50 protein-coding genes are annotated in these 57,604 nt (G+C 52.7%); 21 read left to right on the top strand and 29 right to left on the bottom strand.

What is annotated here, in order from left to right; genetic code table 11:
* Positions 1-225: 225 nt before the first annotated feature.
* Positions 226-465 carry a hypothetical protein gene (locus tag NR201_RS17230; protein ID WP_010256895.1) on the top strand — a complete coding sequence of 80 codons (240 nt, stop codon included), beginning with the start codon at positions 226-228 and terminating at the stop codon, positions 463-465.
* Between the two features lie 405 nt (positions 466-870).
* A complete protein-coding gene (locus NR201_RS17235; RefSeq protein ID WP_010671971.1) occupies positions 871-3,006 on the top strand; it encodes a bifunctional diguanylate cyclase/phosphodiesterase in 2,136 nt (711 codons plus the stop codon).
* Positions 3,007-3,061: 55 nt separating this feature from the next.
* On the opposite strand, the gene NR201_RS17240 is transcribed toward NR201_RS17235, so the two are convergent.
* Positions 3,062-3,646, bottom strand: coding sequence for a GNAT family N-acetyltransferase (locus tag NR201_RS17240; RefSeq protein WP_256850020.1), 585 nt, complete (start codon positions 3,644-3,646; stop codon positions 3,062-3,064).
* 260 nt (positions 3,647-3,906) lie between these two features.
* On the opposite strand from NR201_RS17240, the gene NR201_RS17245 reads away from it, so the two are divergent.
* Both NR201_RS17245 and NR201_RS17250 read left to right on the top strand, forming a co-directional pair.
* A complete protein-coding gene (locus NR201_RS17245) occupies positions 3,907-4,476 on the top strand; it encodes a pyridoxamine 5'-phosphate oxidase family protein (protein WP_010671973.1) in 570 nt (189 codons plus the stop codon).
* A 284-nt stretch (positions 4,477-4,760) separates the two neighbouring features.
* Positions 4,761-6,239: a YsnF/AvaK domain-containing protein gene (locus NR201_RS17250; protein ID WP_256850021.1), complete on the top strand. Its 1,479-nt coding sequence runs from the start codon at positions 4,761-4,763 to the stop codon at positions 6,237-6,239.
* A gap of 213 nt (positions 6,240-6,452) precedes the next feature.
* Here NR201_RS17250 and NR201_RS17255 read toward each other — a convergent pair.
* The 3 genes from NR201_RS17255 to NR201_RS17265 all read right to left on the bottom strand — a co-directional run bounded on the left by NR201_RS17255 (position 6,453) and on the right by NR201_RS17265 (position 8,391).
* Positions 6,453-7,546, bottom strand: a protein-coding gene (locus tag NR201_RS17255; RefSeq protein WP_163800218.1) for an IS3 family transposase whose coding sequence is annotated in 2 segments (ribosomal slippage) — positions 6,453-7,315 and positions 7,315-7,546 — 1,095 coding nt in all. Because the reading frame shifts where the segments join, the coding sequence is not laid out codon by codon here.
* A gap of 99 nt (positions 7,547-7,645) precedes the next feature.
* Positions 7,646-7,939, bottom strand: coding sequence for a DUF1493 family protein (locus NR201_RS17260; protein WP_022624214.1), 294 nt, complete (start codon positions 7,937-7,939; stop codon positions 7,646-7,648).
* A complete protein-coding gene (locus NR201_RS17265) occupies positions 7,933-8,391 on the bottom strand; it encodes an STM2901 family protein (RefSeq protein WP_031292265.1) in 459 nt (152 codons plus the stop codon). The genes NR201_RS17260 and NR201_RS17265 overlap by 7 nt, the downstream gene beginning before the upstream one ends.
* A 663-nt stretch (positions 8,392-9,054) precedes the next feature.
* Here NR201_RS17265 and NR201_RS17270 point away from each other — a divergent pair.
* Both NR201_RS17270 and NR201_RS17275 read left to right on the top strand, forming a co-directional pair.
* Positions 9,055-11,592: an excinuclease ABC subunit UvrA gene (locus tag NR201_RS17270; protein WP_256850022.1), complete on the top strand. Its 2,538-nt coding sequence runs from the start codon at positions 9,055-9,057 to the stop codon at positions 11,590-11,592.
* Positions 11,593-11,691: 99 nt separating this feature from the next.
* Entirely contained in the window at positions 11,692-12,006 is a 315-nt protein-coding gene (locus NR201_RS17275; RefSeq protein WP_022624211.1) for a HigA family addiction module antitoxin, read from the top strand.
* 51 nt (positions 12,007-12,057) lie between these two features.
* Here NR201_RS17275 and NR201_RS17280 read toward each other — a convergent pair whose 3' ends face one another.
* The 6 genes from NR201_RS17280 to budA form a co-directional block, all read right to left on the bottom strand.
* Positions 12,058-12,897, bottom strand: coding sequence for an MBL fold metallo-hydrolase (locus NR201_RS17280; protein ID WP_256850023.1), 840 nt, complete (start codon positions 12,895-12,897; stop codon positions 12,058-12,060).
* Positions 12,898-13,064: 167 nt separating this feature from the next.
* A complete protein-coding gene (locus tag NR201_RS17285; RefSeq protein WP_010256858.1) occupies positions 13,065-14,378 on the bottom strand; it encodes a CitMHS family transporter in 1,314 nt (437 codons plus the stop codon).
* Between the two features lie 340 nt (positions 14,379-14,718).
* A complete protein-coding gene (locus NR201_RS17290) occupies positions 14,719-16,170 on the bottom strand; it encodes a flagellin (protein ID WP_073970698.1) in 1,452 nt (483 codons plus the stop codon).
* A gap of 205 nt (positions 16,171-16,375) precedes the next feature.
* Positions 16,376-17,149: a (S)-acetoin forming diacetyl reductase gene (locus NR201_RS17295; RefSeq protein WP_022624207.1), complete on the bottom strand. Its 774-nt coding sequence runs from the start codon at positions 17,147-17,149 to the stop codon at positions 16,376-16,378.
* A 21-nt stretch (positions 17,150-17,170) separates the two neighbouring features.
* Positions 17,171-18,850: an acetolactate synthase AlsS gene (gene alsS, locus NR201_RS17300; RefSeq protein ID WP_256850024.1), complete on the bottom strand. Its 1,680-nt coding sequence runs from the start codon at positions 18,848-18,850 to the stop codon at positions 17,171-17,173.
* A 14-nt stretch (positions 18,851-18,864) separates the two neighbouring features.
* On the bottom strand, positions 18,865-19,647 hold the full coding sequence (gene budA, locus NR201_RS17305; protein ID WP_033781025.1) for an acetolactate decarboxylase: 783 nt from the start codon (positions 19,645-19,647) through the stop codon (positions 18,865-18,867).
* 104 nt (positions 19,648-19,751) lie between these two features.
* Here budA and NR201_RS17310 point away from each other — a divergent pair, with 104 nt between their 5' ends.
* Together NR201_RS17310 and NR201_RS17315 are read left to right on the top strand one after the other, a co-directional pair.
* Positions 19,752-20,657 (top strand): LysR family transcriptional regulator, encoded by a 906-nt coding sequence (locus tag NR201_RS17310; RefSeq protein WP_159227281.1) that lies wholly within the window; start codon positions 19,752-19,754, stop codon positions 20,655-20,657.
* A gap of 71 nt (positions 20,658-20,728) precedes the next feature.
* Positions 20,729-20,974: a hypothetical protein gene (locus NR201_RS17315; RefSeq protein WP_010256845.1), complete on the top strand. Its 246-nt coding sequence runs from the start codon at positions 20,729-20,731 to the stop codon at positions 20,972-20,974.
* 50 nt (positions 20,975-21,024) lie between these two features.
* Here the strand turns inward: NR201_RS17315 and NR201_RS17320 are convergent, their stop codons facing one another.
* The 4 genes from NR201_RS17320 to NR201_RS17335 all read right to left on the bottom strand — a co-directional run bounded on the left by NR201_RS17320 (position 21,025) and on the right by NR201_RS17335 (position 27,157).
* Positions 21,025-24,069, bottom strand: a complete 3,045-nt coding sequence (locus NR201_RS17320) for an efflux RND transporter permease subunit (protein WP_256850025.1) — start codon at positions 24,067-24,069, stop codon at positions 21,025-21,027.
* Entirely contained in the window at positions 24,066-25,199 is a 1,134-nt protein-coding gene (locus NR201_RS17325) for an efflux RND transporter periplasmic adaptor subunit (RefSeq protein WP_010256842.1), read from the bottom strand. Before NR201_RS17325 ends, NR201_RS17320 begins: the two co-directional genes overlap by 4 nt.
* 93 nt (positions 25,200-25,292) lie before the next feature.
* Positions 25,293-26,462, bottom strand: coding sequence for a cell wall metabolism sensor histidine kinase WalK (locus NR201_RS17330; protein ID WP_033770228.1), 1,170 nt, complete (start codon positions 26,460-26,462; stop codon positions 25,293-25,295).
* A complete protein-coding gene (locus NR201_RS17335; RefSeq protein ID WP_256850026.1) occupies positions 26,459-27,157 on the bottom strand; it encodes a response regulator in 699 nt (232 codons plus the stop codon). The genes NR201_RS17330 and NR201_RS17335 overlap by 4 nt, the downstream gene beginning before the upstream one ends.
* A 129-nt stretch (positions 27,158-27,286) precedes the next feature.
* Here NR201_RS17335 and NR201_RS17340 point away from each other — a divergent pair, with 129 nt between their 5' ends.
* The 3 genes from NR201_RS17340 (at position 27,287) to NR201_RS17350 (ending at position 29,484) form a co-directional block, all read left to right on the top strand.
* The gene (locus tag NR201_RS17340; protein ID WP_022624202.1) at positions 27,287-28,072 is read left to right on the top strand and encodes a MipA/OmpV family protein; all 786 of its coding nucleotides are present in this window, start codon (positions 27,287-27,289) and stop codon (positions 28,070-28,072) included.
* Between the two features lie 8 nt (positions 28,073-28,080).
* Positions 28,081-28,203, top strand: a complete 123-nt coding sequence (locus tag NR201_RS17345; RefSeq protein WP_254920079.1) for a hypothetical protein — start codon at positions 28,081-28,083, stop codon at positions 28,201-28,203.
* 330 nt (positions 28,204-28,533) lie between these two features.
* Complete coding sequence (locus NR201_RS17350; protein WP_029519683.1) at positions 28,534-29,484, top strand: Rpn family recombination-promoting nuclease/putative transposase; 951 nt, start codon at positions 28,534-28,536, stop codon at positions 29,482-29,484.
* 114 nt (positions 29,485-29,598) lie between these two features.
* Here NR201_RS17350 and NR201_RS17355 read toward each other — a convergent pair whose 3' ends face one another.
* The 4 genes from NR201_RS17355 to NR201_RS17370 form a co-directional block, all read right to left on the bottom strand.
* Positions 29,599-30,477 (bottom strand): ROK family protein, encoded by an 879-nt coding sequence (locus NR201_RS17355; protein ID WP_010256830.1) that lies wholly within the window; start codon positions 30,475-30,477, stop codon positions 29,599-29,601.
* 241 nt (positions 30,478-30,718) lie between these two features.
* Positions 30,719-32,002: a beta-ketoacyl-ACP synthase II gene (gene fabF, locus NR201_RS17360; RefSeq protein WP_256850027.1), complete on the bottom strand. Its 1,284-nt coding sequence runs from the start codon at positions 32,000-32,002 to the stop codon at positions 30,719-30,721.
* 237 nt (positions 32,003-32,239) lie between these two features.
* Complete coding sequence (locus NR201_RS17365; protein ID WP_010671991.1) at positions 32,240-32,854, bottom strand: TetR/AcrR family transcriptional regulator; 615 nt, start codon at positions 32,852-32,854, stop codon at positions 32,240-32,242.
* A gap of 144 nt (positions 32,855-32,998) precedes the next feature.
* Complete coding sequence (locus NR201_RS17370) at positions 32,999-34,957, bottom strand: sigma-54-dependent Fis family transcriptional regulator (RefSeq protein WP_064689854.1); 1,959 nt, start codon at positions 34,955-34,957, stop codon at positions 32,999-33,001.
* Positions 34,958-35,146: 189 nt separating this feature from the next.
* Between NR201_RS17370 and NR201_RS17375 the strand changes: the two genes are divergently transcribed.
* The 6 genes from NR201_RS17375 (at position 35,147) to NR201_RS17400 (ending at position 40,916) form a co-directional block, all read left to right on the top strand.
* The gene (locus tag NR201_RS17375; RefSeq protein ID WP_163763529.1) at positions 35,147-36,610 is read left to right on the top strand and encodes a sugar porter family MFS transporter; all 1,464 of its coding nucleotides are present in this window, start codon (positions 35,147-35,149) and stop codon (positions 36,608-36,610) included.
* Positions 36,607-37,620, top strand: a complete 1,014-nt coding sequence (locus NR201_RS17380) for a Gfo/Idh/MocA family oxidoreductase (protein WP_060678789.1) — start codon at positions 36,607-36,609, stop codon at positions 37,618-37,620. Before NR201_RS17375 ends, NR201_RS17380 begins: the two co-directional genes overlap by 4 nt.
* On the top strand, positions 37,620-38,399 hold the full coding sequence (locus tag NR201_RS17385; protein ID WP_187508441.1) for a TIM barrel protein: 780 nt from the start codon (positions 37,620-37,622) through the stop codon (positions 38,397-38,399). The genes NR201_RS17380 and NR201_RS17385 overlap by 1 nt, the downstream gene beginning before the upstream one ends.
* 68 nt (positions 38,400-38,467) lie before the next feature.
* Positions 38,468-39,388, top strand: coding sequence for a substrate-binding domain-containing protein (locus tag NR201_RS17390; protein ID WP_010256805.1), 921 nt, complete (start codon positions 38,468-38,470; stop codon positions 39,386-39,388).
* Between the two features lie 200 nt (positions 39,389-39,588).
* On the top strand, positions 39,589-40,422 hold the full coding sequence (locus tag NR201_RS17395; RefSeq protein WP_022624197.1) for a winged helix-turn-helix domain-containing protein: 834 nt from the start codon (positions 39,589-39,591) through the stop codon (positions 40,420-40,422).
* Positions 40,419-40,916 carry a FidL-like protein gene (locus NR201_RS17400; RefSeq protein ID WP_022624196.1) on the top strand — a complete coding sequence of 166 codons (498 nt, stop codon included), beginning with the start codon at positions 40,419-40,421 and terminating at the stop codon, positions 40,914-40,916. The genes NR201_RS17395 and NR201_RS17400 overlap by 4 nt, the downstream gene beginning before the upstream one ends.
* A gap of 112 nt (positions 40,917-41,028) precedes the next feature.
* Here NR201_RS17400 and NR201_RS17405 read toward each other — a convergent pair whose 3' ends face one another.
* The 11 genes from NR201_RS17405 to NR201_RS17455 all read right to left on the bottom strand — a co-directional run bounded on the left by NR201_RS17405 (position 41,029) and on the right by NR201_RS17455 (position 52,675).
* A complete protein-coding gene (locus NR201_RS17405; RefSeq protein ID WP_010256796.1) occupies positions 41,029-41,463 on the bottom strand; it encodes a DcrB-related protein in 435 nt (144 codons plus the stop codon).
* Positions 41,456-43,639, bottom strand: coding sequence for a peptidase domain-containing ABC transporter (locus tag NR201_RS17410; protein WP_256850028.1), 2,184 nt, complete (start codon positions 43,637-43,639; stop codon positions 41,456-41,458). The genes NR201_RS17405 and NR201_RS17410 overlap by 8 nt, the downstream gene beginning before the upstream one ends.
* A gap of 16 nt (positions 43,640-43,655) precedes the next feature.
* Entirely contained in the window at positions 43,656-44,852 is a 1,197-nt protein-coding gene (locus tag NR201_RS17415; protein ID WP_223564741.1) for an HlyD family secretion protein, read from the bottom strand.
* A gap of 88 nt (positions 44,853-44,940) precedes the next feature.
* Positions 44,941-46,263 (bottom strand): TolC family outer membrane protein, encoded by a 1,323-nt coding sequence (locus tag NR201_RS17420; RefSeq protein WP_010256785.1) that lies wholly within the window; start codon positions 46,261-46,263, stop codon positions 44,941-44,943.
* A 34-nt stretch (positions 46,264-46,297) separates the two neighbouring features.
* Complete coding sequence (locus NR201_RS22760; protein WP_010256781.1) at positions 46,298-46,960, bottom strand: response regulator transcription factor; 663 nt, start codon at positions 46,958-46,960, stop codon at positions 46,298-46,300.
* A gap of 59 nt (positions 46,961-47,019) precedes the next feature.
* Positions 47,020-48,075, bottom strand: coding sequence for a fimbrial protein (locus NR201_RS17430; RefSeq protein ID WP_010256778.1), 1,056 nt, complete (start codon positions 48,073-48,075; stop codon positions 47,020-47,022).
* A 12-nt stretch (positions 48,076-48,087) separates the two neighbouring features.
* A complete protein-coding gene (locus tag NR201_RS17435) occupies positions 48,088-50,679 on the bottom strand; it encodes a fimbria/pilus outer membrane usher protein (RefSeq protein WP_256850029.1) in 2,592 nt (863 codons plus the stop codon).
* 25 nt (positions 50,680-50,704) lie between these two features.
* Positions 50,705-51,442 (bottom strand): molecular chaperone, encoded by a 738-nt coding sequence (locus NR201_RS17440; RefSeq protein WP_033759838.1) that lies wholly within the window; start codon positions 51,440-51,442, stop codon positions 50,705-50,707.
* 62 nt (positions 51,443-51,504) lie between these two features.
* The gene (locus tag NR201_RS17445; RefSeq protein ID WP_187492322.1) at positions 51,505-52,032 is read right to left on the bottom strand and encodes a fimbrial protein; all 528 of its coding nucleotides are present in this window, start codon (positions 52,030-52,032) and stop codon (positions 51,505-51,507) included.
* 94 nt (positions 52,033-52,126) lie between these two features.
* Positions 52,127-52,348, bottom strand: coding sequence for a hypothetical protein (locus NR201_RS17450; protein WP_010256766.1), 222 nt, complete (start codon positions 52,346-52,348; stop codon positions 52,127-52,129).
* A 9-nt stretch (positions 52,349-52,357) separates the two neighbouring features.
* A complete protein-coding gene (locus NR201_RS17455; RefSeq protein WP_010256762.1) occupies positions 52,358-52,675 on the bottom strand; it encodes a hypothetical protein in 318 nt (105 codons plus the stop codon).
* A 1,010-nt stretch (positions 52,676-53,685) separates the two neighbouring features.
* Here NR201_RS17455 and NR201_RS17460 point away from each other — a divergent pair.
* From NR201_RS17460 to NR201_RS17475, 4 genes are all read left to right on the top strand, one after another.
* A complete protein-coding gene (locus NR201_RS17460; protein ID WP_033770258.1) occupies positions 53,686-54,276 on the top strand; it encodes a helix-turn-helix domain-containing protein in 591 nt (196 codons plus the stop codon).
* Positions 54,277-54,321: 45 nt separating this feature from the next.
* The gene (locus NR201_RS17465; RefSeq protein WP_010256756.1) at positions 54,322-54,957 is read left to right on the top strand and encodes a LuxR family transcriptional regulator; all 636 of its coding nucleotides are present in this window, start codon (positions 54,322-54,324) and stop codon (positions 54,955-54,957) included.
* Between the two features lie 140 nt (positions 54,958-55,097).
* Positions 55,098-55,817 (top strand): hypothetical protein, encoded by a 720-nt coding sequence (locus NR201_RS17470; protein ID WP_256850030.1) that lies wholly within the window; start codon positions 55,098-55,100, stop codon positions 55,815-55,817.
* A 363-nt stretch (positions 55,818-56,180) separates the two neighbouring features.
* On the top strand, positions 56,181-57,604 hold a 1,424-nt coding region (locus NR201_RS17475; RefSeq protein WP_256850031.1), incomplete at its 3' end, for an Ig-like domain-containing protein.

The following is a 57,604-nucleotide window of genomic DNA, read 5'->3' on the forward strand; positions in this document are numbered from 1 at the left end:
GCCACCATTCAGAATGGCAATTACTATTCTCAGCGGTGCAAAAATTATCCGGGCAGCGATTTAAATATAATTCAGGTTATTTTCTCTGTTTTTACTGGTGCGTTACGCTTTCCTGATAAGTGTAAAACGCCGGGCTGTTAAAACTTAACTCAAATTTATGTTTTGGCCGCAGGCGTGTACTTCCGCCCGGCCATCTCGCCGGGGCACCGTATGCGGAGCGTTTATATGGGAAATCAGATTTTACAGCGGCCTGTCGCCGTCCAGCACAACGTGCGTGAGCTGCGCCTTGCGGCCGGTCTCTCTCAGGAGATTGCAGCCGAGCGTTTCGATCTTAGCCAGCGTGTCTGGCAGACGAAAGAAGCATCGAAAAATCCTGCGCTGCTCAGTCAGGGAGAATATGAACTGCTGATGCTGCTCGCCGGAGAGCATCCGCACTATCAACTGGTACCAAAGCTGAAAAAGTAAGGCGTTCATCCTCTGTTTTCTCTTAAGTAAAGTCATGTCGGGCCGATATAGAGAGCTAAGCGAGGCGCATTACCGCCTGTCTGATATGCTCTGGCCAGATAATCCTGGGCGGTCCGCCGCACTCTCTCTGGCAGGCATAACGTATTAACTGATGCCTCGCTGTCTGCGGTGTCAGCTTTATCGGACTCAGCGCGGCAACCTGTTGCTGCCGGGTTTACTGACGGGCCTTTCTTCCGGCAACGGATCGGCAGCGAACTCTGCGCGTTCTGTCTGATTGAACGTGTCCTCTTTATGCTGTGTCAGGCCAGCCACAGCAGATAACATCAGAGGAGAGTTACGCTGAAACGTCCAGTTTATCATGATGCCGAGGCGGCTCGCCTCGACGCACTTAAGCAGTATCATCTGATGGATTCACCGCCGACCGATGCGCTGGATCGCCTCACTACGCTTGCCGCGCGGCTGTTTCGGGTGCCGGTCGCTTTTGTCTCGCTTATCGACGAAAAGCGGCAGTTCTTCGCCTCCCGGTACGGTTTAAATATTTCAGGTACGGCACGCAACGTCGCCTTCTGCCACCATACGCTGGCGCAGGGCGATATCCTCTGCGTGCCCGATACGCTGAAAGATCCGCGCTTCCGCGACAGTCCGCTGGTTCACGGCTACCCCTTTATCCGCTTTTACGCGGGGATCCCGCTTTCGACCCCGGATGGGCATCATATTGGCACGGTCTGCCTGACCGACAGCCATCCTCGTGAGCCGTTAACTGCAGAGGATCGAAAGCATCTGAACGATATTGCTGCCCTGGTGATGGATCGCATGGAGATGCATCGTCTGGAGTTATTGCGCTACACCAGCCAGCAGCGACTCGAGGCGATCTCATCCACTTCGCCTGACGCCATTGTCTGCACCGACCTTCGGCGTGGCATAACCTTCTGGAACCCGGCCGCCACCGCGCTGTTCGGCTACAGCGCAGAGGAGATGCGCGGCCAGTATATCAGCGAGCTGATCCCTGCTCGCTGTCAGACTGACTACCGTAATGAACTGGTCCGGATTACCTCTGACGAAGCGGCTATCTCGCACCCACGCTCTTTGCAGATATGGGGTGTTACGCGTGAAGGTCGTGAATTTCCGGCAGAGGTCTCTTTTTCAGGCTGGCGTGAAGAGGGCGAACGGCTGGTGGGCATGATCATCCGCGATGTCACGGCCCGCTATGAGAGTGAGGCGCGGCTCTGTGAGCTGGCCTCACTGGATATGCTGACACGTCTCGCCAGCCGCAGCGCGTTTATGGATCAGGTCGGCCAGCTGACCAGGGCAGGCGTCCCCTATACGTTACTGATGACCGATCTCGATGGTTTTAAAGAGGTTAACGATACGCTGGGGCATGCTGCAGGCGATGCGTTGTTGTGCCACGTTGCCGAACAGATTCGTGCGGTCTGCGCCAGTGCCGTGACGGCTGCGCGCCTGGGTGGTGATGAATTTGTGATCCTGTTAGCAGGCGGCAGCGCAGAGGCGGCGATCACGGCGGAGAAACTGATTGCGGCCGTTCAGACGCCGTTCCGCTATCACGACTCACCGGTGGTGGTCGGTGCCAGCACCGGCATCGCCTCCTATCCGGAGCACGGCAGGGATCCCTCTTCGGTGATGTCCGCCGCTGATCTGGCGCTCTATCGCGCCAAAGCGTCGGGTAAAGGCTGCAGCATGCTGTTTATGCCCGCGTTTCGTGAAGCGGAGCAGCAGCGGCGCCGTTTTGAGCGCGAACTGGAAACGGCGGTGCGGCAGCAGCAGTTCACTCTTTACTATCAGCCCCGCTACGACGTTGAAAGCGGAAAGCTTATTGGCTGCGAGACGCTGGTGCGCTGGCAGCATCCGACGCGCGGGCTGCTGTTGCCGGCTGAATTTATCGGCATGCTGGTTAAAAGTCCGCTTTCAGTCACGCTGGGTGAATGGATCATCCGCAGTGCTCTGGCACAGGTCCGGCAGTGGCAGGTTCGCTCTCCTCAGCTTCGCGTCAGCATTAACCTGTTTCCGCGCCAGCTGGCAGGGAACAGCCTGGAGACGGTGATACGTGAGAGTGCCGGAGGCGATGCCGGTTTTGTTGAGCTGGAAGTGGATGAGCCACTGCTGGCCGTGCTGATGCAGGATATGCCGGTTCAGGTTGACGCCGTACGCCGAACGGGAGCCTCGTTCGTTATCGATCATTACGGGCGTACGCTAGGGGCGATTAACCTGCTGCGCTATAGCGTTGTGACGGGTTTTAAAATCGATAAGTCGATGACGCACGAGCTGGGTTCCAGCATGCGGGTGCGTATGATGTTCCGGGCCATTACCGCGCTCGGCAAAAGCCTGGGTATCCGGGTGGCCGCCGAAGGGGTGGAAGACAAAGAGCAGATCGCTTTTGTTACGGCCGCCGGATGCGACATTATGCAGGGCAATGGCCTGTGCCAGCCACTGACGCCGGCGGACTTTGAGGCGATGCTGTGCGGAGAGGAGCACTGTGCGCCCGCTATCGCTATCGCCAGCGGTTATGACGTTACGCCACGCTAATCGGTCTGATTGTGGCGAGCGTAGCGGAGGATGCCCGACGCTGATAGTCTGCGCCTCAGGGTGAGTGTGCGGGCTGGTATTCCTGTTTCAGCAAGCCGAAGATCCAGTCATCCTGCCACTGGCCGTTGAGGAAGAAGTTCTGCCGCAACGTCCCCTCCTGCACAAAGCCCGCTGAAATCAGGGTCCGGCGTGAGGCCGCATTGCCTGCTGTCACCGTCGCGATCAGTTTGCGGTATTCCTGTTGCTCAAAGCAGAACGTGATAATGGCATGCAGAGACTCGCTGCCGTAGCCTTTGCCCTGCGCATCTGCGGCCAGAATAAAGCCAAACTCCGCAATACCCTCTCCACGATCGATAAACCCGCAAAAGCCAGCCGGAGCACCGGATGTTTTTTCTCCGATAACCAGACAGAGCCAGTGCCTGCAGCCCTTGTACCAGGCGGGCAGGCGGACATCAAATGAGTGGGTTCTGATCTCTTCAGCGCTGCGCGAATCGCTGATGTACTGCATCACCGATCTATCCTGACTGACTGCCAGATAGAAGGGCCAGTCTTCCTGCCGAAGTGGCCGATAAGTCAGGCGCGGCGAGGTGACTTTCAGCGGTATTTCAGCCGGTACTTTAGCAGACTCTTCAGTTGTCATCGTGCAACTCCCTGCGGATCGGATCTCTGTGGCGATGGCGCAAAAATAACACAGAGTGGCTGACTGGCGGGACGCGCTTTTGCCGCTCTGCGAGGTATCCCGCAATCCCGACGCTATCTCAACAGCTCCTGCTCTCGTGCATTGTCCAGCTCCCGCTTGCCACATTTGCTCTTATCGCTGCGCTGTCAGGCCTTCTGCCCACTTCATTGCTACGCTTTTAGCCAGATGGCTGAAAATTGATCCTGATGAGAGTAATCCCCATGGAATTGAAAACGTTTGAAACTGGAGCCTGGGCTGCGCTGCAGGAATCTGCAACCGATCCACAGGGTGGATTTCGTTATCTGATGCTCTGTACGGTCGATGCTCTGCTACAACCTCAGGCGCGCACCGTGGTTCTGCGCAAGTGTGCCGACGACCGCAGGATGCTGACATTTCATACGGATGTTCGCAGCCCGAAGTGGCAGGAGATGGCGGCGAATCCGCAGGTCACCGTGCTGGGATATTGCCATCAGCGTCGCCTGCAGTTACGGCTGGCAGGGCGGGTTGCGTGTTATGCGGCGGGAAGTGATGTTGCCCGGGCAGCCTGGCGTGCGTTACCGCAGCACACGCGGCAGACTTACACCGGCGGACCTCCGGGGGAAGCACGGGCAACGGCTGATGAGACGCCTGACGCGGCAGCAACGGAAACCGGGGAATCCCGCTTTGGCGTGGTGATTTTGCAGGCCAGTGTGCTGGACGCCTATCAGCTTCAGCGAAACGAAAATCAGCGCGCCCTGTTTCGCTATTCGGCTAATGGCGAACTGCAGGAAAGCGAATGGCTTAACCCCTGACCCGATATGCCTGATTCACTTCGGGTCGGGTTAACGCCTGATTGATCCTCTTTCCGCACGCGATAAAAGAGATTTCACTGTCTGCCGCTTCGTTAGCTGTTTTTTATCTGCCGCACCGCTTAATCGATTTTAGCACCACGTTATCTTCATATAATGGCGTTTTTCTGCTTTTTCCTATCTTTTGTCATTGTTTGTGCCAGGCTTTAACTAACCGAAAAGCAGTGACTTATGCTCAAGGTAAAGAAAAGTACAAATGATCGCTCTGTATTACAGGCAGGTTAAACATGAACAATCAACCTCCTGAAAAACCAGGGTCAGAGGGTAGCGACCAGGTGCTAAGCCTGGCGGAGGAAACCGTTGAGGTCTCGAAACAGCGGGTCATCGACGGTCATGTCAGGGTTACCCGACAGGTCACTGAGCATCAGCAGAAGATTGCGCTGATGCTCCGGCACCAGACGGCGGAAATAGAACGCATTCCTAAATCGGAACGGCTGGCTGAGATGCCGGAGATCCGTGAAGAAAATGGCGTTCTGATCATTCCTGTCGTTGAAGAGGAAATCGAGATCGTTCGTCATCTGGTGCTGAAAGAGGAGTGGCATATCCGCAAAGTTGTCAGTGAGGAAGCGACAGAACAGGTCGTCTCCCTGCGCAAACAGCACGCTCACCTGACCCGAACACCCTATTCAGAGCCGTCCGAATCCATCACCGAGGAACACAACATGGCGCGTGAAACAATCGTAACAATGTTCAGCAATATCTCACTGGCAGAGGGTGCAAAGCGTAACCTGATCAAGGCCGGGTTCCTGGATGATGACATTGATATCATCTCCGGTGATCGTTTGCGTACCGAAGGTCAGGAGGCCCGTCACCCTGGCTTCTGGCAACGCCTGTTCGGCAATACGCTGGAGGAGGATCAGGCCGAAGTGTATGAAGACGCGATGCGAACCGGCGGAGTAGTGCTGTCGCTGCGGGCCGATGAAGATGAGTTACCTCGCGCCCTGGGCATCCTTGATGCACATGAAGAACTTACCGAGCGCAGTGCGGCGCTGCCCGATGATTACGCGCCCGGTTACGCGACCAGTGATGGTCTGACTGCACCTGCCAGTGGAACGCTTCAGGATAATGCCGCCGTCGATCCGCTCTCTAACGATCCTGCCCATCGTGGTGCTGCCCGTACCGCCCTGACCGGTGACGAAAGTGACGAGGATGTACTGCGTCTGGCCGAGGAGCGACTGGAAGTGGGTAAACGTCTGGTAAGTGAAGGTTCAACCCGCGTTCGTCGCTACACTGTCACCGATCAGGTCTCAGAAAATGTCTCGCTGCATGAGCAGCACGCCGCAATCTTCCGTCGTCCGGTGAATGAATCAGGTTCACCCACTCATGTTGACTGGTCTGAAAAAACTGTCGAAGTGGAAGAGACGCATGAGCAGCCCGTGATTAATAAGACCGCGGAGATCATTGAAGAGGTGGTGTTACGCAAAGAGACAAGCGATCGGGTTGAAACTATCAACGATTCGGTACGCCGTCAGGAAGTGGATATTAACCATGCCAGTACAGATCCTCTCGGCGCAGACCGGCTGACCGGGAATCGTACTGTGGCCGATCCGTTGCTTGAAAGCACGCGTCAGGCCCACGCTGAACACGACACCCGTCCGGTAACGCCAGGCAGCGAGCCAGCGCATAAAGAGGGTTTTGCTGAGAAAGCCGGTGATAAAATCGCGGAAGCGAAAGAGAAGGTCGAAGAAAAGTTTAAAAAGCCGTAATGCCGGAGCGGTGATTGTCGCCTTCTATACCTGAAAACCCGTCGCAGACGGGTTTTTTTCATAAATCACACTGAAATTCTGTAGGCAATTTAATGGCATCACTTAGACCTGACACCCGTTGATGGAGAATGGCCACATTGAAAGTTGTATAGAGCTCTCGTCTTAAGTGTGTGTACGTTATTCGTGAGCTGCCCCTAGTATTAGATACAACGATCAGTTAGTAATGTCGGTTTGTTCACCTTCTGATTTTCCATTTCTCCAGCCTGCTGCAAATTCAGACGGCGTCTGGTAATTCAGCGATGAATGAGGTCTGGACTCGTTATAGTCCTGCCGCCAGTCATTAATGATTTTCCGGGCATGAACAATATCGCTGAACCAGTGTTCATTCAGGCATTCATCGCGAAAGCGTCCGTTAAAACTCTCAATAAATCCGTTCTGTGTCGGTTTACCGGGCTGAATAAGCCGCAGCTCCACGCAATGCTCAAAGGCCCATTGGTCAAGTGCTCTACAGGTAAACTCCGGCCCCTTGTCAGTTCTTATCGTAGCCGGATATCCGCGAAACAGCGCAATACTGTCCAGAATATGCGTGACCTGCACGCCTGAAATCCCCAAGGCAACAGTGACAGTCAGGCATTCCTTTGTGAAGTCATCGACGCAGTTAAGGCACTTGATCCTGCGACCGGTGGCCAGTTCATCCATGACGAAATCCATTGACCAGGTCAGATTGGGCGCATCCGGGCGAAGCAGCGGAAGCCGCTCAGTCGCCAGATCCTTACGACGTCGTCTGCGCTTCACACTCAGGCCGTTAAGGTGATAAATGCGGTATACCCGCTTGTGGTTGACGTGAAGGCCCTCACGACGCAATAACTGCCAGATCCGCCGGTAACCAAAGCGACGGCGTTCAGGTGCCAGCTCTGTGATGCGTAGAGATAGCTGCGCGTCAGCAGCCGGACGCTGAGCTGAATAACGGCAGGTTGAAAGAGACAGACCTGCCAGCCTGCAGGCACGACGTTGCGACAGACCCGTTGCATCACATATGACTTCCACGGCTTCCCGCTTCTGGTCTGTCGTCAGAACTTTCGACCCAAAGCCACCTGAAGCGCCTCCTTATCCAGCATGGCTTCGGCGAGCAGCTTCTTAAGGCGGACGTTCTCCTCTTCAAGTAACTTAAGCCGCTTTACCTCAGGGACTTCCATGCCGCCAAACTTCTTGCGCCAGGTGTAGAAAGTAGCGTCTGAAATAGCATACTTACGGCAGAGTTCCCGTGCAGAAACCCCGGCTTCGGCCTCGCGGAGGATACTGATGATCTGTTCGTCGGAAAACGCTTCTTCATGGGGATGCCCTCATGTGGCTTATGAAGACATTACTAACATCGGGGTGTACTAATCAACGGGGAGCAGGTCATATCAGTCATAGCACCATCGCCTGGCACGGGCTGACTCGATTACCATCCCGATAGTAAGAGGGATGGCCTCGCGCGGGTTTTTTGGATAGTAGAGGCTGAAAGTCACCAGATCAGAATCCATTCCAAACGCATCGAAGACGTTCTGAAGGCATTCCGCAGCGTCCTCCGGGTCAAGCTTCATGTCCTGATTAAGCGACATCTCTGGCGTGAGTGTTTTTTTCCGGAACGTAAGCAGCGATCGGCCGTTCCACGGCTCAATGAGTGCCATTACGCGTGCCTGTGTGTCATCTACCATAACTTATCCTCCCCGCGAGCGATGGCATTGTACAGTCTGACCGAATTGAAACTGATATCGGCAACGTCTCTTGCCAGAATCACCCAGCCCACGACGGGTATCGCCCGACCAACAAAGGTGCTGAGCTTATGCGTAAAAAGGATACGCGCGGTCCGGGGCGGGTATCCCCCTACGATGGTGGGGAGCTGTATGCCGAAAGGAAACTTGGCGTTAGGGAATACTCTGCGTGCTGCCCGTGAGGCATAGGAGGTACCCTTGAGAGCATCGCGCGGTTTGGTGCGGGTAGTCAGGACATTACGTCCAGACAGGATGGCCACGATCGCTCCGAAGTCATCAATGCCCAGCTGTTCAGCGACTTCTTCACAGAAAATCATGAAAAAGAGCTCACCAGCGGTGAGGTTCGGTCTACCTGCGTAGAAATAGGTGTTATTGAGTTCTTCAGTCGTATCCACTGCCAGCTCCCACAAGTTCACTTCATTCATCATCCTGATGCTTTTTAAACAATACCTCGCGCGTTCATGCTTGACAACCTGACGGTCTGAGACAGGATAATAAAAAACGGTAATTTCACCTCATATCCATGCAGGCACTCGCGGCATCATTTCAGAAATGGGCATGGTTTCGCTATCCTTATGTCTTAAATGATTTTTTATGCCGTCAGCGCGCTGAATAACGGGAGCGGGGCGTCATCAGGCACTCTGGGGTGCATACCTGGCCATAGAGAGATAAAGGTTATAGAAAGGTTCCTGGGGTATTAAACATTTCCCATTGTCTATATCCATACCTTACATAGACCTGCATTTATCGATACCACAGGAATCTACATCAGAGTCACATAAGCGATTTGCTAGTGATGGCTTTGCCTTATTTAAGTTTGCTCCAGGGTTTTCTTAAGAGATAAGAAGGCTTCCTGTACATGCTGGTTACCAGTCTGTGCTGCCACGAAGCGATGAACCCCCCTCGCGTTGTGCAGACCGCGATCCCTGACTACCCTTGCTGTTGTTTCTATTCCCAAAGCGGGCCGGATAGCCTGAACGCCGGATTAGCATCTGCAATTTTTAGTCATTAACGGCAGGCGATCGTGAATCTGCCGTGCATTATCAATCAGGGAAATCATGACAGAACAACGCAACGCCGATCATTACCGCGCTGATGAGCACATTGATCCTTATATCTCGGTACAGGGTGCAAGAACACATAATCTCAAAGATGTTTCGCTGCGATTTCCCCGCAACGCCATGGTGGTGTTCACCGGGGTTTCAGGCTCCGGTAAATCGTCCCTCGCCTTTGATACTCTCTATGCGGAAGCCCAGCGCCGGTTTATCGAGTCGGTGTCGCCACATGCCCGTCGTCTGATCGATCAGGCTGCTGCGCCGGATGTGGATAATATTGACGGACTTCCACCCGCGGTGGCGCTTCAGCAGAGCCGGGCTGGCGCGCAGGAGCGTTCAACGGTGGGCAGCCTCACCCGGATTTCTGTCACGCTGCGTCTGCTGTTTTCCCGTGCGGGCGTAAGGCCTGAAGGCGTTCCCTTTATGACCGCCGATTTTTTCTCGCCTAACAATCCTGAAGGTGCCTGTCCGCATTGCCAGGGACTGGGAAGAGTGCACACCGTTAAAACCGAGTCGATGGTGCCGGATAGCTCACTGAGTATCCGCCAGGGAGCTATCGCTTCCTGGCCCAGAGGCTGGCATAACAAAAATCTGCGCAGCATCCTTGAAACGCTCGGCTACGATGTCGATGCGCCCTGGAATACACTTTCAGCCCGTGATCAGCAGTGGATACTGCTGACTGACGAACAGCCATCGGTGCCGATTTTTGTCGGTCTGAATGCTGAGCAGCGTGAAAAAGCGCTGGCGACAGGCGAAGAGCCGGCTTATACCGGCACGTACACCAGTGCAGCAAAAATCGTGCTGCAGAGTTATTCGGGTGGCAGCGAGACGACGAAGAAACGGCTGGCGCGCTTTGTGACGGTCACTCCCTGTTCTGAATGCCACGGTAAAAGGCTAAACCGGGATGCGCTATCCGTGACCTTTGCCGGGCATGACATTGCCAGCCTGAGTGAGCTGTCGGTCTCTGAGCTCGCTGAACTGCTCAAGCCTTATGCGCGTGGCGCATCACCGGACCTGCCGGCAGAGGCGGCACTGCGTGAGGCGGTCATCCGGATGGCGTCGGATATCTGTATGCGGCTTGAGCAGCTGGAAACGCTGGGTCTGGGTCATCTGGCGCCGGGACGCCGTACCACCGTACTCTCATCCGGCGAGCTGCAGCGCGTACGTCTGGCCACCCAGCTGATATCGCGGCTGTTTGGCGTGCTTTATGTGCTGGATGAGCCGTCAGCCGGGCTGCATCCCGATGATGTCAAATCGCTGCTCGCATCGCTGAAGAACCTGGTGCGTGCCGGTAATTCGCTGGTGGTCGTCGAACATAATATTGACCTCATCGCCGAAGCAGACTGGCTTATCGAGGTCGGCCCCGGTCCGGGAACGCATGGCGGCGAGATCGTCTATAACGGCGAACCAGCAGGACTTGAAGAAGTCAGTGCGTCACCCACCTCGGCCTATCTTTTCTCACGAAGCTATACCGGGCTGCGCCAGCGCCGGCCCGCAGAGAGCTGGCTCTGCTTTGAACAGGTCTATTGCAACAATATTGCCGGAGTGGATATCGCCATCCCACTGGGGAGAATGACGGCCGTCACCGGCGTGTCCGGCTCCGGAAAATCGACGTTGCTGAATCGCGTGCTTCCGGAAATGCTCGGACGTTTTGACAAAACGCCTGACATCGAGGAGGGCGAGGAAGAGGATCTGGTGCCGGACGTTAAGGGTCAGGTTGTCAGCGGAAGTGACGCCATCGGCCGATTGGTCAGAATCGATCAGCGTCCTATCGGCCGGACACCACGCTCAAATCTGGCCACTTACACCGGATTTTTCGATATCGTCCGCAGGCTGTTTGCAGACACCGACGCGGCGAAAGCCAAAGGCTTCAGCGCCAGCCGGTTTTCCTTTAATCTGCCAGCCGGACGCTGTCCTGCCTGTGAAGGGCAGGGACAGATTTCGATTGAGCTGCTCTTCATGCCGAGCGCTACCGCAACCTGTTACGTCTGCGCGGGAAGCCGTTATAACCCCGAAACGCTGGAGGTAAAGTGGAACAACCTGACGATAGCGGATGTGCTTGATCTGACCGTGGACGACGCCACTGAGGTGTTTCATGGACATGACGGGATCCAGCGTTCGCTTAAGGCACTAACGTCGCTGGGGCTGGGATATCTGACGCTGGGTCAGCCCGCCACTGAACTCTCTGGCGGCGAGTGCCAGCGTATCAAGCTTGCCTGGGAGCTGCAGCGGGTCCAGCGTACGCCCACGCTTTATCTGCTTGATGAACCGTCGACAGGATTGCACCCGTCTGACATGGATAAGCTGCTGGTAGTGCTGGATGAACTGGTGAAGCGTGGTCATACCGTAATTATGGCGGAACACAACATGCGCATAGTGGCAGAGGCGGACTGGGTGATTGATCTGGGTCCCGGCTCGGGTCTTAAAGGAGGAAGGGTTGTCTCCTCCGGCTCACCGGAAGAGGTCAGCGCATCTGCAGAGAGTCTGACTGCACCCTGGCTTTCCGCACAGCTGAAAAAGAGGGCGGGCGATCCGGAGTAAGCGGGCGGTAGAGATATCTTCCGCTGAAGGTGATGTAGTCTGAGGGCTCAGGGGCTGGCTTCAAAGCCCGTCAAATCTCAACCTTGAGGATTATCACTGATGGCAATGTTTAATCCGCCACACCCTGGTGGCCTGATAGCGGAATATCTCGAAGATAACGACATCAGCCTGCGCAGTCTGGCTAAACAGCTGGGCGTTTCCGCAGCTTCGCTTAGCAAAGTGGCTAGCGGTAAAGCCTCCGTCAGCCCGGAAATGGCTGTACGGCTGGAGGCGGGCCTGGGTATTGCGGCACGGCTCTGGTTATCCATGCAGGCCGCATGTGATCTGCATAAGGCGCGAGAAACTACAGATGTTTCCGGCGTTCCTCTGCATCCAGGGATCGTAGCATCATTATTGCGGGACGATACGGTATAGTTCTCGCCCCGAAGCGGCTTTCCTCATCGCCAAAACAAACCTTTTATCTCATCAGCGCAGCGGCGCATTAACCTGTAACGCATCCAGCTCACGGGCGTCGTGACTGCAAAAAAAGGTGATTTCGCCGCCGCGCTGGCAGGAGAGCTCACGCAGTCGCTGCTGATTGTGTCGTCTGGCCACGTTATCCATGCCCATCATCCACTGGTAAAAGCGCAGTCCCGGCGTGCAGTGTCGCGTCTGCTGCCGCATTTCGCCGCGGTAAAACCAGGCATCGCCGCCGTGCAGCAGCCAGCCATCGGGTTGCTGAATCGCGATACCCGCGTGACCCGGCTTATGGCCCGCCAGCGGCACCAGCAAAATCTCCGGCGGTAAGTCACGCAGGCGATTAACCGCCTCAAAACCAAACCACTTTTCTCCCTGCGGCTGATAGGTCTCCCAGTTGCTGATCCCACCCCATTGTCCGGGCCGGTAACGTTCCCGTGACAGCCAGCTATGGCGCTGATGCGCAGTATCAACCTCCTGCTGCAACAGATGGATTCGCGCCTGCGGAAAATCGGTTAGTCCGCCAGCATGATCGAAGTCGAGATGGGTCAGAATAATATGCCGCACATCCTCAGCCCGGAAACCCAGTGACGTAAACTGTGACAGTGCGGTCAGTTCATCGCGGCGCTGAATATTGTTTAATGCGCGGAAAAAGCCGGACAGGCGGCTGCCGGGCGCATGGATATCCTGACGACCAAAGCCGGTATCCACCAGCACCAGCCCGTCGCGATCCGTCTCAATCAACAGACAGTGACAGACCAGATGTGCTTTCAGGCCTTTACTGAATCCATCATAGAACGCGCCGCCCAGCGGACACATACAGCCACAGTTAAGGTGGTGAATTTTCATCGGGCCTCCATAGGGGCAATGGGGATATCTCTGAGAGGCTACGGCCTGTCCGGCGCGTAGCACATCAGCCTGGCTATAGAGTGTAGAGAGGGATGACGCAGTAGGCGGAGCGGTGAAGCGGATAACCGGGAAAAATTGCCGGTTATCCGCCATAAAGCAAAGGATTATCAGGTGTGGAACAGCGGGAAAGCACCGGTCAGCAGACCGCCCGCCATCAGCACCAGACTGACCAGAATCCCCCACTTAATTGCAAAGCGCTGGTGGTCGCCGATGTCGACTTTCGCCAGACCCACCAGCAGGTAGACTGACGGCACCAGCGGACTCAGCAGGTGGAATGGCTGGCCGACAATAGAAGCGCGGGCAATCTCTTCTGCGGTAATGCCGTAGCTGGCCGCCGTCTGGGCGATAACCGGCAGAATGCCGAAGTAAAAGGCATCATTCGACATAAAGAAGGTAAACGGCAGACTGACCAGCGCGGTGAACACCGCCAGGTAAGGTCCGAAGCTGGGCGGGATCACAGCCAGCAGGCTCTTCGCCATGGCGTCAACCATGCCGGTGCCGGAGAGGATGCCGGTGAAAATACCGGCGGCAAAAATTAATGCGGTCACCGCCAGCACGTTACCGGCATGAGAGCTGATGCGGGCTTTCTGCTCCTCCAGCGTGGGATAGTTGAGCATCACCGCAATCGCAAACGCCAGCATAAACAGGATCTGAATCGGCATTAAACCAATCACCAGCAGCACCAGCAGCACGGTGGTCAGGATGAAGTTAGGCCAGAACATTTTCGGACGGCGATTGGCTGCGCACTCTTCGGCATCGCCCAGCCCCAGCTCAATGTTGTCGAGATGATGATCTTTCATGGTCATCACGCCAAGGCGCTTACGCTCACGCAGGCCAAACAGCACCGCCATCGCCACCAGGCTGGCACAGGCCAGCAGCATGGCTGGCAGCATCGGAATAAAGATATCAAGGGCGTCAATGCGCAGTGCCGCCGCGGCACGGGCTGTCGGACCTCCCCAGGGTGAGAGGTTCATGATGCCGCTGGCGAGGTTCACCAGACAGGTCATCATCAGCACGTTCATGCCCAGCCGGTGATAGAGCGGCAGGAATGCGGCAATGGCAATCATGTAAGTGGTTGAGCTGTCACCATCCAGAGAAACCAGTAGTGTTAGTACCGCCGTTCCGACCAGCACTTTCAGGGGGTCACCGCGCACCATCCGAAGAATAAAGCGCACCAGTGGGTCAAACAATCCGGCATCGATCATCAGACCGAAATAGAGAATGGAGAAGGTCAGCATCACGCCGGTAGGGGCCAGCTTTTTGACGCCGTCCAGCATCATGGCACCCAGGCCTGCGTAAAAACCGCCAATCAGCGCAAATATGGTTGGTATCAGGATCAGCGCAATCAAGGCTGACATGCGTTTGGTCATGATCAGATACATGAAGCAAACAACCATGGAAAAACCCAGTATCGTCAGCAAATTAACAGCCCTCGCAATGGCGGAAAAGTAATGAAAAAGTTACATACCGGCAAGAAAATTCAGGTAATTACTTAGCGTGGTAATGATTAACCTGTTGTTTTAATTAACCCTGCATTCAAAGATGATAATAAATAGTTGTCAGTATTTAGCATTTCTTTAACAAAGAAGGGTGATCATGATCATCTTTAAACGGTTCTTAAACGAGATTGTGTGACTGAGATCAAAGGGTGTCGAAGTGTAATCGGGGTTTCGGCCCAGCTGAGGCTGAATCAGGCGGGTAGTAGAGTGGTGGAGAAACAGGGTAACCAGCTGAGCCATGATGCTCAGCCAGTTAACGTTATTAGCTGCCTAACAGCTGAATAATCATCTCAGGGGTTTTATTCGCCATTTTGCTGACGGCCGTCTGACCCTGCTGAATAATCTGGCTGCGTGCCAGCTGGCTTGCTTCTTCAGCATAGTCCGCATCCTGTATGCGGCTGCGAGCCGCTGAGGTATCCACGCCCTGCTGCGATAACACATTACGGTTGGACTCGTAACGGTTGATCTTTGCGCCATAGGTCGACTGATAACCGCTGATCTTCTCGAGCGCGCTATCCAGTGCTTTCATGGTGGTTGAGATATCGCCCTCTGTAAGCAGCGTTGTGTTGTTCAGCCCCAGCGTTTTGGTATCCGATGGCGTTGCCGGAATAGTATCCGACTGAATCGGCTGACCGTAATCGGCGCTGGTGACCACCTCCATAGGTTCGCTCTTCTTCGGCGGCGTTGCAGGCAGGCTTTTGGGTTCCGGCAGATTTCCCCAGGTCAGATTACCGGTGAAGGAACCATTGCCCACCACCACCACAATCAAATCCTCGCTGACGGTATCCAGCGTGATGCGCTCAAGCCGGTTACTGGTGATGGTGCCGTTGTTGAAATCGCCGCTGGCGACATCCTCATAGCGATCGCCGTCACCGCTGTAAGTGATGTTCATGCCGTTGTAGGTGCTGCTGTTACTGCCTGCCAGCGTCCAGCTCGGGCCGCCCTCCAGTAACTGCGAGCTGTCATAAGCCGCACCGCTGGCAAATCCGTTACTGCTGGTCAGCAGGCGACTATCCGCGGTAGCCGCATTAGTGATGCTTTTGCTGGCCCAGGTGTAATCAGGCGCACTGCCGTCCAGTGGTGTACCGACCAGGTGCTTACCGTCGCGGGTAAAGAGCTGGAGATCGTCATCCATACCCAGCGAATCAATCGTGATGCTTATCGCCGTCGAGCCTGCCGGGATATAGGCCAGCGGAATCACGCCCGAGGTGAAGGAGTAATTCTTGCCGGGCACCGGAAACTTCGTGTTGATAGGGTCAACGTTACCCAGTTTCGCAGGGGGAAGATCGGGATTATTCGTCGCCAGTGGATAGCGGCCAAAAATCTCGGTGTGGTTTGCCACTTCATTGATGCCTGCCATAATCTGCTGATACTGGCCGTTGATGCTCTGTCGATCGGCGTCCGACAGCGTGCCGTTGGCTGCCTGGACCGACAGGGTGCGCGCCTGGATCAGCAGATCGACGATACTGCCAAGGCCGCCACTGGCGGTCTGGGAATAGCTGATGGCGTCATTGAGGCCACGCGCTACCACCGCATCGGCGTTGATATTGGCCGTCATGCGGTTGGCAATCGCCTGACCTGCCGCGTCATCTTTGGCACTGTTAATTCTCATCCCTGATGATAACCGTTCAACCGTTCGTCCCAGAACAGAGTCAGTGCTGTACCGCGTTTTGTTCGTAATCGCGGCGGTTTCGTTATGGTTGATCGTTAACATGGTCGCTTCGAACAGGGAGAGGAGTCTCTGTTTTATCGGCAGGGTGATAAGCAGCTTTAATCTCTGTGGCGACAAAAAGGCAGGAAATACGGGGGCAGACGGTCAAGAGGCTGATGGTTAACCGCTTTTCAGATAAAAAAAATTAACGGTTCAACCCGGTCAGGAAAAACGCCTGCCACGCGATGACGCAGCAGGCGAACGAAGATCAGTTAAACACCATGCCGCCATCAATCAACAGCGACTGACCGGTCATGTAATCGGAATCGGGACTGGCCAGGTAGGCGACGCAGGCAGCCACATCTTCCGGTTCAGAAAGACGTCCCAGCGTAATGCGTTTCGCAAATTCCTCGGTGCCGTAACCGACGGGCTTGCCGGCTGCTTCAGAGATCTGGCGGTCGATCTCTTCCCACATCGGTGTTCTGACAATGCCAGGGCAGAAGGCGTTAACCGTGATGCCGGCAGGTGCCAGATCGCGCGCAGCGGTCTGCGTCAGGCCGCGCACGGCAAACTTACTGGAGCTGTAAACCGCCAGCTCCGGATTACCGACATGACCCGCCTGAGAACAGGCGTTGATAATTTTGCCGCCGTGACCTTCTGCAGCAAACGCTTTAATCGCGGCCTGCATGCCCCAGATCACTCCTTTGACATTGACGTTGTAGACCTTGTCGACCACCGCTTCGGTGATCTCAGCAATCGGCGTGGAGGGCGCAATACCGGCATTATTGACGATGACGTCAAAGCCGCCCAGCGTGCGGCGCGCCTCTTCTACCGCTTCCATCACCTGATCACGCTGCGAGACATCGACTTTCAGCGCAATCGCTTTGCCACCCTGCTGGTTGATCTTCTCCGCGACCTGGCGTGCGGTCTCCTGATTAAAATCGGCTACTGCAACCGCCAGTCCATCTTTCGCCAGACGCAGGGCGATCGCTTCACCAATGCCCTGGCCTGCGCCGGTCACAAATGCCACTCTGTTTTTCATCATGATTTCCTTTTTGAGAAATTAAAGAAGCTGGCTCAGATGCAGCTGACCCATCAGCAGCGGGTTGTCGGTGTAATCGACCGGCACCGCGACCACGGCGGGCCCCTGAACAACCATCGCTTTACGCAGCGTCGGCTCCAGCTCTGCCGCACTGGTCACCGCAAAGCCCGCTGCCCCAAACGCTTCGGCATAGGCTTTGAAATCGACCGGCCCAAAATTGACGCCCGAAACGCGGTGATATTTTTTCTCTTCCTGCATCGCCACCATGTTGTAGGCGTTATCGACCCAGACGATGTGCAGAATGTTGGCTTTTAAGCGGACAGCAGTTTCCAGCTCCATGCTGGATTGCAGGAAACCACCATCGCCGGAAACTGAAACCACTTTGCGCTGCGGCTCGACCAGCCAGGCACCAATCGCCCACGGCAGGGCCACACCCATCGTCTGCTGACCGTTGGAGATCATGATCTGACGGGCGCGGAAGCTGTAGAGGTAGCGGGCGATCCAGATGTGGAAGCTGCCCATATCGACGGTAAGGCTGACGTCACTGTTAATGATGTCCTGCATGGCGCGCACAATGCGCAGCGGATGCAGAGCAAACTGATTGAGGCTGGCACCCTGCATCGCCAGCAATTTGCGCTGCTGCTGACGATCCTCAAGGATGGTGGCGGCTTCCGGGGTCAGCTGGAGTGGGGCAGTGATGCGCGCGGCGAGTTTACGCACCGTGGCGGCGATATCACCCACCAGTTCTGCATCCGGCAGATAGCGGTTGTCGGTCTCAGCGGGTATTACGTCGATATGAATCAGGGTGGCGTTACCGCTGTTCCACATCGCCGGTTCATATTCCACCGGGCTGTAGCCGATGGTGACGATCAGGTCAGCCTGTTGCAGCAGCCTGTCGCCCGCCTGGTTGTTAAACAGCCCGACGCGCCCGGCGAAGCGTGAGAAGTGATCCTGTCTGACTGCTCCTGCTGCCTGATAGGTGCTGGTGACCGGAATGTGACTGCGTGTCAGCAGCTCATGAATCGCTTCGCTGTTCTCTGTCTGGCTCGCCATTAATCCCAGCAGGATGACCGGATTTTTAGCCCCGGCGATGGCCTCGCTGACGGCGTCGATCATTGAGTCAGGTGCGGCGCCCAGTACAGGGCGGCCTTTGCTGCTCAACGCTTTGCCGGTAACCGGCTGATCGACAATATCCTGTGGCAGGCTGATAAAGGCACCGCCGCCCCGGCCATGTTCGGCGTGGCGAAACGCATTCGACAGGCATTCAGAAAGTGCAGCGGGGTCGGTGACCTCAACCGCATATTTAGTGATTGGGCGAAACATTGAAACCGTGTCCATGCTCTGATGAACCTGCTTGGCGCTGTCGGAGCGCTTCACCTGACCGCCGATAGCCACCACCGGATCGCCTTCGCTGGTGGCGGTGGCCATGCCGGTGATCAGGTTGGAGCAGCCCGGCCCGGAGGTGACCAGCGCCACGCCCGCATTGCCGGTAAGGCGGCCCACTGCGGCGGCCATAAATGCGGCGTTAGCTTCGTGGCGAACCGGGATGGTCTGGATGGAGGAATCCAGCAGTGAGTCGAAGACTTTATCAATTTTTGCGCCAGGAATGCCAAAGACGTGGCGGACGCCCTGTGCCTCAAGTTGCGCCACCACCAGGTCAGCGCCACAAGTCCAGAGTGTGGTATCGGTTGGAGTTTTCATCGTCATTCCTCTGATTAGCTTTCTACCGCACGAATCGCGGCGTCAAGATTGGCGGGGTTCAGGTCGGCATTGAGAAAATCGCTGTCCTGCGGCAAATCTACGACCAGCTTGCTGATGGCACCAAAGGTCAGGGTGCCCTGTTCCAGCGCATAATCGAGAATGTGGCCGCCGCCTTCGCGGTCGTCGGTAATAAAATGTTCGTGATAGCCTGCAACGTTAATGCCCTGCATATATTGCGGCGTACGGAATCCGATCAGTTCGCCCGCGCGCTGGCTGAAGGCAAAGGTCGGCTGATCGCCCAGCACTTCCGGCATTGAGCGATAGGGACGACACTGGCATGGCACGGTGCGGGTCTCGACGCGACTGAAACGACCGCTGATGCGCAGCGCGCAGAACTGGTTATCGGAGGTGATTTCGTTGTCGATCACCTGATGGATCGCCTCACGCGACATCGGCCGGTCAAATTCATACAGATGCTGCGGTTTAAAAAAGGTCATCACGGCGAACGGAGTTTTCTGCGCCGGATCGGCCGGGTGCGCGCTGCCGTCGGCGTGCAGCTGATAGACCTTGCTGTCAAACGCGATCATCTCGCCATCCAGCCGGTTAAAGGTACCCAGGCCGAAATCCCCTTTACGCAGCAGGTCGGCAATACGGACATTGCCGTCGTAAACGCCGCTCAGCAGCGCACTCATTAAAGAGGTCTGATAGATAACGCTTTCTGGTGCATCCTGTGAAAGCGTCAGGACAGTATGTTTTAGTTGATCCTCACAGGAACAATCAGTTACACAATTGCTCATTTGATGCCTCATCGATTAACCGTTAAGCCGTGTTAACCTAATGGTGAACCGATTCAGTCGGTGGGTCCAATAGCGAAACCTGTTAACTTTGAGACGTTTTTGATATGGAACTTCGCCACCTGCGTTATTTTGTTGCCGTAGCCGAGACGCTTCACTTCACTCGTGCCGCCGAGATACTGGGCATATCGCAGCCGCCGCTGAGTCAGCAGATACTGCGGCTGGAGCAGGAAATTGGCACACCGTTGCTGAAGCGCCTGACGCGCGGAGTGGAACTCACCGAAGCGGGCGAAGCGTTTCTGGCGGATGCCCGGCAGATTGTGCAACTGGCCGATCAGGCGCTGGAGAACGCACGCGGTATTGCGCGCGGGATCAGTGGTCAGCTGTCGCTGGGCTTTGCCAGCTCGGTGGCGTTTAATCCACGCATCTTCACCCTGATCCGCCAGTTTAAAGAACGTTATCCGGCGATGGAGCTGCTGACCCGCGAAGAGAATATGTCTTTGCTGATGCAGGATTTACAGGAAGGATTACTGGATGCCGCTTTTATCCGGCTGCCGTGTGAAAGCAGCAAGGCGTTTAATCTGCGTGTCATCTCCACCGAAAAGATGCTGATTGCGCTGCCGCGCTGCCATCCCCTCAGCGGCACACCCACCGTGGCACTATCCGCGCTGGCGGAAGAAACCCTGGTGATCTTCCCGCGCGACGTCTCGCCCAGCCTGTATGAGTTGATTGTCACTGCCTGTCTGCGGGCGGGCTTTTCGCGCCACACTTTTCAGCAGGCTCCGCAGATCACTACGTCGCTGGGCATGGTGGCGGCGGGCTGCGGGATTGCGCTGGTGCCGGAGTCGATGCGCTGCGTCGATAACCCCGGGGTCAGCTTCTGCGATATCGAGAACAACACGCTATTTACCGATGTTGCCTTTGCCTGGCGTCGGCTTCACCCGTCAAAAGCAGTACTGCACCTGCTGGCGCTGCTGGCAGAACAGCCTGCCGCACCAGGCGAAGCGGGTTGATAAGCGCCAGCTATTGAACTGAAAACAATAACCAACTGGCGGCCAGGGACCGGGATGCCAATAATCGGTGCATGACTACATACCGCGTAAGAGTCGGGTTTCACAACCCGTCAGCCCTGACATTCAGGCAACTGGATGAAATTCTGGAGCCGCAGCGATTCTGGAGAACAGATTCGGCGGGCGGCCAGTTCCGCTATTTCATGGAGTATGAGTACCAGTCTGACGTGCGCGATCTCTGCTCGGTCTGCTCGCTGGCCTACAGTCAGGCCTGCAAAGTCAGAAAGTGCCCGCTGATTCTGGTCGAGGTGATGAACTGATCCTTTCCGGCGATCCCGCCGTTCTCAGCACGGGATCGCCGGGTGTTGTTTTAATGTGAGCCGCGCTGCATCAACAGACTTAACGCGGCGGGCAGCACCGTGAGCGTTACCAGCGTACCGCTGATCAGACCGCCAATAATCGCCAGTGCCATGGGCCCCCAGAAAACCTGATGGGCGATGGGGATCATGCCGAGTATTGCCGCACAGGCGGTCAGCAGAATGGGACGTGCACGGTGATGGGCAGCCTGCCGGATTGCCTCACCCGCGGTCAGGCCGGCCCGGCTATTCGCATCGACTTCACTGATCATGATTACCGCGTTGCGGATGATGATTCCCGCCAGGGCAATAATCCCCAGCAGCGCCACGAACCCCAGCGGTGTGCCAGCCGGCAGCATTGCGGATACGATGCCGGGCAGGCCAAACGGTGCCATGCTCAGCGCCAGCAGCATGCCGGAGAAGCGTTGCAGCTGAATCATCAGCAAGACCAGCATGACGCAGATTGTTACCGGCAGCAGAGCAAACACTGAACCGTTGCCTTTGTCCGATTCGGCCGCCACGCCACCTTCTTCAATACCGTATCCGGCCGGCAGCGAGGCGCGCAGGGCGGCGACGGCTGGTGCGAGCTGCTGCGAGACCTGTTCAGCCCGCTGACCGGGCGCAATATCGGTCTGTACGGTGATGTAAGCCAGCCGCTGACGTCGCCATATCACCGGGTCATCCACTCCCCAGTTCAGGGTTGCCACCTGTCGCAGCGGGATTTTCTGTCCGCTGGCATTGGTGATCATCAATCCTGCCAGTGTGTCAGTGTCCTGCCGCTCCGGGTCATTGCTGCGCAGCACGACGTCGATCAGGCGGTTACGATCGCGCAGGGTGGTCACCACGCTGCCGGACATCAGAGTATTCAGCGAGGTGGCTATCGTTTCGGAAGAGAGTCCGGCTGCGCGGGCTGCGGTCTGGTTCACCGCCAGCGTCATGACCCGTTCTGGCTCTCCGGCGGTAAGATTGACCTCGCGTGTCAGCGATGAGCGGGCGATCAGCGCCGCCAGCCGATCGGCCGCCTGACGCACCCTGGCATTATCCGGGCCGGTGATGCGATATTTCAGCGGCCAGCCGACCGGTGGCCCCAGCTCCAGCGGCGATACCCGGGTAGTGATATCACTGAAATCCACCGCCAGCTTCTGCTCCAGCCTGCTGCGCAGCCGATCGCGTGCCGCCAGATCTTTCGCCACCACCACCAGCTGCGCGATGTTCTCATTATCCAGCAGCACATCCATCGGCAGATAAAAGCGTATTGCGCCCGAGCCAACGTAGCTGGTGTAGTTCGCCACATCCCGATCGTTGCGCAGCATTTGTTCCAGCTGTGCGGTACGGCGGGTGGTTTCAGCCTGGGCTGCACTGGCGGGAAGCGTCAGGCTGACCAGCAGCTCGGGGCGATCCGATGCAGGGAAAAACTCACCCTGCATAAAAGTGGTGGCGTAAAGGCTGACCAGCAGCACCGCCATCGCTGTGCCAATCGTCACCAGCCGGTGACGCAGAATCACCTCCAGCAGCCGGTGATAGCTGCGCGTCAGCACGCCCGGCGGCTTATCGGCCTTGATGTGCCTGGCCGACAGCAGCCAGCAGCCGGTGAGCGGAGAGAAGATGACCGCGACGACCCACGAGCAGAGCAGCGCCAGGGTAATCACCACAAACAATGAGTAGCAATACTCTCCGGCACTGGAGGCGGCGAACCCGACCGGAATGAACCCGGCGATCATTACCAGCGTACCGGTCAGCATCGGAAAGGCGGTGGTTTTAAACGCATAGGTGGCGGCCTGCCACTTGCTGTCGCCCGCTTCCAGTCGCGCCACCATTGCCTCGACGGTGATCATGGCATCATCCACCAGCAGCCCCAGCGCGATGATTAGTGCGCCAAGCGAGATGCGCTGGAGTCCGATGCCTGCCATTAACATGCCGGTAAAGGTCATTGCCAGTACCAGCGGGATCGCCGCCGCAACGACCAGACCGGCACGCAGTCCCAGTGAGACAAAGGAGACGGCTAACACGATGACGACCGCTTCGCCCAGTATCCGGACAAAGCCGCTGACCGCGTTTTTCACCACGGAAGACTGGTCGGCCACGCGGGTCATAGTAATACCGTGCGGTAACTGACTGGCCAGCATCTGCATGCGCTGACTGAGTTGCTGACCGAAATCGAGCATGTTGCCGCTGCCGGCCATGGAGATCGCCAGCCCGATAGCCGGAACGCCGTTAACTCTAAACGTCGGCGCCGGAGGTTCGGCAGGTTGCAGGCTGATGGTGGCCAGATCGGTCAGCGGAATAAAACGCTCACCGATATGCAGGGTAATCGCCCGCAGATTTTCAACCGAAGTCAGGGTGCCGCTGACCCGCAGCGCAATATTCTCGCGGTCGGTACGCAGGCTGCCCGCCGGGACGACATCGTTCTGGGCTTTAATGGCGTTGCTGACCTGCTGTAAATCGAGACCCATGCCGTTCAGCTTGCGCGGCGAAAAGGCGATAACCACCTGCTGCTCCTGTACACCTAACAGGCTGGTTTTACCGATGTCGGGCAGACTGGCCAGATTGCGACGCAGGTTATCGACCCGGTCGCGTAGCTCTCTGGCGGTAAAACCCTCTGCCGTGAAGCCATAAATGGTGCCGAAGGTGTCATCAAATTCGTCGTTAACGGCCGGACCCTGCACGCCCTGCGGCAGTGAAGGGGCAACATCCTGCATCTTTTTACGCAGCTGGTACCAGATGCCGGCCACCTGAGAGGGCGGCGTGTCATCGCGCAGGTTGACATAGATGACGGTTTGTCCGGCGCGGGTTTCGCTCTCAACCGCATCCAGCGACGGGATCTCCTGCACTTTCTGTTCCAGTACGTCAGTGAGCAGTTGCACCGTGGTGTTCACATCAGCGCCTGGCCATTGGGCTGATATTACGGCGGTTTTGATAGTAAATGCCGGGTCTTCATTGCGTGACAGATGTTCATAGCTCAGCACACCCGCCGCCATGACCAGCAGCATGAAAAAGATCACCAGTTGCTGATGCGCCAGCGCCCAGCCGGAGAGGTTAAAGCCAGACGTTTTTTTCATGGAGCCTCCTGCGAAAGCGCCACTTTTTCGCCAGGTTGCAGGGTGCTGACTCCGGCGGTGACGACGCGCTCTCCCGGCTTGATCCCGGCAGTGACGAAGATTTGCTGCGCGTTAAAGCGGGCCAGCACTACCGGACGAAGCTGCAGGCGTGACGCCGCATCAACGACCAGCAGCGCGGGTTTGTCTGCGGAGCGGGTCAGGGCGCTGGCGGGCAGGGCGATGACCGGCGGCTGCGCATCGGGAAGGGTGACAATGACTGTGGCACCGGGTGCCATCGCCTCAGGCGGCTGATTCAGTGAGATGCGCAGCCGCCATGTGCGGGTCTGTGGATCGGCCTGCGGGCTGATGTCACGCACTGTGCCACTGGCCTGCACGCCGGGATCGGCGAGCAGCGTCACTTTCAGCGGTGTCCGATCATCAGGATGCAGCAGCGCAGGCGTTGTCAGGTCAAACACCGCATCGCGTGCATCCCCTGCTGCCAGCGTCATCACATTTTGTCCGGCGCTGACCACCTGACCTGGCTGAACCGTGATGGCGGTGATCCGGCCTGCTGCAGGCGCAGTCAGCTGAGTCCAGCTGAGGTTATCCTGGGCATTTTTCAGAGCCGCTTCGCTGCTGAGACGGCGGGACTGTGCGCTCTGCCAGTCCGCCTGGGCGCTGTCCAGCTGGCTGCGGGCGATGGCCCCTCCGGGCATCAGCAGCCGCATCCGATGCAGGTTAAGCGCGGCGACCCGTTCGGCGGCGCGTGCGCTGTCGAGATCGGCCCGTGCGCTGCTTAGCTGATTGCGTGACTGATCATTTTCCAGCGCTGCCAGCGATTGCCCGGCGCTGACGCGATCGCCCAGCTCAACCGCACGGCTCACCACCCGGCCATCCAGTCTGAAGGCTAGCGCGACCTCTTCATGAGCGCGGATTTCGCCAGTCAGCACCAGCGATGCATCACTGCTGAGCGGTGGAGCAATCACCGATTTAACCGGGCGGAGCGGGGCGGCAGGCGGAGCAGAACTATTGTCCCGGCAACCGGTCATGATGAATACCCCGAGCAGCACGAAGATGATCGGCGCAAAGATGTGAATACCGAAGAGATGACGCCACACCTGGCGGGCAGCATCCGATAAGAAGTCTGTCATAACCGGGTTCCTTTAATGAGTTGTGCTCATTGAACCCGGCATGTGTCCAGAAACGTTCCATGAACCATCAAGAAATGGTCAAGCCAGAACAATTTATCTCGTCGGCAGCGTTATCCCGATCAGCAGACCGCCGTCGGCGGGCAGTGTGGCGTGAAGCGACCCGCCGTGCGCCTCGACAATCGCTTTGGCAATCGACAATCCCAGACCGCTGCCGCCGGAGTGGCGGGCGCGTGAGGAGTCAGCGCGGGTAAAGCGGTCAAACAATTGCGGCAGGAAGTCCGGCTCCACACCCTGACCATAATCGCGGAAGGTCATTATGATCGCCTGATCGTTCTGGCTGGCCGTGATCAGCAACGCGCCACCGTCGGCAGCGTAGCGCATTGCATTCTCACAGATGATGGTCACTACCTGGCCCAGCCGGAAGGTATCGGCATACAGCCGCAGATCGTTGGGTGATGTCACGCTGATGGCAATCCCCGCCTGTTCTGCCTGCGGCAGAAGCCAGCCGGAGCGCTCGCGCAGTAACTCGCTGAGATTAAACCACTCGCGGTTCAGGGTAAGCTGCCCGGCATCCGCCAGCGACAAGAGATGCAGTTCGTCTGTCAGGCGACTGAGCTGCGTCAGTTGCTTCATGATCATTGCCAGCTGTTGCGGTTCGGCAGGAAAGACGCCATCCAGAATCCCCTGCAGGCGGCCCATTGCGGCCGTCAGTGGCGAGCGAAGTTCATGCGCCATCGCCACATGCGAGGTGCGCAGCTCACGCTCGTAACGCGCCAGCTGCTGCGTCATCTGATTAAAATCTTCAGTAAAACGTACCAGCTCCTGTGGGGCTTCTTTTACGATTACCGCCGATCGGCCAAATTCGCCTTTTGAAACCGCTCGCGCCGCGGTAGCCAGCTGGCTGAACTGCGCCGACAGCGGACGGGCGAAACGCAGCGCCATCAGCACCATAAACGGAATCGTTACCACGACCAGCACGATCACGGTAAGCCAGTCCGACGAGGCCAGCGACGGATCGGAGAAGTTGATGCCCCACCACTGGTCCATAATCTGATGAAAGCGCACAGGATCGCTGGCAGGGTGGTGGCGCAACCGGGTGAACTCATCCAGCAGCGCGGGCGGCATCCGGTAATAGACCCAGTACGCTTGCACTGCGAAGCGCAGCCACATACAGATGGCAATGAGCACCACGCTGCCAATCGCCAGAAACAGCACCCGGATGCAGATCCAGCGCCACAATGAAGTATGCGTATCGTTCTTCATGGCTGTCTGAACCGGTAACCGACGCTGCGCACTGCCGGTAAGACATCAGAGATGCCCGCGGCTTCCAGTTTGCGACGCAGGTTATAGACGTGGGTATCGACCACCCGCTCAAGCGCATCGCTTTCCGGCAGACAGTGCTCCAGCAGAAACAGGCGGGTAAACGGACGCGTCGGAGCGCGCATCAGGGTGACCAACAGGGAAAATTCGGTCGGTGTCAGATCGAGGCGGCGCGGTGAAGCACTGTCGCTATCGACCACTGCGGTGAGCGCCACCGGGTCCACCACTAAACCCGCCCAGCGCAGGGTTTCTGCAGCGGGTACCTGACTCTGCTGGCTACGGCGCAGTACTGCCTGAACGCGCGCCACCACTTCGCCCGGATGATAGGGTTTGACCACGTAGTCATCCGCGCCATAGCGCAGTGCGCCGATGCGGTCCGGCGCATCACCCATCGCGGTTACCATGATCACCGGGGTATCGTCACGACGTCGCAGCGCTGCCAGCACTTCAGTGCCGTTCATGCCGGGCAGCATGATATCCAGCAGGATCAGATCGGGCTGCCAGCGTCTGGTGGCATCCAGCCCGCCTGGCCCATCACCGGCAATCATGACCTCATAATTTTCACGTTTCAGGTAGGCCTCAAGTACGCCCGCCGCATCAGCATCATCTTCAATAATCAGTACACGTTTTGACTGCATTTTCGGATCACCTTGACTGTTTCTTCATAAATCCCTGGTCGTTAATTGACACTCGCCTCGCATACTCCGGCCATTGACGCGGCTCTGAACCCCTCAGCTCCGCACCTGATGTGATAATGAGGAAACGTGATGATAACCGGAAAAATAACGCTGCACATGGTCTGTTTTTCGCTGGGATTCAGTGCCGCGACTGCCATGGCTGATGAGACTACGCCGCCGCCAAGCGTCACGCTGGGCATTGCAGGTATCAATGCACCACGCTATAGCGGCGCCGATAAGCAGCACTGGCAGCTGATGCCGGTGATCCAGGCACGCGACGGGGCCTTCTTTTTAGACTCACAGAAAGGCATTGGCTATGACCTGCAGGCAGATAATGGACTGTATCTGGAACATACGCTGGGCTACGGGCTGGGCCGTTCTGACCAGAATTCATCCTGGCGAGATGGGGATGACCGGCTCAGAGGCATGGGGAACATCGACGCAACGATGAACACCGCGCTGGCGCTGGGATGGTCGGTAACGCCGTGGCTGGTGCTGGAGGGCAAAGCGACGCTGCCATTAAGTGATAGTCAGGGTGTGCAGTACCGGACTTCCGTAACCCTGATCCCCTGGCAGACCAGTGACGATACCGTGGCACTGCAGGTGGCGGGACTGTTTGGCGACGGGCGTTATATGAATACCTGGTATGGCGTTAACAGCAAGCAAAGTGCGCGCAGCGGATTTGAACGGTACGACGCCGCGGGTGGATTTTATGGCACCGATACCAGCCTGACCTGGAGCCATCAGTTCACGCCTGCCTGGGCTGCCAGTGTGATCGGTGACTACAGCTGGCTGGATAAGCATGCTTCAGATAGCCCCATCGTTGCACGGCACAACGGCGCATCGGCCACCCTGGCATTGAGCTACACCTTCTGAATGGCACCATGAAGAAAAGTGAGATGCGCAGCCACCGCCTTTTGCTTGCGGCACTGATTCTGTTGTATGTCGTGGTCTATACCCTGACAGGCGTGGCGCTTAGCCTGTTGGATGCGCCGGGACGGGGATAGGGAGCGAGCGGTATAAACAGCGTGATCGGGCTGGTTATGCCGTGACTTAAATAGAAAATTAACTTTTCGTAAAGCGGTTCAGACATTAATGGTCAGCGTTAGAAGTTTCGGGTACATCCGGATGTTTTAATTATCGCTATATAAATTGATTAAGGTGGTTAATTTAGATTGCGTCATAATGCATCTTGCTAATAAATTTTTTAAAAGAGCATTGGTGTAGTTAATCTATATGGATTGGGCAAGATTTAAATATTATAAATTAAAATGTGATCTATTAAGATAGCCTCTTCGCTGTGGTAGCAGCGCATGGAATTTACAGGGGCTGAACTGATGAAAAATAAAAATAGTGCTACACCTCATGATGCTACTTTTAGACAGTTTCTTACGCATCCGGATGTTGCCAGAGATTTTATGCAGATCCACCTTCCGGAGAAATTGCTTAAAATCTGCGATCTCACCACACTGAAGCTTGAGTCCGGATCATTTGTTGAAGACGATTTGCGTCAATACTTCAGTGACGTTTTGTACAGTCTCAGAACCTCAACCGGTGACGGATATATTCATGTTCTGATTGAACACCAATCCACCCCTGACAGGCATATGGCATTCCGCCTGATACGTTATGCGGTAGCCGCTATGCAGCGCCACCTTGAAGCTGGCCATAAAAAGCTGCCTTTAGTCATACCTGTACTGTTCTATACCGGTAAGCGCACTCCCTATCCGTGGTCGACCCGCTGGTTCGACGAATTTGATGATCCGGTAGTGGCGGAAAGCCTTTATAGAGGCGCCTTCCCGCTGGTGGACATTACGGTCATCCCGGATGATGAGATCATGACTCATCGCAGTATGGCCGCCCTGACGCTTTTGCAGAAACATATTCATCAACGCGACATTGCAAGCCTGACTGACCATCTGGTCACGCTACTCATGGCCGATTATCTTTCTTCACCCCAGGTGATGACGCTGATACACTATTTACTGCAGGCTGGTGAGTCAGCTGACTACGAAGCTTTCGTTCGCGAACTGGCACAGCGGGTGCCACAACACGGAGACGCACTGATGACCATCGCACAGCAGCTTGAACAAAAAGGGATCGAAAAAGGTCGCGCAGAAGGTATCGAGCTTGGTGAACGGCGTGGTATTGAGAAAGGTCGTACTGAAGGACAGCGTGAAGCTACCCTGAAAATTGCGCGCACTATGCTACAAAACGGCCTTGATCGTAAAACTGTCATAGAAATGACCGGCCTGACGTCAGACGATCTGGCGCAAATACGACACTAATATAAACAAGAGTAAACCCGGTCATGACCGGGTTATCGTTTTGAATACCGCACCAGATAAATCATCATAATTATCAGAAAGGTGTAACCTGCATACGTCCTGAACTACAAGCCATTATTTGTCTGGCTGACGCTGCAGGAAATTCCAGGTTGCGCCCAACATGCCGGAGTCGTTGCCGTAGGTCGCGGTATCAATGCGGATATCAAGATCATATTTTGCCAGTTGCTCTGCCAGTTCCTCGAGGAACGGTTCCCGCTCGGTAATTCCACCACCGATAAATATCATCTGCGGATCGAACACGCTGAAGAGGTTATATAAGCAGGCTGCAAGATCCTGGTAGAATTTATTCACTACCTGCTGCGCGGCTTCTTCTTTGCGATCGTATGCGTCAAAGACATCTTTACCCGTGACGTCGTCGGAAGATTTTTCGATGAGCTGGCTGTAATTCTCCCGAAGCGCCGTCATGGTACAACTCTGGCTCATGGTATGGCGTTCAATATTGCTGCTGGTGGGGCGCGAAGTCAGCAGGCAACCAAACTCGCCCGCGCGATTACGACCGCCCCGGATCAGCGCGCCGTTGCAGAAGGCCGCTCCGCCTAATCCTGTGCCGATAGTTAACATCAGAAAATCACTGAGCTTTTTTGCTTTGCCCAGCCACTGTTCAGCCAGTAAGGCGCAATGGGCGTCATTTTCGACTGTGGCAGGCAGTGAGGTTTTTTCCGTCAGCCACTGGCTCAGATGAAACTGGTCGAAGTCCCGAATGGTGCCACCCATGGCGATATATCCGGCTTCTGCATCAATATAACCGGGCGTGCTGACGGCGATGCCAGCACAGCCGGGATTTTTCTCCAGCCAGGCCAGGATCTCATCAAGTATTTTGTCGCGTGAATTATGGGAAATATCAGCACTCTCACTGGTCAGAATATTTCCCTGCTCATCAATCACGCCCATTTTTAAAGAGGTACCACCAATATCGAAAGCTGCAATCTTCATTAACGTTCTCTGAGGTTGTTTTCATCCGATTAATTGTAGTGCTGAAAGAAAAAGGGCAGGAGGGCTGGCGGAGGCAATTTTGTCAGGAAAGGTACAGATTTATAAAGCGAGTGTTGTACAGAGGGTGTTTTGATAAACCCCGGCACACAGGGAACAGCTGTGCATGATTTTTCAGGACGTCCGATGTATTACCCGCGCTAAGAGGGTGTCTGGCAGCGCGGGCTTAATCGTCACACTGCAGTCATTGCCACTTACGCAACAGGAGACTGGCGTTGACGCCGCCAAAACCAAAACCGTTCGACATGGCATAAGTCAGCGCCGTGGGACGTGCATTGAGCGCCACCAGGTCCAGATTGCCTGCGGCTTCATCGGGATGATGGAGGTTCAGCGTCGGCGGAATAAGCTGCTGCCGCAGCGCCATCAGGGTGAATATCGCCTCAACGCCGCCTGCCGCACCCAGCAGATGGCCGGTGGCGGATTTCGTTGAGGCGATCGCGACCTGCGAATCATCGCCAAACACTGCGCGAATAGCCGCCAGCTCACCGTGATCGCCAACCTGAGTTGAGGTTGCGTGTGCGTTGATATGCTGCACGTCTTCCGGGCTAATGCCCGCCTGACGCAGGGCGGTTCTCATCGCCCGTGCAGCCCCGCTGCCATCCTCCGGACCCGCGGTTAAATGGTATGCATCGGCGCTGGTGCCATAGCCGACAATCTCCGCCAGCGGTGTCGCGCCGCGTGCTTCGGCATGGGCCAGTGACTCAATCACCAGCAGGCCTGCACCTTCGGCCATCACAAAGCCGTTTCTGTCACGATCAAACGGACGTGAGGCATGGTGCGGCTGATCTTCATAGCCCACACATAGCGCACGTGCAGCCGCGAAACAGCCCAGCGTGACGCGATCAAGCGCCGCTTCTGTGCCGCCACAAATAGCAATGTCCGCTTCACCGCTTCTGATCAACCTGGCTGCATCACCAATTGCCTGAACTCCCGCCGCACAGGCGGTAACGGGCGCACCCAGCGGGCCGGTGAAGCCGTGTTTGATCGAGACATGACCCGCGGCCATGTTGGCCAGAAACGAAGGTGCTGTAAAGGGTGAGAGCCTGCGCGGGCCGCGTGCATCGGTGGTGCGCACCGCGTCGGCAATGGCACCAAAGCCGCCGACGCCTGAAGCAATAATCGTCGCGGTACGTTCACGCGTCGCCTCATCTTCAGGATGCCAGGCTGCCTGATTCAGCGCTTCTTCTGCTGCCAGCAGCGCGAATTCTATAAAGCGCGACATCTTTTTACGCTCTTTCGGCGCAATGAACGCTTCGGGGTCGTAACCTGCCAGCGGATCTTCATCGATGCCCGGCACGCTGCCACCTACTGAAATACCGGTGCCAGCAGTAAGCGTATCGGGAAGGGTACGTATACCTGATTCTCCAGCCGTTAATCGCTGCCAGACGGTTTCAACGCCACAACCCAGTGGCGAAACGATGCCCGCGCCGGTAATGACAATGCGTTGTGATGAGGCTAAGTGACTCATTGGATTACTCCCGTAGAGAGTCCGGACAGTGATTGAAATGCTGCCGCAGACAATGGATACACGCCTTGAGCGCGGAAGGTGAGACCCTGCGTAGAATGGTGCGATGGACGAACGCAGGGATGGAATAGAGCAGAGAGAGATAAGCTTAGCAGCATCAGAATCCTGAGCGATAACCAGACAGAGTGCTATCGTTGCTCTTGTGACTAAATAAGTCAATAGTCACATCATGCGCATTGTTCAGGGCGCAAGGCTACGTAACACCAGCGCTGCCAGTTGTGCAGAGGCTTCTTCAGCGTCATCAAGGCTGTACTGCAGCAGTACCGGACTGGCGTAGGGTTTGATCACCCGATAGATTGCCTCCGCCGCTTCGTCAGCCGGGGTTTTACGCTCAAACTCACCTGCTTCACGCCCCCGGCGCAGGATCTGCTGAATCAGGCTGAGCAGTCGTTCTTCATGCGCCATCGCCGACGGCCAGCGGTCACGCGACGCGACGGCAGCAATATCATAGAGTTTACGTTCGTGAAAAAAGAGTTCAGTGCCGGTGACGGAAAGCGTGCGGAACAGTCGCCGCAGTTGTTCCGATGCTCCAGGCGCATCGGCGATAGCGACTTCGACGTGCTGCATAATCATCGCAAGCCGGGTGGAGCAAATCACTTCGCCAATCGCCTGTTTTGATTCAAAAAATTTGTAGATATACGCTTTGGAAAAGCCGATAGCACGGGCGAGATCGGAGACGGTGGTTTTTTCGTAACCATAATGCGCGAAGTGCTGCATGGCAGCATCGACAATCTGGTCACGCACATTGTGCCCGGCCGGGCCGCGTGTGCCATTTTCCGTTACGGATTGAGTCATTGTCAGAACCTGGCAGATCAAAGGTGGGTGAAAAAATTCAGTGACCACTGTTAAGGGTGGTCACATTTTAGGCCCTGTTGCGATCAAAAGCCATATTTTGAACGGGCTTAATGTATGCTGGTGTTGCTGAGTGCCACCAGCCGGTTATTGGCGCAGCGTATCTATAGAGATATTCCACTGATTGAGCTTGTTATAGAGCGCCGTGCGAGAAATGCCCAGTAGCTTAGCGGACTGCCGCAGATTACCCCCCTGCGCGCGAAGGGTCTGCAGGATGCAGGCTCGTTCATTATCCTGCAACAGGCTGCTGGCCGCTGGTCTGTTTTCGGCTGCGCGCGTCACCATCGCTGGCGGCAAATCGGCAAGGTCGATGATGCTGCTCTGGCAAAGATTAACGATCCGCTCGACCAGATTTTCCAGCTCGCGCACGTTGCCGGGCCAGTGCCATGCCTGCAGGGCGTTCATTGCTTCAATGCTCACCTGCGGAGGCGTTTTATTCAGCCGCTGACACAGGGCGTGAATGAAGGTATTCACCAGATCAGGAATGTCGCTTTGGCGTTCACGCAGGGCAGGGATGGTCAGGGAGATAACATTGAGGCGATAGAACAGGTCACGGCGGAAAGCACCCTGTTCCACTGCACTGAGCAGATCGCAATGGGTTGCCGCCACGATGCGGACATCCACTTTCAGCGGATGCGCCGCTCCGATGCGCAGCACCTCACTCTCCTGCAGCACGCGTAGCAGGCTGGTCTGTGCCTCCAGTGGCATTTCGCCAATCTCATCCAGAAACAGCGTGCCACCGTCGGCCAGCTCAAATTTACCTGCCGAACCGCCGCGCCGTGAGCCGGTGAACGCGCCATCGACGTAGCCGAATAGCTCACTCTGCACCAGGTCACGCGGCAGTGCGCCGCAGTTAACCGCGACAAAGGACTCATGCGCCCGGCTGCTGGCATTGTGGATCGCCTGAGCAAACAGCTCTTTACCGGTTCCGCTTTCACCGGTCAGCAGAACGGTACTGTCACTGCGACTGCTGGCGCGGGCATCCTGAAGAGCCTTCTGCAGCGTGGGTGCCTGACCACGAATCATCTCAAAGGTATAGCTGGCGCTGACGCCGAGCACACGACGGGTAATGGCACGGATGCGCTGATTTTCCCGCAGCGACAGGATGCGACCGCCGTCCGGGGCCGGCATCAGCGAGACCAGGCATGAAACACTGGGTCTGCCATCGGGGCGGAACACCATCTCGCGGTCATTACAGCAGGGCAGTGTGAGCAATGAACCGGACTGGGGCTGCAGCACCTGATCGATCAGGGCGTTGTCGGTATCAATACCGGCAAAGATCTGACGAGCGTAGCGGTTCAGGGTTTTGATGCGCCCGTCGCGGTCGCAGACCACAACGCCCTCATTCAGGGTCTCCAGTATCGACTGCTGCTCGGCCAGCAGACGGCGTAAGGTGAGTTGCTGGCCAATTGCCTCTGCGGCAGCCTGCACGGTGCCCAGCGTATGGGCACTGAAATTGTCAGGCGTGGCGGTCAGCGTCAGTACGCCGGTCATACGACCGCTGGCATCACGGATAGGAGCTGCGGCGCACTGCCGGTTACGTTCACGCAGCGCGATTTTCCAGTTTTCTCCGCTGAGTACATAGACCAGCCGCTGCTCGCGCAGGCAGCGCGCGGTGCAGTTGGTGCCGAGCACCTCCTCACGCAGGATGCTGCCGACCGGAGTCAGGTCGCTGCCGCAAAAACTCAGTACAATGCCTTGCGCATCTGTAAGATTGATATGACCGTCGGGATTGTAAGCCAGCAGGTTCTCCATCACGCTATGCGCCACAGTAATCAGCTCACTGTTATGACGCAGAACGGCGGCCAGCTCCGTTGGATCGGAGGCACTGTACTCAAAAGATACCGGATCGATGCCATGTTCGTGCGAGCGGTTCCATGACTGCAAAATACTGCGGCGGATCCAGCGCGGCTGTTCACCCTGGCTAAATGCCTGCCAGCCCCGGGCAAACCGAGCTTCCCACTGTGCCGCATCACCGCCTTCCGGCAGGCTGAATATGGCATCGCTCTCTTCTTTATTAGGCAGCAAATCATGCAGAGATTGCATTTCACTCTCCCGTGGTCGATGGAATGTCCATTTTAATGACATGTTAAGTTGACATGTAAATTTTATTTTCAATCAGGACGCGCCATCTGCGAGCGCGTTCACATAAAAGCCCGCTTTAAAACTGGCATCCACTTTGCAACGCTGACATTAACTCTCACCTGTCAAAAACAATGGGAAAGTTAAGGTGTTATGCGTAAACATAATCTGAAGTTGTTGCTGTTCATCTGTTCCATCGCCTCATTGAGCGGGGTGATCCTCGGTTATGACGCCTCAGTGATTTCCGGCGTTATTGAGCCATTAACGGAACACCTTGCGCTAACGCCGTGGCAAAGTGGATGGGCTGTTTCAAATGTCATTCTCGGCTGTATCGTCGGCGCTGGCTGTGTCGGCGCGATCTCAGATCGGATCGGGCGTAAACCTACACTGGTGATCACCGCGCTGTTGTTTGCCGTGTCTGCGGTGGGTTCTGCGCTGGCAGATTCACTAACCGGGTTTGTGATTTACCGGCTGGTGGGTGGCCTGGCGGTCGGGATGGCGTCGGCAATTACGCCGCTCTATATCGCAGAGGTCTCACCTAAGGACTGGCGAGGGCGCATGCTTGGGCTGCAGCAGATGCTGATGGTTGGCGGTCAGGTCACGGTCTATGTGGTGAATTACCTGATTGCACGCGGTATGCCCCATGCCTGGATAGTCAGTGAAGGCTGGCGCTGGATGCTGGCGTCGGGTGTGGTGCCTTGCCTGCTGTTTCTGGCACTGGTGCCCTTTATGCCGGAATCACCACGCTGGCTGGCGTTAAACGGCAAGCGTGAACGCGCGCTGGCAGTGCTGACCCGGCTTTCGACGCCTGAACATGCGCGGCGTCTGCTGGCAGAAATCAGTGCGCCGGACGCGGATTCTGTTACCCGTCAGCAGGGAACCCGTCTGCTCCGCGACGCCAGAATGCGTTACATCCTGTTGATCGGCTGCGCGATTGCAATTCTGCAGCAGGTTTCGGGCATCAACATCCTGCTGTATTACGCACCGTCGCTGCTGCAGAACATCTCACCGGATACACAGACCTCCCTCTATCACAGCATTTTCCTCGGACTGGCGCTACTGGTCGGAGTAGCGTTTTGTCTGAACGCAGTGGATCGCTGGGGACGGACGCGTCTGCTGCGCTGGGGAGCGCTGGGTTGCGCTGTCAGCCTGGTGATTACGGCCTGGGCCTTTATAGCGCAGATCGGTGGCCTGCTGCCGGTCGTGGGCCTGGTGGCGTTCGTACTGATTTTTGGTATGTCATGGAGTCTGGGTGCCTGGCTACTGATCTCTGAAATATTTCCCAACCGGATTCGTGCCGTCGCGATGGGCTACGCCTTTTCTTCGATGTATCTCGCCAATTTCATCGTTACTCAGACTTTCCCGATGATGAACCGTAGCCGTTTGCTGATGGATCACTTCCATGGTGCTTTTCCACTGATGCTCTGCGCCGCTGGCTCCCTGGTGGCCTTCTGGTTTGTAAAACGTTTTCTGCCTGAAACCCGAGGCATCTCACTGGAGCACATCGAGCCGCTGATGCTTTCAAAATCCCGTCGTTTTGCCGCCAAAGCGCAGGCGACATCCGGACACCCTATTCAGCCTGACTGGGCTGACAACAAAAAACAGGAGCAGTTATGAACCTTAAAACAGTACGAGTGGGATTGATCGGTGCTGGCCGCATGGGCAGTTTTCATGCAGAGAATCTGGCGCTGCGGGTGCCTGGGGCACGGCTGACAGCGGTCGCCGACCTGCAACCCGGCGCAGCGCAGCAACTGGCAGACCGGCTGGGGGTGGAGAAAGCCTATACCGATATCCAGGCGTTACTCAATGACAGCGAAATCGATGCCGTTGCTATTGCTACGCCGGCTCGCACTCACGCCGAACTGGTGATCGCTGCAGCCCGGGCTGGCAAGCACGTGTTCTGCGAAAAACCGATGGCGGTAACGCTGGATGAGGCAGATCGGGCTATTGCCGCCGCACAGGATGCGGGCGTTGTGTTGCAGGTCGGCTTCAATCGTCGATTCAGTGCAGGCTTCGCCGCAGCTATTGAAGCTGTCAGAGCAGGCACCAATGGCACCACCCAGCTAAGCCGTTCGGTGACACGCGACCCTGGCCTGCGCGATCCGGCCCCGATCCCGCAGTGGACCATCTTCCTTGAAACCTTAATCCATGACTTCGACACCCTGCTGCACTTCAATCCGGGTTCCCGGCCGGTTGAGGTCTATGCGCTGGCTGATGCGCTGGTGCGTCCCGATTTTAAAGATAAGGGATTACTTGATACCGCGGTGGTGACCATCCGCTTTGATAACGGTGCCATTGCCACTGCGGAAGCCAACTTCCAGGCAGTTTACGGTTATGACGTTCGCGGTGAGGTCTTTGGCAGTAAAGGTATGCTGCAGGCGGGCAACATCAATCAGGACAACTGTGTGCGCTATCACGCCGAGGGTATTGCCATCGCAACGTCTCGAATGGATACCGATCTGCTGCGTGAGGCCTATGTTGCTGAAATGGCAGAATTCGCCCGCGCGATTCTGCACGGTGACACGCCGCGCGCTACTGGCACTGATGCGCGTAACGCGCTGGAAATTGCGCTGGCCTGTATTGAATCGGTGCAGCAACGCAAACCCATTCTGTTGGGAGAACGCTAATGGCCGGTTATCAGCTTTCAGTCTGTGCGGAGATGGTGTTTCTCGAACTGCCTTTTATCGCGCGTGTTGAGCGGATTCATGCGCTGGGATTTGGCGTGGAGATCTGGAACTGGGCCAACAAAGATATCGACGCGCTGGTGGCGACAGGTGCGCGTTTTACCTCCATGACCGGCTACCTCAACGGTAACCTGACTGATGATGATGAGATTGCAGAGTTGCTGCATAGCGCAGAAACCTCACTGGCGATTGCAGATCGTCTGAACTGCCCGAGCCTGAATCTGCATGGCACCGGGCTGGATGCTCACGGCCAGGCGGTTCGTCCGGTTGAGGTGGTTACCGGTGAGATGTGGCTTAAAGCGGCCGACACCCTGCGGCGTGTCGCTGCGCTCGGCGAGCAGGCCGGGCGGGTATTTACTCTCGAAAACCTGAATCTGGCAGTTGATCATCCGGGTACGCCATTCGCACGGGCTGCCGATACGCTGGCGCTGGTCGAAGCGGTCAACAGCCCGGCACTGAAGATGAATCTGGACCTCTATCACGCCCAGATTGGAGAGGGCAACCTGATAGAGCTGATACGACGCTGCGGCCCCGCTGTCGGTGAAATCCAGGTGGCTGATGTGCCGGGGCGCATGCAGCCTGGCACCGGGGAAATTAACTATCGCGCCATTGCCCGTGCGCTGGAGCAGGTCGGCTATTGCGGCGTCGTTGCGCTGGAGGGCTGGGCCGAAGGCGACAGCGAAACAGCCCTGGCACAGTTCCGCGATCACTTTACGTTGTGAGCTCTGCCGCCGGGTATTTGCCTGTTGCCCGGCGGTTCTATCAATAATAAACCCTACAGGATTACGCGATGAAAACCAAAATGTTAGCACTGCTGCTCAGCCTGATGATCAGCGTTACCGCCTGGGCTAAAACACCTAAAATTGGTGTCGCACTGGCTAATTTCGATCTTAACTTCGTATCGATTCTGCGGACGCAGATGGTGGATGAGATAAAAGCGCTGAAAATGGATGGGCAGTTCGTCGATGCCAAAGGGGATGTAGCTCTTCAGGTACAGCAGGTTGAAGACTTTATCAATCAGGGCGTGGATGCCATTATTCTCAACCCGGTCGATACACAGGGCGTACTGCCGATGGTGAAAGCGGCAGAAGCGGCGGGCATTCCGCTGGTGTTTGTTAACCGTAAACCGGAAGTGAAATTACCGTCCAGTATGGCCTATGTCGGTTCTGACTCTGCCCTGGGGGGTGAGATGCAGATGGAAGCGCTGGCAAAACAGATGAACTATCGGGGCAATGTCGCCATTTTAATGGGCGCATTATCAAATGAAGAAGCGCGGGAACGGACGCGTGCCGTTGAAGCGGTGATCGCTAAATATAAGCAGATGGCGGTAATCGAAAAACAGACTGCACGCTGGCAGCGTAATGAAGCGGTAGACGTAGTTTCGGGCTGGCTGCTTAATCAGCGACCGATCGATGCAATCGCCGCCAATAATGATGAAATGGCTATCGGGGCTATTATGGCGCTGAATCAGGCGAAAAACAGCCACATTCTGGTTGCCGGGATCGATGGCACGCCTGATGGTCAGCAGTTCGTCAAAAATGGAAAGATGACGCTGACTATTTTCCAGGATGCGAAAGGGCAGGCGACAGGCGCTGTGAAAGTCGTGAAAGCGTTACTGGATAAACAGAAAGTCGAATCACTGAACTGGATCCCCTATAAAACCATTACACAAAGTAATTATGCGGAGTTTGCTGCCGCTAATCAGCCATAAAAATTGCCGCTAACTTTATGATTCTTCGTCGTTTCTTAAATTATTAGCCAGCTGCCGGGCAGTGACGCACTCTGCCCGGCCCGTTCTGCTGGCTAATCTGTAAAAATTTCCTTAATCGCCTGATTAACGCGTCTGTAGTGCTTCTTCATATAAGCTGAATTATACTGTCGATAAATGAGCGGAAATTCAGTGATTTCTTAATGATTTACATAATCGATGATCAGGTTTCTTACAATTCTGATGACTGCACGCTTAGCCACATTCCTACTCAGGAATCGCTGAGCCTAAGTATTTCTTCAGGTCGGCTTTTTGAACAGTTACTGAATTCCGGAGGAGAAATACTGGCGCGTGATACGTTGCTGACCGAGGTCTGGGATAAATATGGCCTGCGTGGTTCGAATAGTAATCTGAATCAATATCTGAGTATTGTGCGCAGGGCGCTCGCGGCTTATGGTTGTGAAAATCTGATTATCACCATCCCGAAAATTGGTATACGCCTGAATACCGATATTAAAATTGAACGTCAATCAGCCCCGGTCATGGGGGTGACGGAAGTTTTAACTGATGACATATCGGAAGGAAGTATAACTGAAGGGTCTGCTGAAAACGTTGTCCTGCCTGCCACTCCGCCCGGTAATCAGCTGCCAGCTACGTCCGTTAACGTCACCCGGCGATATTGGTTTGCTTCTGTTGCTCTGATATTGCTGGGCATGGTGCTCTGGTATTTCACGGTATCTCGTCCTGACGAGCAAATTATTCCAATGAGTGCCATTAAACTTGAAGGTGGCTGCGAAGCAGTATTATTGCAGGGTCTGGATGAGGTTGAACGACAGGCATTGGGTAAGCAAATAGTGCAAATTCTAAGGGAAAATAATCAAACCTGCGATGCGGGTCACCGGATTATTTTTGATAAAAACACCTCTTTTACTACTAAGAATTTCGGAAGAACAATTCTTTCATCGTGTAAAATTAATAGCGATGGTCATATCATCTCATGCGACAATTTTTATTATCTTGACTGGAGAATGGGATGAAGCGGAGCATTGGTATTAATATTATCTTCATGCTGGCTGCGCTATTAATGGTGACTTTTGCAGGGGTTTATTACTTAACACATCAGGCCAAAGATTTTCCTTTTCGATGCTCAGCGTTTAGCCGTTACGATCTCAGTCGTAATGATGATAAAAGAATTGAGTTCGCTGTTGCCCAGGATTTACGTTTTGATAAAAAGGATTCAGGCTATCTGTTGCTGAATGGGCAGGCAACGAGCAATGACGGTGTTACTATTCTTAACAGAAGGGTTGCATTAATCAATGGCGCTAAAATTTCCGATGATACTTACCGGTATCAGATCAGCAAAGTTGTCACTTCGAATACTGATACTACCCCTGATGTCATCTTTAATAAGTTGTTAGCAGAGATCACGCTGGATCCAACGCATCTGCAGTTGGATGTCGATAAGATTGATAAAAATACCTATATTATCGGTGGGCCGATCTCCTATCTCTTTACCTGCCAGCGTTACTAAGCTCTGTAAACGGCTAATTTAGCGGTGTTCAGAATGCATGAAACCGGGAAGGGTTTATCCTGCCCGGTTTTTCTTTTAACGTTATGTCGTCAGGCTTTGCTGAGGAAAAGTATCAGGGCCAGCTCTGGAAACTCTTCAGGATATTATTAAACAGCTGAATTTCTTCATCGGTCAGGGGGGCAGCCTTTGACAAAGAGAAAATTAATACATCCTCCAGGTTTAAGGTGAAAATCGCCTGCTTTTGATAAAGCCGGATATTATCCGGGCGCAGAAAATCATAAGTAATCATGATGCCTGTGCTCAGATTATCGCCCAACACCACGGGTTGATTTGCCTGCTGCTGCCAGTCTTTCATTTGTCTCTGCAGAATAGCAAGCTGACTGCTGATATATTCTTCTGGATTGTTGTGATTGGCCAGTTTATCACGAGAAATAGTGACGGGTGGCATCGCTGAACGGGGATCCGCCAGCGTGTTCAGGGTTCGCTCGCAGTAGCCTTCCGGTAAAGTAATCATACCTTCGCTAAACCGACAAATATTTTTATCCATGTGTAATCTCCATTTCTTTAGTTTTTTCTGTCTGGCCAAATAACTGCTCTGCGGTAACTTCACTGAGCGTACCGTTATTTAACAGGACGATTTTATCTGCACTTATTATGGTTTCCGGGCGATGTGCAATCATGATTCGGGTGATTTTCATTTGCTTTATTGCATTGTTGATCTGCGCTTCGTTATAGATATCCAGATGACTGGTTGCTTCGTCCAGTACCAGTATTTTTGGTTCGCGGTAGAGGGCGCGAGCTAGCAGAATACGCTGCAGCTGCCCGCCAGAGAGAAACGATCCCATATCACCGACAAGGCTTTGATAGTTCATCGGCATTTTCATGATATCGCCGTGAATTTGCGCCAGGCGTGCTACACGGGTAATTTTTGCGTGGTCAGGATTATTATCAAAGAAGCTAATATTTTCACTGATCGAGCCTGAGAACAGGATGTCATCCTGCATAACACAGCCGATACGGTTACGATGGTGTTCAAGTCCTGTCTGGGTAATGTCCATTCCGCCCACGGTGATTGTTCCACCTTCCGGGTGCAGCAGACCCAGAATGATTTTGGCCATGGTGGTCTTTCCCTGACCTGAAGGGCCGACAATCGCAACGCTTTCGCCAGCCTTAATTTCCAGACTGGCACCATTTACTACCCAGGGTTCGGTAGGTGCATAGCGGAAGCGGATATCCGTTAGTTTGATATCCTGCGGCGTTTCTGTCTCATCATGCGTATCTTTACTCACCAGTACCGGACTGGCTTCTGAGCTGACTTCAGTTTCTGACAACACGATATCGGCCAGTCGTTCACCATGCATACGCAGCATTCTGAAGTCGATTACGGCGTTGATCAGACCTGCACCGCGGCTCATAAACTGATCGGAGAAGCTAATAAAGGCGGTAAGCATACCTGCAGAGAAGTTGCCATCCAGTACTTGCAGCGCAGCCAGCCAGACCAGTACGACCCTGCCTACAGAAGTGAGCAATCCCTGGGCGGAACCAAACAAAATGTTAAGCTTCTGAATCACAATGCCTTTGTTGGTCGTATCCACCAGGAAATTCATGTAGGCGGAGAGACGAGGCACCTGCTTGTTATTGGTTTTTACCGCCTGGATACCGCGAAGCGTTTCCAGTAATGAAGATTGCGTGCGGGCTGAACTGATGATTTGCTCTTCGTTGGCGCGGCGAACAGGATCATAAGCCAAGAAGCGTAACAGTGCATAGGCGACAAAAAGGCCAATTACCAGCCAGGCAAGCTTAGCGTTATAGATAAACAGCATCACTACTGTCACGATCGACATTACCCCATCCAGTACAGTACTAATGAAGCGGCTGGTCAGCGTACTTTGGATGGTGTTCAGCGAGCCATAGCGGGACAGAATGTCACCAACGTGACGGGATTCGAACCATTCAAGTGGCAGCTTTAACATATGGTGACAGACATTGACCGTCCACTGCACGCTGAGCTGGCTTGAGAACCAGCTCATCACCCATGAGCGCAGCGCTGTAATCATGGTCTGAAACAACGCAATCATGATAAAGCCGATCCCGAGCAAGGAGAGTAGTGAGTAATCTGCGGAGACCAGCACCATATCCATCACCCACTGCATAAAGAAGGGGGAGAGTACGCCGAAAAGCTCCAGAGCGATGGACAGGATAAGCACCTGGGCAAAGGCAGATTTCACCCCTGTCACACTGCCCACCAGCTTCATCATCGAGATGCTTTCTTTTTCTTTTTTGACCTCAAAAGTGGAGGAGGGAACCAGCTCCAGTGCAACGCCGGTGAACGCCGGTGATGCTTCTTTAAAGGTCAGTTCCCGAATGCCGCGTGCAGGATCGTGAAGCGTGATCTTATTGCCGCGCACTTTTTTTAGCACAACGAAATGGTTCAATTCCCAGTGCAGAATGCAGGGCATGCGTAATTTAGACAGCTCTTCCATATCAACGCGTAACGCACGGGAACTCATATTGAGTTGTTGTGCCATGGCAATGACATCACTAAGTGTTGCACCCTTAAGCGACGTTGCGAACCTGCGACGCAGGGTGATCATGTCGATTTCATGACCGTGATAATTGGCAATCATCCCCAGACAAGCAAGACCACATTCCGTCGCCTGTGACTGACGAATCATCGGCAGGCGGTTAAACCATTTAAAATTGAGTTTCTCTAATAACAACACAGAACAGACCTTTTAATCAGAGAGAGATTTTGTGTCCAAGCGCAAAAATTGGCTCCAGCACCCATTCATAAAGACGACGTTTGTCGACGATAAAATCGGCATCCAGCGCCATACCCGGCTTGAGTTTTTCATTCTGCGCATAAGCAGTAATTGATTGTTTGTCCAGGGAGACCAGCACGCGGTACTGCTGTTCCTGAATATTATTTTTGCCGGTTAACGTAGTGACTTCCTGAGGAGACAGAGCGGTGCGTGAAACCTCGATAACTTTTCCATACTGTTGACCAAACTTTTGATAAGGAAACGCTTTGTAGCGCAGCACCACCCGCTGTCCCGGTTGGATAAAACCAATGGACTGCGTGTTTACCATGATGCGGGCGACCAGTTCAGTATTGCTTGGCAAAACTGCTATGGCTGACTGACCTGCGGTGAGCATCTGTCCATTTTTGACCATAATCATGCCGACATACCCGCTTTTAGGCGCACGTAATTCAAACGAGCGGCGCGCTTCATTTTCAGCCATCGACTGACGGTTATCAGCCAGTTGGCGCTCGATATCGTTACGCTTTTTCTCGTCATCCAGCGGTTTTTCATGCAGCTGTTGCTCGGTCTGAACAATTTTTTGCGAGATGTCCAACAGCTGACGTTGATATTCCTGGTAGCGCGCCTGGCTATCGAGCAGATTAGACTCCTGCTCTTCCATCTGACGGCTTGAGGCATACCCTTCGTTGTGCATGGCTTCCAGCTTGTCCAACTGCATTTTCGCCAGGGAAACCTGTTTCCGACGGTGTGTCAGTTGCAGCTTCAACTGCTCCTGCTGCAGTTTCAGACTGGCGATAGTGTCGGTCAGGCCCTTCATTTCAACCTGGTGAAGCTTTTCAAGCGTCACCAGATCCTGCTGAAGCCTTTCACGCTGGCCTTTCAGATTCTCGGCAATAACCTGACGAGTCTGACCTAACTGTGTTGAAACCTCTGATGACAACACCATCAGCACATCGTCTTTTTCAACATGCTGGCCCTCTTTTACCGGAATATCGACCACCGTAGCGCTTACGGGGGGCGGAATGATCAGCATGCCATTTTTAGGCAGCAGTTCTCCGGTAGAGGATTCATATTTTGTATAGCTGCCAAATATAAAAAAAAGCGCTGTCGCGGCAGTGATCAGCACTACAACGGAAATAACTAACCAGCGATAAGGTGGGCAATAGAGCGCCACAATACCCAGGTTTCCACGGTTGGCTGCATCAAGTGCCTCCTGACGGAATAGTGACTGTTCCATTTATATAATCATCATGAGTAAGGGATTAACGGCACTGAAAAAAATTCAGCATGTCGATTGATAGTGATCCGGTACTTTGTGCCAGATTAATGAGGGCGTTCAGGTAATTGAAGCGAGCTTCAGCCTGATCTTTAAGTGCGCTAAAATATTTTTGCTGAGCATCAAGCTCATCATTTACCGTACGGAAACCCATTTCCCGGCCATATTGAACAGACACCACTTTTTCGCGTGAAGACTCGACGGCATTTTTCTGCGCGTTGATTAACGCTTTTCCATTCGTAAGACTAAGCCATGCTGAACGTGTATCTGTAGCCGCTTTGCGTTGTGCTTCCATGGTGGAATATTTCGCTGCCTGACGGCGATAGGCAGCTTCATAAGATTGTGAAATCTGGCTGCCACCCGCGAATAATGGAATAGAAACGTTAACGCCATACTGCAGATTATTACTTTTAGAGTTAGTGCCAAAAATAGCATCATAAAGTAAATTATCGTCGTTATCGTTACGGCTCCAGTTTTTGCCATATCTGGCGTAAAGTGACACGACAGGCATATGTGCGCCATCTGCAGCCAATACATCAGCATCGGCCTGATCATTCTGAAACAGGGCAATTTTGATTTCAGTGTTACGTTGCTGGCTGGCATTAATCGCATCAGTTAAAGAAGCGTAGGGCGAAGCGTTAAGGCACTGAAAGTTTACCGGCTCGACAGTGTCCGGGCTGACACCCGATAAGCGACGAAATGCTTCTCCAGCCAGCAATAACTGACTACTCGCCTCTATTTCTTTGGCCTGAGCAAGAGCGTAATTGGCCTTAGCTTCATCCAGCTCTGTACGAGTGTTTTGTCCATTCAGAATACCGGCCTGCAGTTTTTGCTGCTGTTGTTTGAAGTTGTGACTGGCAGCTTTCGCAGCCTGTAAAACTTCCTGCTGATAGAGCACCGAAAAGTAGGCATTACTGATCGCATTTAATAACTTTTCTTCAGCTTTTTTTGACTGGGCTTCAGCGGTATTGGCAATAGCAACGCCTTTACGCCAGCCAGCATATTTACTCATATCAAACAGGGGTTGTCTGACACTGAGATCGTAACTGTGATTTGTTACACCACTTTGATATTTTTTATCCGGCTGTTCCTGACGATCCCAGTTTCCTTCGAGCGTCAATGTGGGCAACATTCCGGCCATACCCTGCCAGTATTTTTGCTGATCGGCTTCACTGGTCATCTGGCTGGATTGCAATGCAGAGTCATAGGTTAATGCGGCTCGGGCAGCCTGCTGTAAGCTGGTCGCATAAGATCCAAATGGCACGCAGGACAGTACAATAAATGCAATTTTAAAATTATAAAATTTCATGATGCTCGCTGTTTCTTAAAAATTAAGCCCGAAATTAAATGAGTTGCTGGGCAAAGACATATTTAATCAAATCAGTATTAGACTGCAGCTGAAGTTTACGCATGGCGTTATATTTCTGCGTTGCAACCGTACTGATACTACGTTTACGTGCTTTAGCTATCTCCATTAAACTGTACCCGATAGCAAAAAGTCTGATTACTTCAACTTCTGCGGGTGATAAAAGAGTCTGTGCGGGCTCCTCTGAAGCAGAATGCGCCAGATCTTTCATCTTTTCTGAATAAAATATTTCAGAATTCGATGAGCAAACCCAGTGCAAAGCTTCTACCAGATCCCGTATATCATCACGTTTGCTCACTATTGCATTTACCGGAATTTGCAATATTCTTTTCAAAATGGCGGGGCTATTCTGTGCCGTAAAGATAATGATTTTAAGGTTAGCATTATGGTTGTAAATTTCTTCTAGCTTTCTAACGCCGTTCAAATCATTACGTTCAAAGTTAAAGCAAAAATCAGTAATTAATATATCAGGAGGATCGCTATTCAGTTTTACAAAAAGATTTTCTGCTTCTACCGGGTATGCTGCAATGTCCAGGTTGTGAAATCCGGTTGAGAGTATTTTTTGTATTGAATAAAAAATAAAAGGACTCTCATCAGAGACACCAACTTTAAACCTCCTTCCTTTTAATGGCCTATCCACTGATAAAATCCTTTCTCAGTTTATAAAGTCTGGTAAAGGGCTCCGAAGAGCCCATATGGTTACTGATAACTAATGGTATAGGTAGCAACTGCGTTAGCACTACCAGGGGTTATTGTGGCAGCAGTCTGGTAATAACGTGCATATAAGGGCACTGTTATCAATGCTGACGACAGTGGATAAGCTGCAACTCTGTATGGTGCTGCCAGTGCAACAGGTTGCTGACTTTCATTCAGAATCTGAACACCCACTCCGCTGGCAGTTGAGGTCGAGTTCAGAGAAACTACGCCGACATCCGATAGCCCATCAGCCGCATCCCCATCCAACTGCATCATAACGTCAAAGGTACCTGAAAGAAGTGCCTCACAGTTAAGCTGAAGATTAAAAGCGGTAGATGGGCTGGTTTGTCCAATACCGGAACCCAACCCACTGCTGGTATTCGCTGTGTAACTCCCTAATGACACCCTCGGGTTAACATCGCCTGCTGCTGAGCAGGTTTGATCCCTCACAGTGATGCCGCTTTTAATATATCTGACATAAAGTTTCAGGTCATTTCCTGGTACCAATGAGCCTACATCAAATACGTTGACATAGTCCGGAAGCAAATTGGGGCCAGCCATCGAGTTTGACGTCCGCACAATCTGAAAAGGCACATTCAATGTGACATCAGTATAAGCACCGACTGTACCGCCACTGGTTAACGCGTAAGTAGCGATCTTGTTGCCGGTAGGAATATTGGCAGCGTCGGTGGACATTTCACCACCGTAACCGGTATAAATGGTTAAGCCATAACCGAGTGCATCTTCAGCAATTGTTTTACGCTTTAAGTACACTTCTCCCGTTAAACCATCAAAAAACTGTTGCAGATTATCCAGGGCACATTTGAACGTGACTGTTAAATTGCCACTATAAACGACCGTGCCCACCGGAACAGCTGCCGAAATATTTATCCCCAGTGAGCGGAAATCTAATACCGCATCAGAAAGAGATTTTTTGCACGTCAGTGTGACATCATCTGCCGCGTTCGCATTAATTGGTGCTAGCATGACGAAACCAGATACCATAATCATGATGCTGACTATTCTGGTCAGTGTCCTTCTAAAGTTAATAAACATCATAATGTCACCCGATTAACCCTGATTATCTTTGTTCATTTCGCCGTTAGACACGTAGCGAACAGGTTTTGATTGATCGCTGCTGCATGTTGTTGTGAGCCTTGCAAGGGTGTTGTTTTCACTGGAATTAACAATACCGGACTCCAGGTTAACCAGACACTTATCACTGGCTGCTTTACCCCAGGAAATATGCAGGCGGCTGACATCTTTATTTAACCTCACATAAATCTGACCACCCTGTGAAACAGTGGTGATAAGGTTACCGTCTTCATCATTAACCGTTGCACCAAATGGCAAGGCATTTCCGTTCGGCTGATTAGCCCGAATTAACAGTGGCTTTCCTTTGCTGGTTTTATAATCAAGTCTGACGACTGCACCCTCAACAGGAATAACGCGCTGCTGAGTTGATTCAAGCTCAACATCCAGTGGAATTCCTTTTGGGTCGATGGCCAGTTCGTTTATCCGGTACGGGTTAAGGTTTGGCACAATAGCTTTGCCGCTGCCGTTTAACACAATATTGGGATAGCCGAGTACACGCGCGCCCTCTGCATCTTCTGCGGTAACAACAGCATAAGTCGTAGACTGATAAGCGCTGAAATTAATGCTATCAGGTAAAGCGACTACCGCACCGCTGATACCACCCGAGGCAGAATAATAGTTTTCCCCTTTAGTATAAGACGCCGTCAGCATACTGTAGGGCGAACGGTACTGCCCACTAACTGAACCGGACTTCTCATTATCAGTATCGCGCGCTATTCCAACGTTATAGTTATATTGGTCATGTTCACCCAGAACACCATTAACTGCTGTTTGTGCATTCACACCTTGTTTATTATGTGTCGCACTTCCGGTTACATAACTTTGACTATCGCTGCCAATTGGCACCGAGAAGTCGAGTGACAGTTGAGTGTCATGCCCGCCGGTTGAATATAATAATCGGTTTGCTGATAAAGTATAGGAGACCCGACCAATTGTATTATTGTAACCCAGCTGAAATTGCGTATTTGTTCCGGCAGAATCCCAGTAATTCTGAACAAAACCAGTAAGATAGATATTCCCATATGACTCCCCAAAATTTTGGCTTGCCGTCATAGAAAAACGTTGTTTGGGGCGCGAAAGATAATTTGACGAACTGTTTTTATGATTTTTTTTATAATAGTTATTGATTTGTAATGCATTATCAAAACTGTAATAACCGGATGATGAGAAGCGGTAAGCCGCCAGAGTAAAATTCGTGTTAGTCTGAGAAACCTTCTTACTATAAGTTGCCCGATAACTTACACCTTGCTTTTTCTCATCACCATATTTTGTCTGAGCCCCAGTAATATCCAGTGAGATCGCACCAACAGGTAAACCAAATGCACCTCCCAACAGCACAGAGGTGTAGTTATCTGATCCCAGAATACCTGAGTAACCGGTCAGACTATTGCTAAAACCATGCTGAATAGTGCCCTGATAGACCGAAGGTGTATAAACCATATTGTCTTTTCGGGATACACCACCGGTCAGACTATAAAAAGTCATGCCCGGACGTTTCAGACGCGTCATCGCTGCGTAAGGAACTGAGAAACGGGTCTCACCGCCGTCAGCTTCTTTCACGGTCACGTCTAAATCACCACCGTAGCCTGTAGGATAAAGATCGGTGATATTAAAAGGGCCTGGTGAAACCGTCGTTTCATAAATTTTGTTGCCATTTTGCGATACAGTTACCTGAGCGTTGGTTCGGGCTACGCCGCGGATTTCTGGTGCATAGCCTCGCTGAGAGTCTGGCCACATCTGGTCAACTGTAGATATTTGCGCACCACGAAAAGAAAGCGTATCGAAAATTTCGCCACTGGTATTGCCTTCACCTAATAACAGCCGTGATTTTATTTGCGGAATATCACGCTGGACATAGGTATTAATTGCATCGTAATGATGATACTCGTTGTTTTTTTGACGTTGCCAGCTGAGAGAACCATCGTGACGGAACATCCATCCGCCAAGGTTAAAACCCGCCAGTGCACGGCCATAAAATGAGTCATATGGCTGACCGTGATTTACAGAGCGATAATAGTTGGTGTTATAGGTTAGCGTAAGTGCTGTTTCACCCTTATCCCAGAATTCTGGCGCAACGTAGCCGCGCGCAGATCGCAACAGATAAATTTGCGGAATTGAGATATCCATCTGCATATCGGCAGAATTGATAGCTGCATGACTCTCTTTAACTACCTCCTCCAGCGCCATACACTGTTTACCAGAGCGCAAATCTTCAGCTTGTCCCGGGCTAAAAACTGTGTCCTTAAGTGACAAGCTTTTGACCAGATCATAGGAAAGGCACGCTTTGGTACCCGCCCCTTCACGAATGACCTGAACATTTTCCCGACCAATCTGACGACCATTCAGGAAAATATCCAGCGTATAAGTACCAGGATCAATAGGGTTACCGGTTGCATAGCGGGCCACATCAACTTTAACGCCCGGTAAATTCTTCACAAATGATTCGTCAAAATCATACGAATTTTCTGCAAATGCGGCGCCTGTTGATGCAGTTAAAAAAAGCGCCAGAAAAGATCGGTAAAATATTTTTGCCGTTGGTTTATTATTTTTAATCATCCTTGCCATCATTATTACCCCTGATGAGTTACCAAAGTTACTGACTAATTTTGGCGTCTACATTGCGTGCAGCGCCATAATCATCCAGATATTGATAATGAAAGTTTGTTTTTATTTGATTTGCGTTCAATCCTTTTAGGGAGAAGCTTTTTGTTTCGCCTGGTGCAAGCATATCTCCCTTTTCACTGACTACTTTTCGCCCCGCGTTATCCTCGGCATTGATCTGTGAAACGTTGACGTAAAACGAAGAGTTATTGGTTGCTGTCAGCTGATTCGCTTTCTCCCCTTGATGCCAGATAAGACCCGACGCTGCTTCTGTTGCTTGCATCGCATCGAACCGGGCTGGGCGAAAGAAAATTTTGATGCGGCTACGAATAGCCATTTGCAACTGATTTTGATTCGCAAGGCTTTTATCGCGAGGAGGGATGTCGAGTACGTTAAGCCAGAATACCGACTCTTTATCTTTGGGCAGGTTTGAACCGGTATAAACGATACGTAATGTCTGTCCTTTGTTAGCCTCCATACGGAAAACAGGCGGTAGCAAGACAAACGGTACGTTTATTTTATCCAGTGCTTCATCAGGATTTCCATTGTCAATCCAGGCCTGTACCAGCGCAGGTTGATTGCCATGGTTATCTAAGCGGACTGTGACTTCTTTTTCTGTTGCGGGGTAGATTACCCGGGTGCCGATAATCGTCACGCTGGCAAAAGCCGATGAGGTCACCGTAAAAGCCAGCAGACAGGAGATCAAAAATTTAAAACTTTTTTTTTTCATGATTTTGACAGAAATGATGATAGAGGAAGAGAGGTGGGAACAGATGCTCCCACCATAATCAATTACAGGTAATTGATTGAATAGTTCACAGCTGATAAGACGGTACCAGCAGTAGCTGCACCAGTTGCATAGTACTGAGCAGAATAAGTCAGAGTACCTGCACCAGCAGTCAGAGCGACAGTTTTTGGAGAGGTGGTCTGCTCAGTGCTACCCGCGTTCAACACGTCATTTCCGCTAAGCAGCTGCAGGTCAACATTCGTTGCAGTACCAGTATTGGTCAAGCGACCATCAGCATTGACGTTGGCACCTTGTTCAAAGTAAGCGTACACGTCACCAGTCGTAGCTGAGCAATTGCTCAGCGCCATAGTGAAGCGAGTGTTACCTGCAGTCTGACCAGATGTGCTTAAAATGCTACTTGCTACTTTAGGCAGTGTAACGGTTGCAGTGCTGCCGCCGCCGTTTACGCTTACAGTACAAGTCTGAGACGCAATATTTCCTGTGAAGTTAATGGTGCCATCTGAAGCTTCAGCAGCATTAACGTGAGCAGCAGCCAGCATCAGACCAAGAGCAACCATAGATAACTTTTTCATATACTTTCCTTTGTATAAAATAATTAATAACATCAATTAATGAACGGTTTAATAATCGTTCACTTCCCTGGAGGATTCATTCCTCACAAAAGAATTAGAAAATCAGCAATCCAAATACGACTGCTGCTGCGACACCAACAATACCCATGCCAAAGGCAGACCCACTAACCGGGTTCGCTGCTGGAATTGAGTCTGGGCGCGTCCATTCAGTTTTCTCTTCTGAGCTTGCGCCTAGCTGCTTAAAGAAATCCAGGATCACCGAAGTTAATGAACCACCGCTAACGCCTTCGATTTCTTTATTGTTCAATTCACGCATGTTGTTTCCTTAAGCTGTAATTACAGATGCATTAGGATCAAACTGGTTTTCAACGACCGCGTTAAACCAGCCTGCCGTGCTATCCCAGCCATTCATAGCACCATATAAAGCACCATCAACAAGACCAAGGACTGCGCCGACAATCAGACCTACACCGGCAGAGACAATACCAACGCCTAACACGCCACCGGTGCTTCCGCCACTCATTCCCCATTTAAGACCAAAAGAACTAATACCCGTAACGGCACCAACGACTACAGCACCAATAAAGTCAAAAAAACCTGCTCCTGAAACGTTTTGCATTTCAAAAGATGTTAACTCTCTCATCGATATCTCCATGTATCATTTTTTCAATATTATTATTTATGCCGCTTCTAGCGAACGGCGCTATTAGAATGGGTGGTCATAAAAAATGAAATAGTAAAACATCCATAATTCTTCTTTTGTTATCATAAGCAAGGATATGGCTATTATATTTTTACACAAAATTAACTGCTGTTGGTATTCTGGAATTTTTTGAGCGTAAATTATTCTTATGCGTGATTTAACCATTAACAGCACTGCTTATGCCTGATGCTTAAAATTATCTGGCATCCGGGAAGCGCATGCCATGAACGTGGTTCAGTGAAACTGATTCATCTATGAATAAGCTTGTGCATAAAGCCATGAGTTAATGATTTCACTTGCCTGAATGTGAAGTCATTTGAGAAGTGGAATTAAAAAGGGAAAAATCCCATTTGCCAATTTATGGTGATTTAATCTAGGTAAATTATATTTATCAGGATAAAAAACTAAATATATAAAGATAATCAATTTAAGTATCTGTTTAATGGGTGCCGTGGTTTAATTCCTTCCATGCAATGCTGCCTGACAGCGTAACTTTAGTAAGGAGCATTAACATTGATGCCAATTTGATTTTTTTCTTTTCAGCCATGCTGGAAAATTGAGTGAGGTGTTTAAATACGTGCTTTTAAAATAGCATGCTCATAACATCATCTTTCAAATGGTAATGGTAAATTCTTTTTTTAGGAAAAAAGTTATAACACTGCCCGTAAGGTGCTACAAAGTAGATTTATGTGCTAACTAAACAGCATTTTAATGGTGTAAGATCTGGTTATTCTTTCTTTTATTAGCCTGAATGTCTTTATTTATTTGTATTTGCGGTTTTGAATTTTGTTGGGTCGGTTTTATTATAGTGGAACCGATAAAGACTATTTTTAACTGCCCGAGTTATGGAGGCGAGCTCAGGTAAGCGAGTACACCAGGCGAAAGAAAACTGATTTTACGAATTGTTGCTAATCACTGACCAATGCGTCAGTTAGATTGAGTTAATTAATATGTATAGAGTGACTGAAAATCATGAACGGATCATCGATGCATTAGCAGGATTTACGCAGATTGCTAATCCAGATGAAATTTCAAGAGGCAAGCGCCGTTATCATTTGACTAAAGATCATGTACGTCGCGTTATGTTCATTCTTGACGGCGATTTTTTACTTAAACTTAAAGGCGAGAATAAGGTTTTGAATATCTTATCCGCTCCGTTTGTTGTCGGCGTCACTCCAGCTTTAGACGAGCCGCCAGTCTATCTGGAACGAGTCGATTATGGAAAAGTCAGTTTCATTGACTATGACGTGTTCTGGCGATTGGTTTTTGAGAAAGATCTTTTTAATGACGCAATGTCTATTTTATCAGGACAGTATTCTGATCTGATGAATTACATTCAGTTACCAAAAAGTAACTCATATGATGAAGTTCTTTCTTTGATTGAAAGATGGAAAAAACTGCCGACTCATTTAAAGAAACGATTTTCAGCACTATATCTTATTGAAAATAGTTCTCATTTATCAAAAAGTTCCATTTGCAGAGTGCTCAAGGAACTAAAAGAGAAAGGCGAATTGGTACTGATTAACGGTAAGTTCACCTGAATATAATATTTGTCATCGTGAATTTTGTGATGCTGAAGGGAAAAAATGGATGTTAATGTGGTTTGTACGGATGACAATTACTTCTTCAGACTGGGCATATCAAAGGTAATTGAGGAGGCACTGCTATCTGATGCAGAAGTAAAATTTTTATCAGGTTTTGATAGTCATAACCTGCGGCAGGCTGACTTCATCCTGATCAATGTTTCGCAATGGCGTCTTTATATGTGTCAACCCGCTTATCGCGAGCGAAAGCCTGGCAGTATCATATTGGTATTTACCGATGATTTCGGAGAGAAAATTAAAAACCCGTTACCATTTTGTTATCAATCTTTGCTTGAAGTGTCAAAAAGGGATTCGGTACGTTTAATCACTGAGAAAATAACCAAGGCCTGGTTAAACACTCAGGGAAGAGTTATGGGATATCTGCCTTCAGACTGTTTACGGTGCGAATTTGCACGTATCACCGTGGTGCAACTTCAGGTGCTTAGTTTTTTGAAGAAAGGATACAGTGTAATCCAGACAGCAAAAAGGTTAGATTTGTCAGTTAAAACAATCTATGCACATAAATATAATGTGATGAGAAAGTTCGCTCTGAAAGGAGACAAAGAATTTAATGCATTTATCAATGATGTCTCGTTGCTTGAACTTTACAAAGGAGTTATCAATGTAAATGAGATTTAACGTTATCCAGAGGCGTAGGCTCACCCTTCTGCGCTGTTTAAATTTCCCATTTTTTATTTTTTAAGGAGTTGTCAACTCCTGTTCAACATCGGATATAAGGTGTTTTAAATATAGTGATTAAGCACCTTAAGGAGAGTTATATGGAAAATAATTCACGTTTAACATGCAAAGCATCGAATAGTCCCTTTAAATTTATGCAGGGAGTAATGCTGAGTATGGTTTTATTACTTACAGGCTACCTGTACTGCAATTATGTTGAGGCGGCGCCATTGCAGAACGCTCCTGCGCCATCGTTGTTTAAAGAAGTCAAAAATGACAAGGCGCCGGAGCAGATACACGACCCGCGTGCGCACATTATTGTCTACCGTATTGATGAAAAAAATCCTGCCGCATCAAAACGCGTCGTTAACGTATTTGTTAATAATCAATACTATACTAGCGTAATGTCAGGTGATAGAGGGACTGAAATTAGTGTGTGTCCTGGCCAGAAAAAACTGGACGTTATGTTCAGCCAGCATGATTTTGTCCAGCCAGCAAAAATTGAAGTACCCACACCAGAGCTGAAATCAGGTGAGCGCTATTACTATCAGTTAGCGGTAAATGATCAGCAGAAAATCACGGCGCGTCTGGTGCCTGCAAAGGAAGCTGAATCTGTTTTAACCAGTCTCAAAGCACAATCACGTACGTTATCGCGTGTAGTGAATGAACGTTCTTGTTCTGAAGCGAGCGAGTCAAAACTATTGAATCACCCGGTGGCTTCTTCACTATTAAATTCTGACAGTAGTCATGCTCAGAGCAATGCTATGAAGATAGCTGATAAAAGCAGTAAAGCTCAGGGCGCTGCATACTCACTGCATTGATGCAATCTGGCACCATATTTTTTATTAATCAGTTCTGATAATGCCGTTCACTGACTCCAGAATCAAGAGTTGTGCTGGAAGCAATGTCAGGATTGCAGATTATCTCGTCATAAAATCACGGTTATTCGAAATATATGAATATAGAGATTAAGGGTTTGTGAAAGCCTTATTTCTATTGAATTTAATCAATCCTCGTTAATTAAGAAGGTTGTTATGTTGAAAGTGAACTTGCGTGGTGTGAAGGGTATTATCTCTTCATACACTGTTGATACAAAATCTGAAAATCCTACAACGATCAAAGTTCCGCATCAGGGTGCATTAAATATAGAACTGATCGATAGCGCTACAGGACATGCTCCGCAAATGGTTGTAACCAGGCGCGTTGGCAATAATCTGCAGCTTTTCTTTAGCCAGGATGATTCTCAGCATCCTGATATTGTGCTGGAAGATTATTATGATAATGAAAACGTTCATCTGATTGGGCTGGGCGAAAACGGTCAATTTTATGAATATGTGCCGACTTCCGGCGATGTGGCTGAATACCCGCCAGCTTTAACTGAAGGTCAGAGCGGTGAACAGGTATTAGGTGGTGAAGGATATGCCAGTGCCGATCCGCTGACTGCCAGTCACAACAATTTTGGTTGGTTGCCTTTTATGCTGCTGGGCGGCGCGGCAGGCGGCGTTGCTATTGGTGCGTCCGGGCGTGGTAGCAGTGGCCATGACTCTTCCGCTAAGAGTGTATCGGTGACACTTGATCCTGTTGCGGACAGTGATAATGATGGTCGTCCAGAGTTTTCCGGAACATCGAATAGCCCTGACTCACAGGTTGTCATTCAACTGCCTGATGGCACCCAGATCACGACCCAGACGGACAGTGAAGGTAACTGGTATGTGGAAGCACCGACTTCACAACCAAATGGCACCGTCACTGTTACGGTAACTGATAGTGCGGGCAATAGCGGTAGCCTGACTGAAGAGTTTACTGACACCTCTTCGCCAGAAGCGGCGGTTATAAATAGCAATGATGATGAACAAATCTCAGGTAAAGCAGAACCTGGTTCAACTGTGGTTATTTCCGATGGCAGTACCGGTGAAACCACCACGGTTGTAGTTGATGAAAATGGTGACTGGAGTATCCAGCCTAACCCTGTCAATGAAGGGGATACCGACGTAACTATCGTGGTTGTCGATCCTGCGGGTAATGTCTCTCCGCCGTCCAACGGTTCCCGACCGGACATAACTCCTCCAGATAACATCAACTCCGGCATTGTCAGTGACTCAGTCACCCTGACGGACGACGTCGGTGCGATCACCGGCGAGATTGCCAGCGGCTCGGTCACCGACGACGCGCGGCCGACCCTTTCCGGCGACGCAACCGCCGACATCGATCACGTCAACATCTATGACAACGGCGAGCTCGTCGGCAGCGCAGCGGTGGACGCGGACGGCAAGTGGAGCTGGACGCCGGAGCAGGATATGGCGGACGGCACCTCCCACGACCTGACGGTTGCGGCGGTGGACGCGGCGGGCAACGAAGGCCCGCAGGCAGACGGCGACTGGAGCTTTACCGTTGACACCAGCACGGCGGCTCCGGAAATCACGAACAACACCGAGGACGAGCTGGCCGGTAACGCCGAGCCGGGCGCGGTGATCGTAATCACCGATCCGGTCAGCGACAGCGTGACCAGCACGGTGGCGGATGCTGACGGTCACTGGAGCATCCAGCCGAATCCGGCGGGCGTGGACGCCAAAGACGTCGTGGTGGAAGCCACCGACGAGGCGGGCAA

Origin of the sequence: Pantoea sp. Fr-CA_6 (genome assembly GCF_024520895.1) — a bacterium.
In the GTDB taxonomy this organism is placed as follows: domain Bacteria; phylum Pseudomonadota; class Gammaproteobacteria; order Enterobacterales; family Enterobacteriaceae; genus Pantoea; species Pantoea agglomerans.

Bases quoted from the DNA above. Each gene is read 5' to 3' on its own strand.
- NR201_RS17230 (WP_010256895.1), top strand. From the start codon at position 226: ATGGGAAATCAGATTTTACAGCGGCCTGTCGCCGTCCAGCACAACGTG.
- NR201_RS17235 (WP_010671971.1), top strand. From the start codon at position 871: ATGGATTCACCGCCGACCGATGCGCTGGATCGCCTCACTACGCTTGCC.
- NR201_RS17240 (WP_256850020.1), bottom strand. From the start codon at position 3,646: ATGACAACTGAAGAGTCTGCTAAAGTACCGGCTGAAATACCGCTGAAA.
- NR201_RS17245 (WP_010671973.1), top strand. From the start codon at position 3,907: ATGGAATTGAAAACGTTTGAAACTGGAGCCTGGGCTGCGCTGCAGGAA.
- NR201_RS17250 (WP_256850021.1), top strand. From the start codon at position 4,761: ATGAACAATCAACCTCCTGAAAAACCAGGGTCAGAGGGTAGCGACCAG.
- NR201_RS17260 (WP_022624214.1), bottom strand. From the start codon at position 7,939: ATGGTAGATGACACACAGGCACGCGTAATGGCACTCATTGAGCCGTGG.
- NR201_RS17270 (WP_256850022.1), top strand. From the start codon at position 9,055: ATGACAGAACAACGCAACGCCGATCATTACCGCGCTGATGAGCACATT.
- NR201_RS17275 (WP_022624211.1), top strand. From the start codon at position 11,692: ATGGCAATGTTTAATCCGCCACACCCTGGTGGCCTGATAGCGGAATAT.
- NR201_RS17280 (WP_256850023.1), bottom strand. From the start codon at position 12,897: ATGAAAATTCACCACCTTAACTGTGGCTGTATGTGTCCGCTGGGCGGC.
- NR201_RS17290 (WP_073970698.1), bottom strand. From the start codon at position 16,170: ATGTTAACGATCAACCATAACGAAACCGCCGCGATTACGAACAAAACG.
- NR201_RS17295 (WP_022624207.1), bottom strand. From the start codon at position 17,149: ATGAAAAACAGAGTGGCATTTGTGACCGGCGCAGGCCAGGGCATTGGT.
- alsS (WP_256850024.1), bottom strand. From the start codon at position 18,850: ATGAAAACTCCAACCGATACCACACTCTGGACTTGTGGCGCTGACCTG.
- budA (WP_033781025.1), bottom strand. From the start codon at position 19,647: ATGAGCAATTGTGTAACTGATTGTTCCTGTGAGGATCAACTAAAACAT.
- NR201_RS17310 (WP_159227281.1), top strand. From the start codon at position 19,752: ATGGAACTTCGCCACCTGCGTTATTTTGTTGCCGTAGCCGAGACGCTT.
- NR201_RS17315 (WP_010256845.1), top strand. From the start codon at position 20,729: ATGACTACATACCGCGTAAGAGTCGGGTTTCACAACCCGTCAGCCCTG.
- NR201_RS17320 (WP_256850025.1), bottom strand. From the start codon at position 24,069: ATGAAAAAAACGTCTGGCTTTAACCTCTCCGGCTGGGCGCTGGCGCAT.
- NR201_RS17325 (WP_010256842.1), bottom strand. From the start codon at position 25,199: ATGACAGACTTCTTATCGGATGCTGCCCGCCAGGTGTGGCGTCATCTC.
- NR201_RS17330 (WP_033770228.1), bottom strand. From the start codon at position 26,462: ATGAAGAACGATACGCATACTTCATTGTGGCGCTGGATCTGCATCCGG.
- NR201_RS17335 (WP_256850026.1), bottom strand. From the start codon at position 27,157: ATGCAGTCAAAACGTGTACTGATTATTGAAGATGATGCTGATGCGGCG.
- NR201_RS17340 (WP_022624202.1), top strand. From the start codon at position 27,287: ATGATAACCGGAAAAATAACGCTGCACATGGTCTGTTTTTCGCTGGGA.
- NR201_RS17345 (WP_254920079.1), top strand. From the start codon at position 28,081: ATGAAGAAAAGTGAGATGCGCAGCCACCGCCTTTTGCTTGCGGCACTG.
- NR201_RS17350 (WP_029519683.1), top strand. From the start codon at position 28,534: ATGAAAAATAAAAATAGTGCTACACCTCATGATGCTACTTTTAGACAG.
- NR201_RS17355 (WP_010256830.1), bottom strand. From the start codon at position 30,477: ATGAAGATTGCAGCTTTCGATATTGGTGGTACCTCTTTAAAAATGGGC.
- fabF (WP_256850027.1), bottom strand. From the start codon at position 32,002: ATGAGTCACTTAGCCTCATCACAACGCATTGTCATTACCGGCGCGGGC.
- NR201_RS17365 (WP_010671991.1), bottom strand. From the start codon at position 32,854: ATGACTCAATCCGTAACGGAAAATGGCACACGCGGCCCGGCCGGGCAC.
- NR201_RS17370 (WP_064689854.1), bottom strand. From the start codon at position 34,957: ATGCAATCTCTGCATGATTTGCTGCCTAATAAAGAAGAGAGCGATGCC.
- NR201_RS17375 (WP_163763529.1), top strand. From the start codon at position 35,147: ATGCGTAAACATAATCTGAAGTTGTTGCTGTTCATCTGTTCCATCGCC.
- NR201_RS17380 (WP_060678789.1), top strand. From the start codon at position 36,607: ATGAACCTTAAAACAGTACGAGTGGGATTGATCGGTGCTGGCCGCATG.
- NR201_RS17385 (WP_187508441.1), top strand. From the start codon at position 37,620: ATGGCCGGTTATCAGCTTTCAGTCTGTGCGGAGATGGTGTTTCTCGAA.
- NR201_RS17390 (WP_010256805.1), top strand. From the start codon at position 38,468: ATGAAAACCAAAATGTTAGCACTGCTGCTCAGCCTGATGATCAGCGTT.
- NR201_RS17395 (WP_022624197.1), top strand. From the start codon at position 39,589: ATGATTTACATAATCGATGATCAGGTTTCTTACAATTCTGATGACTGC.
- NR201_RS17400 (WP_022624196.1), top strand. From the start codon at position 40,419: ATGAAGCGGAGCATTGGTATTAATATTATCTTCATGCTGGCTGCGCTA.
- NR201_RS17405 (WP_010256796.1), bottom strand. From the start codon at position 41,463: ATGGATAAAAATATTTGTCGGTTTAGCGAAGGTATGATTACTTTACCG.
- NR201_RS17420 (WP_010256785.1), bottom strand. From the start codon at position 46,263: ATGAAATTTTATAATTTTAAAATTGCATTTATTGTACTGTCCTGCGTG.
- NR201_RS17430 (WP_010256778.1), bottom strand. From the start codon at position 48,075: ATGATGTTTATTAACTTTAGAAGGACACTGACCAGAATAGTCAGCATC.
- NR201_RS17435 (WP_256850029.1), bottom strand. From the start codon at position 50,679: ATGATGGCAAGGATGATTAAAAATAATAAACCAACGGCAAAAATATTT.
- NR201_RS17440 (WP_033759838.1), bottom strand. From the start codon at position 51,442: ATGAAAAAAAAAAGTTTTAAATTTTTGATCTCCTGTCTGCTGGCTTTT.
- NR201_RS17445 (WP_187492322.1), bottom strand. From the start codon at position 52,032: ATGAAAAAGTTATCTATGGTTGCTCTTGGTCTGATGCTGGCTGCTGCT.
- NR201_RS17450 (WP_010256766.1), bottom strand. From the start codon at position 52,348: ATGCGTGAATTGAACAATAAAGAAATCGAAGGCGTTAGCGGTGGTTCA.
- NR201_RS17455 (WP_010256762.1), bottom strand. From the start codon at position 52,675: ATGAGAGAGTTAACATCTTTTGAAATGCAAAACGTTTCAGGAGCAGGT.
- NR201_RS17460 (WP_033770258.1), top strand. From the start codon at position 53,686: ATGTATAGAGTGACTGAAAATCATGAACGGATCATCGATGCATTAGCA.
- NR201_RS17465 (WP_010256756.1), top strand. From the start codon at position 54,322: ATGGATGTTAATGTGGTTTGTACGGATGACAATTACTTCTTCAGACTG.
- NR201_RS17470 (WP_256850030.1), top strand. From the start codon at position 55,098: ATGGAAAATAATTCACGTTTAACATGCAAAGCATCGAATAGTCCCTTT.